At 62.5% G+C, this 53109-nt stretch carries 59 protein-coding genes, 1 tRNA gene, 2 pseudogenes and 1 riboswitch (1 of these 63 only partly in view); of the genes and pseudogenes, 32 read left to right on the forward strand and 30 right to left on the reverse strand.

Annotated elements, in window-relative coordinates:
- A pseudogene (locus tag C7441_RS21270) lies at nucleotides 1-156 on the forward strand (ribulose-phosphate 3-epimerase); the annotation flags it as partial.
- Between the two features lie 138 nt (nucleotides 157-294).
- Here the strand turns inward: C7441_RS21270 and nagA are convergent.
- The 4 genes from nagA to C7441_RS21290 are packed head-to-tail and all read right to left on the reverse strand — an operon-like array spanning nucleotide 295 to nucleotide 4144.
- Entirely contained in the window at nucleotides 295-1455 is a 1161-nt protein-coding gene (nagA, locus tag C7441_RS21275) for an N-acetylglucosamine-6-phosphate deacetylase (protein ID WP_109614582.1), read from the reverse strand.
- Nucleotides 1452-2462, reverse strand: a complete 1011-nt coding sequence (locus C7441_RS21280) for an SIS domain-containing protein (RefSeq protein WP_109614583.1) — start codon at nucleotides 2460-2462, stop codon at nucleotides 1452-1454. The genes nagA and C7441_RS21280 overlap by 4 nt, the downstream gene beginning before the upstream one ends.
- Nucleotides 2463-2481: 19 nt before the next feature.
- The gene (locus tag C7441_RS21285; protein WP_109614584.1) at nucleotides 2482-3267 is read right to left on the reverse strand and encodes a GntR family transcriptional regulator; all 786 of its coding nucleotides are present in this window, start codon (nucleotides 3265-3267) and stop codon (nucleotides 2482-2484) included.
- Complete coding sequence (locus tag C7441_RS21290; protein WP_109614585.1) at nucleotides 3260-4144, reverse strand: glucosamine kinase nucleotide-binding domain-containing protein; 885 nt, start codon at nucleotides 4142-4144, stop codon at nucleotides 3260-3262. The genes C7441_RS21285 and C7441_RS21290 overlap by 8 nt, the downstream gene beginning before the upstream one ends.
- A gap of 432 nt (nucleotides 4145-4576) precedes the next feature.
- Here C7441_RS21290 and C7441_RS21295 point away from each other — a divergent pair, with 432 nt between their 5' ends.
- The 5 genes from C7441_RS21295 to C7441_RS21320 all read left to right on the forward strand — a co-directional run bounded on the left by C7441_RS21295 (nucleotide 4577) and on the right by C7441_RS21320 (nucleotide 9999).
- Nucleotides 4577-5836, forward strand: coding sequence for an ABC transporter substrate-binding protein (locus C7441_RS21295; protein ID WP_019172053.1), 1260 nt, complete (start codon nucleotides 4577-4579; stop codon nucleotides 5834-5836).
- A 69-nt stretch (nucleotides 5837-5905) separates the two neighbouring features.
- Nucleotides 5906-6829 (forward strand): carbohydrate ABC transporter permease, encoded by a 924-nt coding sequence (locus C7441_RS21300; protein WP_109614639.1) that lies wholly within the window; start codon nucleotides 5906-5908, stop codon nucleotides 6827-6829.
- Between the two features lie 8 nt (nucleotides 6830-6837).
- Nucleotides 6838-7680: a carbohydrate ABC transporter permease gene (locus tag C7441_RS21305; protein ID WP_019172051.1), complete on the forward strand. Its 843-nt coding sequence runs from the start codon at nucleotides 6838-6840 to the stop codon at nucleotides 7678-7680.
- Nucleotides 7681-7682: 2 nt separating this feature from the next.
- A complete protein-coding gene (locus C7441_RS21310; RefSeq protein ID WP_109614586.1) occupies nucleotides 7683-8744 on the forward strand; it encodes a Gfo/Idh/MocA family protein in 1062 nt (353 codons plus the stop codon).
- A 250-nt stretch (nucleotides 8745-8994) separates the two neighbouring features.
- Nucleotides 8995-9999: an ABC transporter ATP-binding protein gene (locus C7441_RS21320; protein ID WP_109614587.1), complete on the forward strand. Its 1005-nt coding sequence runs from the start codon at nucleotides 8995-8997 to the stop codon at nucleotides 9997-9999.
- 231 nt (nucleotides 10000-10230) lie between these two features.
- Here the strand turns inward: C7441_RS21320 and phaR are convergent, their stop codons facing one another.
- A complete protein-coding gene (gene phaR, locus C7441_RS21325; protein WP_109614640.1) occupies nucleotides 10231-10827 on the reverse strand; it encodes a polyhydroxyalkanoate synthesis repressor PhaR in 597 nt (198 codons plus the stop codon).
- 296 nt (nucleotides 10828-11123) lie between these two features.
- Between phaR and C7441_RS21330 the strand changes: the two genes are divergently transcribed.
- Both C7441_RS21330 and phbB read left to right on the forward strand, forming a co-directional pair.
- Nucleotides 11124-12308, forward strand: coding sequence for an acetyl-CoA C-acetyltransferase (locus tag C7441_RS21330; RefSeq protein WP_109614588.1), 1185 nt, complete (start codon nucleotides 11124-11126; stop codon nucleotides 12306-12308).
- A 169-nt stretch (nucleotides 12309-12477) separates the two neighbouring features.
- Nucleotides 12478-13200: a beta-ketoacyl-ACP reductase gene (gene phbB / locus C7441_RS21335; protein ID WP_109614641.1), complete on the forward strand. Its 723-nt coding sequence runs from the start codon at nucleotides 12478-12480 to the stop codon at nucleotides 13198-13200.
- A gap of 135 nt (nucleotides 13201-13335) precedes the next feature.
- Here phbB and C7441_RS21340 read toward each other — a convergent pair whose 3' ends face one another.
- Together C7441_RS21340 and C7441_RS21345 are read right to left on the reverse strand one after the other, a co-directional pair.
- Nucleotides 13336-15159 (reverse strand): ABC-F family ATP-binding cassette domain-containing protein, encoded by a 1824-nt coding sequence (locus tag C7441_RS21340; RefSeq protein ID WP_109614589.1) that lies wholly within the window; start codon nucleotides 15157-15159, stop codon nucleotides 13336-13338.
- 132 nt (nucleotides 15160-15291) lie between these two features.
- A complete protein-coding gene (locus C7441_RS21345; protein WP_109614590.1) occupies nucleotides 15292-15921 on the reverse strand; it encodes a thiamine diphosphokinase in 630 nt (209 codons plus the stop codon).
- A gap of 106 nt (nucleotides 15922-16027) precedes the next feature.
- Nucleotides 16028-16149, forward strand: a riboswitch (TPP riboswitch).
- Between the two features lie 45 nt (nucleotides 16150-16194).
- On the opposite strand from C7441_RS21345, the gene thiB reads away from it, so the two are divergent.
- From thiB to C7441_RS21365, 4 genes are all read left to right on the forward strand, one after another.
- Nucleotides 16195-17196: a thiamine ABC transporter substrate binding subunit gene (thiB, locus tag C7441_RS21350; protein WP_109614642.1), complete on the forward strand. Its 1002-nt coding sequence runs from the start codon at nucleotides 16195-16197 to the stop codon at nucleotides 17194-17196.
- A 58-nt stretch (nucleotides 17197-17254) separates the two neighbouring features.
- Complete coding sequence (thiP, locus tag C7441_RS21355; protein ID WP_244916219.1) at nucleotides 17255-18952, forward strand: thiamine/thiamine pyrophosphate ABC transporter permease; 1698 nt, start codon at nucleotides 17255-17257, stop codon at nucleotides 18950-18952.
- Entirely contained in the window at nucleotides 18949-19689 is a 741-nt protein-coding gene (gene thiQ / locus C7441_RS21360; protein WP_109614591.1) for a thiamine ABC transporter ATP-binding protein, read from the forward strand. The genes thiP and thiQ overlap by 4 nt, the downstream gene beginning before the upstream one ends.
- Before the next feature lie 197 nt (nucleotides 19690-19886).
- The gene (locus C7441_RS21365) at nucleotides 19887-21356 is read left to right on the forward strand and encodes a M48 family metalloprotease (RefSeq protein WP_109614644.1); all 1470 of its coding nucleotides are present in this window, start codon (nucleotides 19887-19889) and stop codon (nucleotides 21354-21356) included.
- A gap of 66 nt (nucleotides 21357-21422) precedes the next feature.
- On the opposite strand, the gene C7441_RS21370 is transcribed toward C7441_RS21365, so the two are convergent.
- A complete protein-coding gene (locus C7441_RS21370) occupies nucleotides 21423-22283 on the reverse strand; it encodes an RNA polymerase factor sigma-32 (protein ID WP_026060367.1) in 861 nt (286 codons plus the stop codon).
- Between the two features lie 123 nt (nucleotides 22284-22406).
- On the opposite strand from C7441_RS21370, the gene C7441_RS21375 reads away from it, so the two are divergent.
- Nucleotides 22407-24197 carry an acyl-CoA dehydrogenase family protein gene (locus C7441_RS21375; RefSeq protein ID WP_109614592.1) on the forward strand — a complete coding sequence of 597 codons (1791 nt, stop codon included), beginning with the start codon at nucleotides 22407-22409 and terminating at the stop codon, nucleotides 24195-24197.
- An 18-nt stretch (nucleotides 24198-24215) separates the two neighbouring features.
- Here the strand turns inward: C7441_RS21375 and C7441_RS21380 are convergent, their stop codons facing one another.
- The 5 genes from C7441_RS21380 to C7441_RS21400 all read right to left on the reverse strand — a co-directional run bounded on the left by C7441_RS21380 (nucleotide 24216) and on the right by C7441_RS21400 (nucleotide 29550).
- Nucleotides 24216-24407, reverse strand: a complete 192-nt coding sequence (locus tag C7441_RS21380) for a DUF6494 family protein (protein WP_109614593.1) — start codon at nucleotides 24405-24407, stop codon at nucleotides 24216-24218.
- Between the two features lie 161 nt (nucleotides 24408-24568).
- Complete coding sequence (locus C7441_RS21385) at nucleotides 24569-25153, reverse strand: CarD family transcriptional regulator (protein WP_019172036.1); 585 nt, start codon at nucleotides 25151-25153, stop codon at nucleotides 24569-24571.
- Nucleotides 25154-25524: 371 nt separating this feature from the next.
- Nucleotides 25525-25863 (reverse strand): ferredoxin FdxA, encoded by a 339-nt coding sequence (gene fdxA, locus C7441_RS21390; RefSeq protein ID WP_019172035.1) that lies wholly within the window; start codon nucleotides 25861-25863, stop codon nucleotides 25525-25527.
- 139 nt (nucleotides 25864-26002) lie between these two features.
- The gene (locus C7441_RS21395) at nucleotides 26003-26386 is read right to left on the reverse strand and encodes an RNA-binding S4 domain-containing protein (protein ID WP_109614594.1); all 384 of its coding nucleotides are present in this window, start codon (nucleotides 26384-26386) and stop codon (nucleotides 26003-26005) included.
- 11 nt (nucleotides 26387-26397) lie between these two features.
- Entirely contained in the window at nucleotides 26398-29550 is a 3153-nt protein-coding gene (locus tag C7441_RS21400) for a helicase-related protein (RefSeq protein WP_109614595.1), read from the reverse strand.
- Nucleotides 29551-30567: 1017 nt separating this feature from the next.
- Between C7441_RS21400 and aqpZ the strand changes: the two genes are divergently transcribed.
- The 3 genes from aqpZ (at nucleotide 30568) to C7441_RS21415 (ending at nucleotide 33140) form a co-directional block, all read left to right on the forward strand.
- The gene (aqpZ, locus tag C7441_RS21405) at nucleotides 30568-31257 is read left to right on the forward strand and encodes an aquaporin Z (RefSeq protein WP_109614596.1); all 690 of its coding nucleotides are present in this window, start codon (nucleotides 30568-30570) and stop codon (nucleotides 31255-31257) included.
- A gap of 252 nt (nucleotides 31258-31509) precedes the next feature.
- A complete protein-coding gene (locus tag C7441_RS21410) occupies nucleotides 31510-32289 on the forward strand; it encodes an outer membrane protein (protein ID WP_109614645.1) in 780 nt (259 codons plus the stop codon).
- A gap of 152 nt (nucleotides 32290-32441) precedes the next feature.
- Complete coding sequence (locus tag C7441_RS21415) at nucleotides 32442-33140, forward strand: outer membrane protein (RefSeq protein WP_244916221.1); 699 nt, start codon at nucleotides 32442-32444, stop codon at nucleotides 33138-33140.
- 56 nt (nucleotides 33141-33196) lie between these two features.
- On the opposite strand, the gene C7441_RS21420 is transcribed toward C7441_RS21415, so the two are convergent.
- The 14 genes and pseudogenes from C7441_RS21420 to C7441_RS24450 form a co-directional block, all read right to left on the reverse strand.
- Entirely contained in the window at nucleotides 33197-33823 is a 627-nt protein-coding gene (locus C7441_RS21420) for a hypothetical protein (protein ID WP_019172029.1), read from the reverse strand.
- A gap of 247 nt (nucleotides 33824-34070) precedes the next feature.
- Nucleotides 34071-34370: a hypothetical protein gene (locus tag C7441_RS21425; protein ID WP_109614597.1), complete on the reverse strand. Its 300-nt coding sequence runs from the start codon at nucleotides 34368-34370 to the stop codon at nucleotides 34071-34073.
- A 153-nt stretch (nucleotides 34371-34523) separates the two neighbouring features.
- Nucleotides 34524-34680, reverse strand: a pseudogene (locus C7441_RS21430) (AbgT family transporter); the annotation flags it as partial.
- Nucleotides 34681-35626: 946 nt separating this feature from the next.
- A complete protein-coding gene (locus tag C7441_RS21435; RefSeq protein WP_109614598.1) occupies nucleotides 35627-36622 on the reverse strand; it encodes a tyrosine-type recombinase/integrase in 996 nt (331 codons plus the stop codon).
- A 166-nt stretch (nucleotides 36623-36788) separates the two neighbouring features.
- Nucleotides 36789-36983: a hypothetical protein gene (locus C7441_RS21440; protein ID WP_146201543.1), complete on the reverse strand. Its 195-nt coding sequence runs from the start codon at nucleotides 36981-36983 to the stop codon at nucleotides 36789-36791.
- Nucleotides 36980-37210: a hypothetical protein gene (locus tag C7441_RS21445; protein WP_109614600.1), complete on the reverse strand. Its 231-nt coding sequence runs from the start codon at nucleotides 37208-37210 to the stop codon at nucleotides 36980-36982. The genes C7441_RS21440 and C7441_RS21445 overlap by 4 nt, the downstream gene beginning before the upstream one ends.
- Nucleotides 37207-37419 (reverse strand): hypothetical protein, encoded by a 213-nt coding sequence (locus tag C7441_RS21450; protein WP_109614601.1) that lies wholly within the window; start codon nucleotides 37417-37419, stop codon nucleotides 37207-37209. Before C7441_RS21450 ends, C7441_RS21445 begins: the two co-directional genes overlap by 4 nt.
- Complete coding sequence (locus C7441_RS21455; RefSeq protein ID WP_109614602.1) at nucleotides 37416-37844, reverse strand: hypothetical protein; 429 nt, start codon at nucleotides 37842-37844, stop codon at nucleotides 37416-37418. Before C7441_RS21455 ends, C7441_RS21450 begins: the two co-directional genes overlap by 4 nt.
- A complete protein-coding gene (locus C7441_RS21460) occupies nucleotides 37841-38080 on the reverse strand; it encodes a hypothetical protein (RefSeq protein WP_109614603.1) in 240 nt (79 codons plus the stop codon). Before C7441_RS21460 ends, C7441_RS21455 begins: the two co-directional genes overlap by 4 nt.
- Nucleotides 38077-38277, reverse strand: a complete 201-nt coding sequence (locus tag C7441_RS21465) for a hypothetical protein (RefSeq protein ID WP_109614604.1) — start codon at nucleotides 38275-38277, stop codon at nucleotides 38077-38079. Before C7441_RS21465 ends, C7441_RS21460 begins: the two co-directional genes overlap by 4 nt.
- A complete protein-coding gene (locus tag C7441_RS21470) occupies nucleotides 38274-38558 on the reverse strand; it encodes a hypothetical protein (RefSeq protein ID WP_146201544.1) in 285 nt (94 codons plus the stop codon). The genes C7441_RS21465 and C7441_RS21470 overlap by 4 nt, the downstream gene beginning before the upstream one ends.
- 54 nt (nucleotides 38559-38612) lie before the next feature.
- Nucleotides 38613-38900: a hypothetical protein gene (locus C7441_RS21475; protein WP_109614606.1), complete on the reverse strand. Its 288-nt coding sequence runs from the start codon at nucleotides 38898-38900 to the stop codon at nucleotides 38613-38615.
- Entirely contained in the window at nucleotides 38900-39598 is a 699-nt protein-coding gene (locus tag C7441_RS21480) for a Rha family transcriptional regulator (RefSeq protein WP_170125222.1), read from the reverse strand. The genes C7441_RS21475 and C7441_RS21480 overlap by 1 nt, the downstream gene beginning before the upstream one ends.
- 52 nt (nucleotides 39599-39650) lie before the next feature.
- The gene (locus C7441_RS24450) at nucleotides 39651-39872 is read right to left on the reverse strand and encodes an Arc family DNA-binding protein (RefSeq protein WP_109614608.1); all 222 of its coding nucleotides are present in this window, start codon (nucleotides 39870-39872) and stop codon (nucleotides 39651-39653) included.
- Between the two features lie 109 nt (nucleotides 39873-39981).
- On the opposite strand from C7441_RS24450, the gene C7441_RS21490 reads away from it, so the two are divergent.
- Nucleotides 39982-40521, forward strand: a complete 540-nt coding sequence (locus C7441_RS21490; protein WP_109614647.1) for an Arc family DNA-binding protein — start codon at nucleotides 39982-39984, stop codon at nucleotides 40519-40521.
- Between the two features lie 210 nt (nucleotides 40522-40731).
- Here C7441_RS21490 and C7441_RS21495 read toward each other — a convergent pair whose 3' ends face one another.
- Nucleotides 40732-41496 (reverse strand): XRE family transcriptional regulator, encoded by a 765-nt coding sequence (locus C7441_RS21495; RefSeq protein WP_109614609.1) that lies wholly within the window; start codon nucleotides 41494-41496, stop codon nucleotides 40732-40734.
- Between the two features lie 86 nt (nucleotides 41497-41582).
- Between C7441_RS21495 and C7441_RS21500 the strand changes: the two genes are divergently transcribed.
- The 7 genes from C7441_RS21500 to C7441_RS21530 all read left to right on the forward strand — a co-directional run bounded on the left by C7441_RS21500 (nucleotide 41583) and on the right by C7441_RS21530 (nucleotide 46494).
- Complete coding sequence (locus tag C7441_RS21500; protein WP_109614610.1) at nucleotides 41583-41792, forward strand: transcriptional regulator; 210 nt, start codon at nucleotides 41583-41585, stop codon at nucleotides 41790-41792.
- A 163-nt stretch (nucleotides 41793-41955) separates the two neighbouring features.
- Complete coding sequence (locus C7441_RS21505; protein ID WP_109614611.1) at nucleotides 41956-42153, forward strand: hypothetical protein; 198 nt, start codon at nucleotides 41956-41958, stop codon at nucleotides 42151-42153.
- Nucleotides 42150-43583 (forward strand): replicative DNA helicase, encoded by a 1434-nt coding sequence (locus C7441_RS21510; protein ID WP_244916222.1) that lies wholly within the window; start codon nucleotides 42150-42152, stop codon nucleotides 43581-43583. Before C7441_RS21505 ends, C7441_RS21510 begins: the two co-directional genes overlap by 4 nt.
- Nucleotides 43583-44515, forward strand: a complete 933-nt coding sequence (locus C7441_RS21515) for a helix-turn-helix domain-containing protein (RefSeq protein ID WP_146201545.1) — start codon at nucleotides 43583-43585, stop codon at nucleotides 44513-44515. Before C7441_RS21510 ends, C7441_RS21515 begins: the two co-directional genes overlap by 1 nt.
- 176 nt (nucleotides 44516-44691) lie before the next feature.
- Nucleotides 44692-45540, forward strand: a complete 849-nt coding sequence (locus C7441_RS21520) for a hypothetical protein (protein WP_146201546.1) — start codon at nucleotides 44692-44694, stop codon at nucleotides 45538-45540.
- 67 nt (nucleotides 45541-45607) lie between these two features.
- Nucleotides 45608-45901: a hypothetical protein gene (locus tag C7441_RS21525; protein ID WP_109614614.1), complete on the forward strand. Its 294-nt coding sequence runs from the start codon at nucleotides 45608-45610 to the stop codon at nucleotides 45899-45901.
- Complete coding sequence (locus tag C7441_RS21530) at nucleotides 45898-46494, forward strand: hypothetical protein (protein ID WP_109614615.1); 597 nt, start codon at nucleotides 45898-45900, stop codon at nucleotides 46492-46494. Before C7441_RS21525 ends, C7441_RS21530 begins: the two co-directional genes overlap by 4 nt.
- Before the next feature lie 191 nt (nucleotides 46495-46685).
- Here the strand turns inward: C7441_RS21530 and C7441_RS23885 are convergent, their stop codons facing one another.
- Both C7441_RS23885 and C7441_RS21535 read right to left on the reverse strand, forming a co-directional pair.
- On the reverse strand, nucleotides 46686-46886 hold the full coding sequence (locus C7441_RS23885) for a hypothetical protein (RefSeq protein ID WP_146201547.1): 201 nt from the start codon (nucleotides 46884-46886) through the stop codon (nucleotides 46686-46688).
- Between the two features lie 70 nt (nucleotides 46887-46956).
- Nucleotides 46957-47030: transfer RNA gene (locus C7441_RS21535), tRNA-Arg, on the reverse strand.
- Between the two features lie 22 nt (nucleotides 47031-47052).
- Here C7441_RS21535 and C7441_RS21540 point away from each other — a divergent pair.
- The 8 genes from C7441_RS21540 to C7441_RS21575 form a co-directional block, all read left to right on the forward strand.
- Nucleotides 47053-47793: an AAA family ATPase gene (locus C7441_RS21540; RefSeq protein WP_109614616.1), complete on the forward strand. Its 741-nt coding sequence runs from the start codon at nucleotides 47053-47055 to the stop codon at nucleotides 47791-47793.
- Nucleotides 47783-47965 (forward strand): hypothetical protein, encoded by a 183-nt coding sequence (locus C7441_RS21545; RefSeq protein ID WP_109614617.1) that lies wholly within the window; start codon nucleotides 47783-47785, stop codon nucleotides 47963-47965. The genes C7441_RS21540 and C7441_RS21545 overlap by 11 nt, the downstream gene beginning before the upstream one ends.
- Nucleotides 47962-48222 (forward strand): hypothetical protein, encoded by a 261-nt coding sequence (locus C7441_RS21550; RefSeq protein ID WP_109614618.1) that lies wholly within the window; start codon nucleotides 47962-47964, stop codon nucleotides 48220-48222. The genes C7441_RS21545 and C7441_RS21550 overlap by 4 nt, the downstream gene beginning before the upstream one ends.
- Nucleotides 48223-48345: 123 nt before the next feature.
- Nucleotides 48346-48825: a phage terminase small subunit P27 family gene (locus C7441_RS21555; RefSeq protein ID WP_109614619.1), complete on the forward strand. Its 480-nt coding sequence runs from the start codon at nucleotides 48346-48348 to the stop codon at nucleotides 48823-48825.
- Entirely contained in the window at nucleotides 48794-50548 is a 1755-nt protein-coding gene (locus C7441_RS21560; protein ID WP_109614620.1) for a terminase large subunit, read from the forward strand. The genes C7441_RS21555 and C7441_RS21560 overlap by 32 nt, the downstream gene beginning before the upstream one ends.
- The gene (locus C7441_RS21565) at nucleotides 50545-51804 is read left to right on the forward strand and encodes a phage portal protein (RefSeq protein WP_109614621.1); all 1260 of its coding nucleotides are present in this window, start codon (nucleotides 50545-50547) and stop codon (nucleotides 51802-51804) included. The genes C7441_RS21560 and C7441_RS21565 overlap by 4 nt, the downstream gene beginning before the upstream one ends.
- Nucleotides 51791-52378, forward strand: coding sequence for an HK97 family phage prohead protease (locus C7441_RS21570; RefSeq protein ID WP_109614622.1), 588 nt, complete (start codon nucleotides 51791-51793; stop codon nucleotides 52376-52378). The genes C7441_RS21565 and C7441_RS21570 overlap by 14 nt, the downstream gene beginning before the upstream one ends.
- Nucleotides 52379-52481: 103 nt before the next feature.
- Nucleotides 52482-53109 carry the beginning of a phage major capsid protein gene (locus C7441_RS21575; protein WP_244916223.1) on the forward strand. It continues 650 nt past the right edge of the window, so the window shows 628 of its 1278 coding nt (coding positions 1-628); it begins with the start codon at nucleotides 52482-52484; its stop codon lies beyond the right edge, outside the window.

Genomic DNA, 53109 nt, shown 5'->3' on the forward strand with positions numbered 1-53109 from the left:
ATCGACGGCGGCGTCACGCCCGAAACCGCGCCGCTGGTCACGGCCGCCGGCGCCAATGTGCTGGTGGCGGGCTCGGCCGTGTTCAAGGGCGGCACGCCGGACGCCTATGCCAGGAACATCGCCGCGATACGCGCGGCCGGCGACGGGGCGCTCTGATATTTTGCGGCGAGGGCATCCCTCGCCGTCAGATACCGGAGCGGCGGTCATCCTGACGGATGCCCTTGCGCCGCTGCATCTCATTGTTTTAGCCGCATTTGTGCGACGCCAAGCGATTCCGCTTGGCTGCAAGATGCTCTAGTTCGAAAACACCTTGTCGCCCTCGATCCACACACCGCGTACCGAAAGGTCGTCGGAGAGGTGGACGATGTTCGCCGCCGAGCCGGTCATCAGACGGCCGAGCCTGCCGTCCTGGCCGACCGCCTCGGCCGGGTAGAGCGAGGCCATGCGCAGCGCCTCGTCCAGTTCCAGTCCAAGCCGCTCGTAAACGAAACGCACGGCCGAAATCATGTCGAGATCGGCGCCGGCCAGCGTGCCGTCCTCCAGTCTCAGGCTGCCATTCTCGCGCTTGATCAGGCGGCCGTTCAGCGTGAACGACTTCATGTTTGTGCCGATGGGCGCCATGGCATCGGTGACGAGGAAGATCTTTCCCGCGCCCTTCTTGGATTTCAGCGCGATCTCCATCGTGGCGGGATGCACATGAATGCCGTCGGCGATCAACCCGGCATAGAGTGTTTCGCTGTCGATCGCGGCGCCGGCAACACCCGGCTCGCGATTGCCGATCTGGCTCATGGCGTTGAAGAGATGCGTGGCCATGGTAGCGCCGGCCCCGGCAAAAGCGCGCGCGGTCGCGTAGCTGGTGTCGGTATGGCCGAGGCTGACCACCACCTCGGCCTGGCTGAGACGGGTGACTTGCGCGAGCTCGACCGATTCCGGGGCGATGGTGGTCAAGAGCACCGGCATCTTTTCACGCGCGGCGATCAGGGCCGCCTCGTCGTCGGAGGTCATCGGCCGGATCAGCGCCGGATCATGCGCGCCCTTGCGGGCAAGCGAGAGGTGCGGGCCTTCGAGATGCAGGCCGAGGAAGCCCGGCACCTTTTCCCGCGCGGCCTCGGCGCCCGCGGTCACCGTCTGCGCCGTCAGTTCCGGCGTGTCGGTGATGAGCGTCGGCAACAGCGCGGTGGTGCCGAACGGGGCGTGGGCCGCGCAAATGGTGCGGATCGCCTCCACGGACGGCGCGTCGTTGAGCATCACGCCGCCGCCGCCATTGACCTGCAGGTCAACGAAGCCCGGAGCGATCATGCCGCCGTCGAGTGCGACCACGTCCAGCCCGGCGGGCAGGTCATGACCCGCCTCGATGCGCTCGACCGTGCCGTCGCGGAGGACGAGCGCGGAGCGGTTGTGCCAGGCCTGACCGTCGAAGATGCGTGCGCCGACGATGGCGAAATTCCCGGTCATATCGTTTCCGTCACCTTGTTGAGGAAAGGCGGCTGGTCGGGGTTGAGGCCGCGATGCCGTGCGAATGCCTCGACAAAACCATAGAAGGACACGATCAGCGCCAGCGGATCGGTCAGCGGATGGCCGGTCGCAGCAAAGGGCAGGCGCACCGCCTTGCCGGCCTTGTCGGAGGTCATGAAGACCGACGCACCCTTGTCGGCAAGCTGGTCGCCGACGCCGACGACGGAATCTTCCGAAGCATCGCGCGCGGCCAGCGCCAGCACCGGGAAACCGGGGCGAACCAGCGCCATCGGACCATGGATCACTTCCGCCGCGCTGTAGGATTCCGCATGCATGGCGCAGGTTTCCTTGAACTTCAGGGCCGCTTCGCTGGCGATGGCGAAGGAAGGCCCGCGCCCGAGGATGAACAGGGAATTGGCGTTCTCCAGCGCGCCGGCAAGCTCCATCCAGTCGCAATCCACTGCCTTGCGCAGATGTTGCGGCAGGTCGGCCAGCGCGGCGAGCAGCGCTTCGTCATTGGTGCAATGCGCCATCAGCGCGATTGCGGTCACGGCCGAGTTGACGAAAGTCTTGGTGGCGGCGACGCTTTTTTCGACGCCTGCGAGGATGTCGATCGAATGTTCGCAGGTCCTGGCCAGAGGCGAATCCGGCGTGTTGGTGAGTGCGATGGTGAGCGAGCCGGCCTTGCGCGCGGCTTCCGCCATGGCGACGATGTCCGGGCTCTTGCCCGATTGCGAGATCGCCACGCAGGCCGAGCCGTTGAGCTTCAGCGGCGCGTGGTAGATGGAGGCTACCGATGGCCCGACCGAGGCGACCGCCAGCCCGGCGGTCAGCTCTACGGCATATTTCAGGAAGGTCGCGGCATGGTCGGAAGAGCCGCGCGCAACGGTGACGACGAAGCGCGGATCGCGCCTGGCGATGTCGCGGCCGGCCTCCGTCAGCACCTTGCGCGAGCGGTCGAGCAGGCGCGCCACGGCATCGGGAATTTCCTCGATCTCGCGACGCATATGGGTTTTGTCAGTCACTTCAAGCCTCCGCGGAATCCCTGTCCTGGCCCGAAAGCCTCAACTCGGCGACGAAGTCGTAGGCGTCGCCGCGATAGATGGAGCGGGTGAATTCTATCACCTTGCCGCTGGCAAGATAGGAAATGCGTTCGATGTGCAGGCAGGCCGAGCCATCCGGCACTTCGAGAAGCCGGGCGTCGGCCCCGGCGAGATTGACCGCCGAAATACGCTGAACGGCGCGGATGGGGCGATTGCCCGTTTCTTCGAGCGTGGCATAGAGCGAGCTGACGACCGAGCCGGGATCGGGCAGAGCCGCGACCGAAAGCGAGGCACGTTCGATGGCCATGGGTATGTCGTTGGCGATGCGCAGGCGGCTGACGCGCGCCACCATCTCCTTGGCCGACAGGCCGAGCACCATCATCTCGTCGGGCGAGGGCGGGTAGATGCCCTTGTCCAGCCAGACGGAGCTTGCCGTCATGCCGCGCCGGGCCATGTCGTCGGTGAAGGAGGTCAGCCGCGACAGCGACTGCTCGACGCGTTCGCGGCGCGGCGCAACGAATGTGCCGGAGCCGTGGCGCTGCACCAGAAGGCCGCTTTTCACCAGATCCTGCACCGCCTTGCGCACCGTCACGCGCGAGACGTCGGCCTTGAGCGCGATGTCGCGTTCGGAAGGCAGGGCATCGCCGGGGCCGATCACGCCATGGCGCACGGCGTCTTCGATGTTCTTCTTGAGCTGCAGGTAGAGCGGCGCACCGCCGCCGCCGGACGCCCTGTCGAGCAGGAACATGCGCTCGGCCGTGTCAGACATGGGCCGATGCTCCCGCCGTGCCGAACAGCCTGGCCGCCATCGCCACCGCGCCGCCCAGCGCGTCCTGTTCGGGCGCGTGAAGCAGCGCCCGGTAGCGGGCCGAAAGATGCGGGGCGACCAGCCCGGAAAGCCCGCCCAGCAGGCAAAGCCGCTGGTCGGACGAGAGCTTCAGCGCATCCAGCGCTTCCTCGATGTCGTTGACGGCGCGCGCCAGCACCGCCTTGGCCGCCGCGTCGCCCAGCACGGCATGTTCGAAGACGAGGGGGGCGAAGGCGCCGAAATTGGCGGGTTTGGACGAGGCGCCGAACTTGACGATCTCGCGCGCGTCGCCGCCGAAGCGTTCCATCACCGCTTGTGTGAGCGGCGAGGAGGGGTGGATGTCGTCATGCGCCAGCAGCGTTTCCTGCAGGAGATCGCGGCCGATGCGTGCGCCGCCGCCGAGGTCGCCCAGCATGAAGCCCCAGCCGCCGATGGTCTGCATGGCCGTGCCCTTGCGCGACATGAAGATCGAGCCGGTGCCGATGATGGCGATGGCCCCGTCATGGTCGCCCAGCGCGCCGTTGAGCGCGATCAGCGCATCGCTTTCCACCAGGCTGCGGCCGAAGGGCAGGATTTCCAGAAGCTGCTGCTTGTAGCCGCCGACATTGGTGCCGGCCAGGCCCAGCACGGCGCCCGTTTCGGGAATGAGCGCGGCGTCGCGGCCGGCATCGACGAAGGCCAGGCGCGCGGCTTCCACGATGTTGTGGCGCGCGCCTTCAAGATCGGTCATGATGTTGGCCGGACCGCTCTTGCCGCGCCCCAGCACCTGGCCGGACGCGGTTGCCAATGCGGCCCTGCAGCTTGTGCCGCCGCCATCAATTCCCAGTACCAGATCCACCGCGAAATCTCCTCGGTGGTCATGATACCAATAAAATACCAGTAGCCAAGGGTTAATTTTCGAGCACCCATTCTCTTCCCGAAAGCCGGGTGTTTTCCGTTATTTCCCTTGTGCTTGGGCGGTTTCTGACAAATCCGTTAACGCGGGTGGACAAGTGGTATTTTTTTGGTATTGTCTCTGAAGGGGAGGATTTTGGATGGCTGCAGCATTGTCGGCGTACCGCTTTGCCGGATGGGCAATCGCTCGCGGCCATATTTCGTCCCTTCACTGGTATCGACGGCGTCCGGCCGGCAGGGCGGGAGCCGGGTCGCCCGAAAGCATGGCCCGTGGCTTCGGGTCGGTGTCTTTGGGTGAGCCGAAGGGAGCGGCAGGCCGCAGCCTGATCTCTCATCGAAAAAATCGAGCCTGAACGGGTCAACAGGGAGAACCGACATGAAAACCCAGGCACTGACTGCGCTTCTGATGGCGTCCAGCATTCTCGGCTCGGCCGGCATGGCCTTCGCCGAAGACGCCACGCTGACCATCGAAAGCTGGCGCAACGACGACCTCGCCATCTGGCAGGAAAAGCTGATCCCGGCCTTCGAGGCCAAGAACCCCGGCATCAAGGTCGTGTTCGCGCCCTCGGCGCCGACCGAGTACAACGCCGCCCTCAACGCCAAGCTGGATGCGGGCTCGGCCGGCGACCTCATCACCTGCCGTCCGTTCGACGCCTCGCTCGAGCTCTACAACAAGGGTCAGCTCGCCGACCTGACCAGCCTGGCCGGCATGGAGAACTTCTCCGATGTCGCCAAGTCGGCCTGGACCACCGACGACGGCAAGGCCACCTTCTGCGTGCCGATGGCCTCGGTCATCCACGGCTTCATCTACAACAAGGACGCGTTCGAGCAGCTCGGCATCACGCCGCCGGCGACCGAGGACGAGTTCTTCGCCATGCTCGACAAGATCAAGGAAGACGGCACCTACATCCCCATGGCAATGGGTACCAAGGACCTGTGGGAAGCCGCCACCATGGGCTACCAGAATATCGGCCCCAACTACTGGCATGGCGAGGAAGGCCGCAACGCCCTCATCAAGGGCGAGCAGAAGCTGACCGATCCGCAGTGGGTCGAGCCCTTCGCCACGCTCGCCAAGTGGAAGGACTATCTCGGCGACGGCTTCGAGGCGCAGAGCTATCCGGACAGCCAGAACCTGTTCACGCTCGGCCGTGCGGCCATCTACCCGGCCGGTTCGTGGGAAATCTCGGTGTTCAATACCCAGGCCCAGTTCAAGATGGGCGCCTTCCCGCCGCCGGTGAAGGCGGCCGGCGACACCTGCTATATCTCCGACCACAACGACATCGGCATCGGTCTCAATGCCAAGAGCAAGAACGCCGAAGCCGCCAAGACCTTCCTGACCTGGGTCGCCTCGCCGGAATTCGCGACCATCTACGCCAACGCGCTGCCGGGCTTCTTCAGCCTGAACTCGGCGCCGGTGAAGATGGAAGACCCGCTGGCGCAGGAATTCGTCTCCTGGCGCGACAAGTGCAAGTCGACCATCCGCTCGACCTACCAGATCCTGTCGCGCGGCACGCCGAACCTGGAGAACGAAACCTGGGTCAAGTCGGCCAACGTGATCAACGGCACCGAGACCCCGGAAGCGGCTGCGGCCGAACTCCAGAAGGGTCTTGAGAGCTGGTACAAGCCGGCAAAGTAAACTCGCTGAAGCAACAAGGCACGGGCCGCTCCGGCGGCCCGGCGCCGTTCATAAGGGATGGGTCAGCGCATGGAAGGCACGCAACGCAGACGGCGACGCTGGCACATAGCCGTATTCCTGGCGCCGGCGATGCTGGTCTACACCGCGATCATGATCCTGCCGCTGTTCGGCACGCTGCAGCTGTCGCTGTTCACCGCCGATGGCCAGTCGCGCGTCTTTGCCGGGCTCGACAATTTCCGGCGGCTGTTCCTCGATCCGCGCTGGTCGGCCAGCTTCTGGAACGCGCTCGGCAACAATTTCTGGTTCTTCATCATCCACATGCTGGTGCAGAACCCGATCGGCATCGGCCTTGCCGCGCTGCTTTCCAGCCCGAAATTGCGCTTTTCGGCCTTCTACCGCACCGCGATCTTCATCCCGACCATCCTGTCCTTCGTCATCGTCGGCTTCACCTGGAAGCTGATCCTGTCGCCGCTGTGGGGTGTCGCGCCCAACCTGCTCGATCTCGTGGGCCTGAAAAGCCTGTTCACGCCGTGGCTCGGCAAGGAGCAATATGCGCTCACCACGCTCGGCCTGATTTCGGTGTGGCAGTTCGTCGGCATCCCGATGATGCTGATCTACGCCGCGCTGCTGTCGATCCCCGACGAGGTTATCGAGGCGGCCGAATGCGACGGCATCACCGGCATGTCGCAATTCTGGAAGATCAAGCTGCCGCTGATCCTGCCCTCCATCGGCATCATCTCGGTGCTGACCTTCGTGGGTAATTTCAACGCCTTCGACCTGATCTATTCGGCGCAAGGCGCGCTTGCCGGGCCGAACTATTCGACCGACATTCTCGGCACCTTCCTCTACCGAACCTTCTTCGGTTTCCAGTTGCAGACGGGCGATCCCTATATGGGCTCGACCATCGCCTCGATGATGTTCTTCATCATCCTCGCCGGCGTGTGCCTCTATCTTTTCGCCATCCAGACGCGCCTGCGTCGGTATCAGTTCTGAGGCCCGCGATGAGCAGCAAGGCGACAACCTCCCTTCCGCGCACCATCGCGGCCCACGCGATCCTGCTTCTCTACACGGCCATTGCGCTGTTTCCGGTGCTGGTCATCATCGTCAACTCGTTCAAATCGCGAAACGCGATCTTCCGCACGCCGCTGTCGCCGCCGACGGCTGAAACCTTCGACCTGATCGGCTACCGGACCGTGCTCGCGCAGGGCGATTTCCTGCTCTATTTCCAGAACAGTTTTGTCGTCACCGTCGCCTCGCTGTTTTTCGTGCTGCTGTTCGGCGCGATGGCGGCGTTTGCCCTCGCCGAGTACCGCTTCAGGGGCAATACGCTGATGGGGCTCTATCTGGCGCTCGGCATCATGATCCCGATCCGGCTGGGCACGGTCGCGATCCTGCAGCTCATGGTGGCGAGCGGGCTGGTCAACACGCTGACCGCGCTGATCCTCGTCTATACGGCACAGGGCCTGCCGCTTTGCGTCTTCATCCTGTCGGAATTCATGAAGCAGGTGTCCGACGACCTGAAGAACGCGGGGCGCATCGACGGGCTTTCCGAATACCGCATCTTCTTCCGCCTCGTGCTGCCTCTGGTGCGGCCGGCCATGGCCACGGTTGCGGTGTTCACCATGATCCCGATCTGGAACGACCTGTGGTTTCCGCTGATCCTCGCGCCTTCCGAGCCGACCAAGACCATCACGCTCGGCGCGCAGCTCTTCATCGGGCAATATGTCACCAACTGGAACGCCGTGCTGGCGGCCCTGTCGCTGGCGATCCTGCCGGTGCTCATCCTCTATCTGTTCTTCTCGCGGCAATTGATCCGCGGCATCACTTCCGGAGCCGTCAAGTGAGTGTGAATTCCCAAAAACCCCTGCGCGTGCTTGCTGCCGGGCTCGGCAATATGGGCCGCAGCCACGCTCTGGCCTATCACCGCAATCCGGGCTTCGAGATCGTTTCGCTGGTCAACCGCTCTCAGGTGGAACTGCCGCAGGAACTGTCCGGCTACGAGATCCGGCCGTCCTTCATGGAGGCGCTGGCCGAGTTGCAGCCGCACGTCGCCTCGATCAACACTTATTCCGACAGCCATGCCGACTATGCGGTGGCCGCCCTCGAGGCCGGTTGCCATGTCTTCGTGGAAAAGCCGCTGGCGACCACCGTTGCCGATGCCGAGCGCGTCGTGGCCGCCGCCAAAGCCAACGGCCGCAAGCTGGTCATCGGCTATATCCTGCGCCACCATCCGTCCTGGGTGCGGCTGATCGAGGAAGCGAGGCGGCTTGGCGGGCCATATGTGTTCCGCATGAACCTGAACCAGCAGTCGAGCGGCCACACCTGGGAGACGCACAAGCAACTCATGAAGACGACCTCGCCGATCGTCGATTGCGGTGTGCATTATCTCGACGTGATGTGCCAGATCACCGACGCCAGGCCGGTCGAGGTGCGCGGCATGGGCCTGCGCCTGTCGGACGAGATCGCGCCCGACATGTACAATTACGGCCACCTGCAGGTGCTGTTCGAGGACGGCTCGGTGGGTTGGTACGAGGCCGGCTGGGGGCCGATGATGTCGGAAACCGCCTTCTTCGTGAAGGACGTGATCTCGCCCAATGGTTGCGTCTCCATCGTCATGGACGAAAAGGCGAAATCGGATGACGTCGATGCTCATACCAAGACCAACATGATCCGCCTGCACCGCGCCGCGACCGGTCCGGATGGCCGCTTTGCCGCGCCGGACGAAAACCTGTCCATGACCGGCGAGCCGGGCCACCAGGAGCTGTGCGAGCTTGAACAGGCCTATCTCCTGAAGGCGATCCGCGAGGACATCGACCTCACCCGTCACATGAGCGATGCGGTCAAGTCGTTGGCCGTCTGCCTCGCCGCGGATGAAAGCGTGCGCACCGGCAAGGCGGTGCGGCTGTGATTGGGCAAGTATCGGAAATGCAAGCGCTTCACGTTGCCCCCCTGTATCCTGCCGGACATCTCCCCCACAAGGAAAGAGATCACTCGGCCGCATTCATGCCCCTTCGCTTGCAACGCTGGAGGTTGGCGAAAGCCGAAGTGATAGCCAATCTCCCCCCTTGTGGGGGAGATGTCCGGCAGGACAGAGGGGGGTATGAAGAAGCGGGACGATACTTCGGTCACGCCCATCCTCGCGATAATGGAGGCAGCGCATGGGCTCGCTGAAAATCGAAAACGTCAAAAAATCCTTCGGCAGCGTCGATGTGCTTAAGGGTATCGACCTTGAGGTCGAGGACGGCGAGTTCGTCGTTTTCGTCGGCCCTTCGGGCTGCGGCAAGTCCACGCTGCTGCGCGTCATTGCTGGGCTTGAGGACGCGACCTCGGGCAATGTGCTGATCGACGGCCGCAAGGTGGACGCCGTGCCGCCGGCCGAGCGCGGCATCGCCATGGTGTTCCAGACCTATGCGCTCTATCCGCATCTGACCGTGCGCAACAATATGAGCCTCGGCCTCAAGCAGGCGAAGACGCCGTCGGACGAGATCGCGCGGCGCGTGACGGCCGCCTCCACCATGCTGTCGCTCGATCCCTATCTGGAACGCCGGCCGGCGGAACTGTCGGGCGGACAGCGCCAGCGCGTGGCCATCGGCCGCGCCGTGGTACGCGAGCCGAAGCTTTTCCTGTTCGATGAACCGCTGTCCAACCTCGATGCGGCGCTGCGCGTCAACACGCGGCTGGAGATCGCCCAGTTGCACCGGCGCCTGTCGGCCACGATGATCTATGTCACGCACGACCAGGTCGAGGCGATGACGCTGGCCGACAAGATCGTGGTGCTGAATGCCGGCCGCATCGAGCAGGTCGGCAGGCCGATGGATCTCTACAATTCACCGGCTAATGAATTCGTTGCAGGCTTCATCGGCTCACCCAAGATGAATTTCATCGACGCCGCACGGTTCGGCGAGACGAAGGCAAAAACCATCGGCGTGCGGCCGGAGCATCTGACTGTGGATGCCAAGTCGGGCGCCTGGAAGGGTACGGTGGTGCATGCCGAACATCTCGGTGCCGACACCAATCTCTATCTCGATACCGAGCAGGCAGGGCTGCTGACGGCGCGCATCTTCGGCGTCTACGACGCAGAGCCGGGCGCCACGCTCTACGCCACGCCGCACCCGGAAAAGACCTATCGCTTCGACGCGGACGGCCGCACGATCGCGGGGTAGGGACTGCATTTTCTCTCCCTTCGACGGGCGCGGGTGAGTTCGTAGCTTGCCCTGATCTGCTGGTGCGGACCCCTCTCCCTCGCCCCATGAAATGGGGGGAGGTGGCTCGGAAGCGAGACGGAGAGGGATAATTTCGCTGGGGGACTGGGCGCTGCCCTCCGCTATGGCTCCGGACGTTCGTCGTCAAAAAACCAAATCGTTGGCTTTTTGTGCGCTGGCGCGCACCACTCCTCACCCCATAGAATCGATCTTGCGCTGCATGGCGGCGATCTGTTCCTTCAGTTCCTGAAGGTCGTCGGCCTTGGTTTCGCCCTTCTTCTCGGCCTCGCCCTGCGGCGCGGGGTTGCCGCCCTGCGGGAAGGCGGTGAACATGCGCATCGCGTTCTGGAACATCTCCATGTTGCGGCGCGTCTGTTCTTCCAGCGCCTTCATCGGCGTCATTTTCATCATGTCCATCGGCGCCTTGCCGAAGGCCGATGTCATCTGCTCGCGAAAGCGCTCCTGCTCCTTGGCGAAGGCAACCATCGACTGTTCGAGGAAGCTCGGCACGATCATCTGCATCTGGTCGCCGTAGAAGGCGATGAGCTGGCGCAGGAACGGGATCGGCAGCATGTTCTGGCCGTCCTTGTTCTCCAGCTCGAAGATGATCTGCGTCAGCACCGCATGGGTGATGTCCTCGCCGGACTTGGCGTCCTGCACGCTGAATTCCTCGCCGCGCTTCACCATCTCGGCGAGATCCTCGAGGGTCACATAGGTGCTGGTCCCCGTATTGTAGAGGCGGCGGTTGGCGTATTTCTTGATCACCACCGGATCGTCCTTGGCGGGCATCAACATCCTCCCCGGCGGCCGGTGTGCGCGCTTTGGCGGGCAGTCCGGCAACGATTGCATTTCAGGTCAGGATATGCGCAAAGCCGCTGCAATTCCAAGCGCTTTGTGCAGTGCGGGATCATTTGGCCGCAAACCGCCGCGAATGCGGGCTTTTCCGCGGCGCCCGCGCTCTTCGCAATGGCGTAATTCGCCCGCCTTCAACCATTTCCGATTTGACTCGCCCCCGCGAACGGGCAAGAAAAGTCAGTGGAGAGAACTGTGCGGCGCGTCTGCCGCGAACCATTCTGGAGACGAAAATGTCCGCGTCCAACGCAATCGTAATCGCCAGCGCCGCGCGCACGCCGGTTGGCTCCTTCAACGGCTCCTTTGCGACCGTTTCCGCCCACGAACTCGGTGCCGTCGTCATTCGCGAGGCGCTCGCGCGCGCCGGCGTCGAGGCGGCGGAAGTGGACGAGGTCATTCTCGGCCAGGTGCTGCAGGCCGGGCAGGGCCAGAACCCGGCCCGCCAGGCTTCGATAGCCGCCGGCCTGCCCAAGGAAACCACCGCCTGGAGCCTCAACCAGGTCTGCGGCTCGGGTCTGCGCGCGGTGGCGCTCGGCATGCAGCAGATCGCCACGGGCGATGCGAAGATCATCGTCGCCGGCGGGCAGGAATCCATGTCGCTGTCGCCGCACTGCCAGCATCTGCGCGCCGGCGTGAAGATGGGCGACTTCAAGATGATCGACACCATGATCAAGGACGGCCTGTGGGATGCCTTCAACGGCTACCACATGGGCAACACCGCCGAGAACGTCGCGCGCCAGTGGCAGCTCACCCGCGAGGATCAGGACGCTTTCGCGCTCGCCTCGCAGAACAAGGCCGAGGCCGCGCAGAAGGCCGGCAGGTTCAGGGACGAGATCGTGCCGGTCACGGTCAAGGGCCGCAAGGGCGACACGGTGGTCGACCAGGACGAATATATCCGCCACGGCGCCACGATGGATGCGATGCAGAAGCTGAAGCCTGCCTTCGACAAGGAAGGCACGGTGACGGCCGGCAATGCCTCGGGCATCAATGACGGCGCGGCCGCACTGGTGCTGATGACGGAGGCGGAAGCCGCCCGCCGCGGCCTCGCCCCGCTGGCGCGCATCGTTTCCTGGGCCACCGCCGGCGTCGATCCGGCCATCATGGGAAGCGGCCCCATTCCCGCCTCGCGCAAGGCGCTGGAAAAGGCGGGCTGGAGCGTCGGCGATCTCGATCTGGTCGAGGCCAATGAGGCCTTTGCCGCGCAGGCCTGCGCGGTCAACAAGGACATGGGTTGGAACCCGGACATCGTCAACGTCAATGGCGGAGCCATCGCCATCGGCCACCCGATCGGTGCCTCGGGCGCGCGCATCCTCAACACGCTGCTCTACGAGCTGCGCAGGCGCGGCGGAGGCAAGGGGCTCGCCACCCTGTGCATCGGCGGCGGCATGGGTGTGGCCATGTGCGTCGAGGCGCAATAACGAGATCGGGACGGGCGGCTTTAAGCCGCCCGTTTTCGTTTCAGGGACGCCGCTCCGGGAATGGGAGAATGGAATGCCGGTCGAGCGGCCGATGAAGAAGAACCGGTGAGCGGAAAATCGTCGCCGGGACATGTCAGGCAAGTCACTGCAGCGCAAAGGGGAACAGGCCATGGCCAGAACAGCAATCGTCACCGGCGGCACGCGTGGCATCGGCGCGGCGATTTCGATCGCCTTGAAGACTGCCGGCTACAAGGTGGCCGCCAACTATGCCGGCAACGATGAAGCGGCGGCGAAGTTCCGCGAGGAAAACGGCATCGCGGTCTACAAATGGTCCGTGGCCGACTACGACGCCTGCGCGGCGGGCATCGCAAAGGTCGAGGCCGAGCTGGGGCCGGTCGACATCCTCGTCAACAATGCCGGTATCACCCGCGATTCCATGTTCCACAAGATGACGCGCGAGCAGTGGGACGAGGTCATCAACACCAATCTGCACGGCGTCTTCAACATGACGCATCCGCTGTGGAGCGGCATGCGCGACCGCAAGTTCGGCCGCGTCATCACCATCTCGTCCATCAATGGCCAGAAGGGGCAGGCGGGGCAGGTGAACTATTCCGCCTCCAAGGCCGGCGACATCGGCTTCACCAAGGCGCTGGCGCAGGAGGGCGCGCGCGCCGGTATCACGGTCAATGTCATCTGCCCCGGCTATATCGCCACCGACATGGTGATGGCGGTGCCGGAAAAGATGCGCGAGGCCATCGTCGCGCAGATCCCGGCCGGTCGTCTCGGCACGCCGGAGGAGATCGCGCGCTGTGTGCTGTTCCTGGCTTCGGACGACGCCGGCTTCATCACCGGCTCGACCATCACCGCCAATGGCGGACAGTATTTCTGCTGAAGCATGATCCCGAAAGGTGCAGACTTTTCGGACAGGGTCATGCCTGAAAAGCCATGACTTGGAGAGGGGCGGCATGTCTCCCCATGCCGGTTTCCCGGAAGCGTCCCGGGAGCGGGTGAGGCAGGTCCGGCGCGCTCAGTTCGCGCCGGATTCCAGTTCCTCGCGCAGCATCTCCAGCTCCAGCCACTCGTCTTCCATGGTGGCGAGCGAAGCACGCTCCTTGTCGAGCGCCGCAATGGTCTTCTGAAACCCTTTCGGGTCGCGCTCGTAGAAAGCCGGGTCGGCGATGTGGTTTTCCAGCTCGGCGATGGAAGCCGAAACCGCCGCCATCTTCGAGGGCAGGTTTTCGAGCGCGAATTTCTGCTTGAACGAGAGCTTTTTTGCCGCCGCCTTGGGCGCTGATCCGGCGGCTTCCGCGCGCGGCGTCTCGGTCTGCTGCTTGCGCGCATCGCGGCGGTCGTTCAGCCGCGTGCCGCCACGCTGGGCCAGCATGTCGGAATAGCCGCCGGCATATTCCAGCCAGCGCCCGTCGCCCTCCGGCGCGATCACGCTGGTCACGGTGCGGTCAAGGAAGTCGCGGTCGTGGCTGACGAGGATGACCGTGCCGGCAAAACCCGCCACCAGCTCCTGCAAGAGTTCCAGCGTTTCCATGTCGAGGTCGTTGGTCGGCTCGTCGAGCACCAGCAGGTTCGCCGGCCGCGCCAGCACGCGCGCAAGCAGCAGCCGCGCCCGCTCCCCGCCGGAAAGCTCGCGCACCGGCGTGCGCGCCTGCTCGGGCTTGAACAGAAAGTCCTTCATGTAGGAGACGACGTGGCGCTGCTCGCCATTGATGACGAGGCTTTCACCGCGCCCGTCGGTCAGGTAGTTCGCCAGCGTCTCCTGCGGATCGACCGCCTCGCGCTTCTGGTCGAGCGTGGCGACCTCCAGATTGGTGCCGAGGCGGATGCTGCCCGCGTCGGGCGCCAGTTCGCCGGTCAGCATTTTCAGCAGCGTCGTCTTGCCGGCTCCATTGGGGCCGACAAGACCGATGCGGTCGCCGCGCTGGATGCGCGTGGAAAAATCCTTCACGACCGTCAGGTCGTCAAAACTTTTCGAGATGTTTTTTGCCTCGATCACCAGCTTGCCGGATTCGGTCGCGTCGCTGGCCACCATCATGGCCGTACCCTCGGCACCACGATGATTGCGAAAACGCTGGCGCATGTCCTGCAACTCGCCCAGCCGGCGCATGTTGCGCTTGCGCCGCGCGGTCACGCCATAGCGCAGCCAGTGCTCCTCGCGCACGATCTGGCGGCCGAGCTTGTGCTGCTCGCGCTCCTCTTCTTCCAGCACTGCATCGCGCCATTCCTCGAAATGGGCAAAGCCCTTTTCCAGCCGGCGCGTCTGGCCGCGATCGAGCCAGACCGTGGCCTTCGACACGCGTTCGAGAAAACGGCGGTCGTGCGAAATCACGATCAGCGCCGAGGAAGAGCGTACAAGCTCGTCCTCCAGCCATTCGATGGTTTTCAGGTCGAGATGGTTGGTCGGCTCATCGAGCAGCAATATGTCGGGCTCCGGGGCCATGACGCGCGCGAGTGCGGCGCGGCGCGCCTCGCCGCCGGAGAGGTCGTCGGGGCGCTCGTCGCCGGTGAGGCCGAGATGTTCGAGCAGGTAGGTAGCGCGATAGGGATCGTCGGCCGGCCCAAGCCCCGCCTCGACATAGGCGCGCGCAGTCGCAAAGCCGTCCATGTCCGGTGCCTGCGGCAGATAGCGGATGGTGGCCGTGGGCTGACGGAACACCTCGCCGTCCTGCGCGTCGACCATGCCGGCGGCGATTTTCAGCAGCGTCGACTTGCCCGACCCGTTGCGGCCGACCAGTGCGATGCGGTCGCCGGCCGCAGCCGCCAGCGAGGCTCCATCGAGCAGCGGCGTGCCGCCGAAGGTCAGCTTGATGCCGTCGAGATTGAGAAGCGGTGGCGCCATCAGGTGGTTTCCTTCACAGATATCGAAGCACCCCCCTCACGGGTTTGCAGCGCAAACAACCGCGAGGTGGTCCCAAGGGCCGGTGAGGGGGAGATGATGAAATGTCTCATGACGCCGGAGAGCTCTTGCCGTTCAACCCGGATGCGCCACGAGGATCGCGCGGCCGCGCTTCAGCGAAATGCGCAATGTGCCGCGCACTTCGTTGGACAGCGTAAGCGATGAGCCGAATGGCACCTCGACGCGGTCGAGCGGCCATTTGGCACCCTCTTCGGTGAGGCCGGATAGCTCCGAGAAAGCCAGTATCGAAAACAGCGTGCCATCCGGATAATCGAAGGTGGTGGTGCCCGGCAGCACGGGGCTGCCTTCCTGCGTGCCGCCGGTCAGCAGGGTCGGCGTGCGGGCTTCGGCCAGCCGCAGCGCAAGCGCCAGATGCAGGAAGGCATGGTCGGCGCGCGGGCCGCCGAAGGCGCCCGCCAGCACCAGCGATGTCGCCCCCAGTTCCAGCGCCGCGGCTACCGCCAGTTCGCCGTCGGTCATGTCCTTGTCGGAGGAGAAGCTGCGCCTTTCGACGTCGGCATAACGTTCGCAAAGCTCCTGTGGCGTGGAATCGAAATCGCCCACCCAAAGCTCCGGCGTCACGCCCAGCGTTGCGGCGTGGCGGATGCCGGAATCGGCCGCGATCACGCGCGCGTCCACGATCTGCGCGTCGAGACGCGCGGTGCGGGCGAGATCGCCGCCAAGCAGGATGAGAAATCGGCTCATGGTGGCTCGCCTCCTATCATGCGCAGGCCCCGGAACGGAAGTGCGGGCGGCGTTGTACCGGCAACAATGCCGCTTGCGTGCGCATGCACTTCGCCCTATGTCTCATAACGCTCTAACGGGGTGCCGGACGCGTTTTCGCGAACCGGCTGAGAGGCCAAGGGGATACCCGGCTAACCCGCTGAACCTGATCCGGTTTGTACCGGCGGAGGGATTAGATGCTTCCGGATGGCCGGCGCTTCAAATTCCCTTGCAACATGTATGGAGGAAGCGCCGATGCGCACTTTGTTTTTCTCGCTCGTTTCGTCACTGGCCATTGCCGCCGCCCTGCCGGCATTCGCCGCCGACAAGCTCACCGTCTACACCTATGAGAGCTTCACGGCCGAATGGGGGCCCGGCCCGCAGGTGAAAAAGGCTTTTGAGGCCGAATGCGGCTGCGAGGTCGATTTCATCTCGGTTGCCGATGGCGTGGCGCTGCTCAACCGCGTCAAGCTCGAAGGCAAGTCGACCAAGGCCGACATCGTGCTCGGTCTCGACACCAACCTCACCGCCGAAGCCAGGGCCACGGGCCTGTTCGCTCCCTCTGGCGTCGATCTTGCCGCTGTGAAGGTGCCGGGCGGTTGGAGCGACGACATGTTCGTGCCTTACGACTACGGCTATTTCGCCGTCATCTACAACACCGAGACGCTGAAGAATCCGCCCAAAAGCCTGAAGGATCTGGTCGATGGCGATGCCAGCGAAAAGATTGCCATTCAGGACCCGCGCACTTCCACGCCGGGGCTGGGCCTGCTGCTCTGGGTCAAGGCGGTCTATGGCGACAAGGCCCCCGAAGCCTGGGCCAGGCTGAAGGACCGCGTGCTGACGGTGACGCCGGGCTGGAGCGAAGCCTATGGCCTGTTCACCAAGGGCGAGGCGCCGATGGTGCTGTCCTATACCACCTCGCCCGCCTATCACATGATCGCGGAAAAGACCGACAAATATCAGGCCGCGCCGTTCGAGGAAGGCCACTACCTGCAGGTCGAGGTCGCCGGCATCACCGCCGCCGGCGCGCAAAATCCGCTGGCGAAAAAGTTCATGGACTTCATGACCGGTCCCGGCTTCCAGGACGCAATCCCCGAAACCAACTGGATGTTCCCGGCCGGCAAGACCGACAAGCCGCTCGATCCCGCTTTCGACAAGCTGGTGAAGCCGGCCAGGACGCTGCAGATCAGTGCCGAGGACGTCGCCGCCAACCGCAAGGCCTGGGTGGACGAGTGGCTTGGCGTGATGAGCAAGTGAGCGTCTTACCCTCCCTTTTGGGGGGGCGATCGCGAAGCGCGGGGTGGATTATGATGAAATGAGCACTTCTATCGAACCCCCACCCCGGTTCGCTCACACCGCTTCGCGGCACGGGCTTTTTTACCCTCCTCACAAGCGGGAGGGTAGGGTCGGCGATTCCCGCATTGCCGCCGGCGTCATCGCGCTGGTAGCCATCGCCGTCCTCATCGGCGGCGCTTTTGTAGGCCTCATCCTGGAAGGCATCAACGATCTTTCAGGCGCGATCGCCGCCTTCGACGGCTATCTCTTCCGTGTGGCGCGTTTCACGCTGTGGCAGGCGTTGCTGTCGACGTCGCTGTCCGTCATCCCGGCGCTGTTCGTCGCCCGCGCGCTGTCGCGGCATCCGAGCTTTCGGGGACGCGGGCTGATACTGCGCCTGTTTGCGGTGCCCTTGGCATTGCCGGCCATCGTGGTGGCGCTCGGCGTGCTTGCGCTCTACGGCCGGGCCGGCTATTTCGCCGGCCTGCTGTCACAAATCTCGGGCGAAGGCTGGCCGGGCATCTATGGCCTGTCGGGCATTCTGGTGGCGCACGTGTTCTTCAACCTGCCGCTGGCCACGCGCCTGTTTCTCGAAGCGCTGAACACGGTGCCGGCCGACCAGTGGCGGTTGGCAAGCCAGCTCGGCATGGGCGCGCGCGCCGGCTTCCGGCTGATCGAGTGGCCTGCCTTGCGCGCCAGTCTGCCGGGTGTGGCAGGGCTGGTATTCATGCTGTGCATCACCTCCTTCACCATCGTGCTGACGCTGGGCGGCGGCCCGCGCGCCACCACGCTGGAAGTGGCGATCTACCAGTCCCTGCGCTTCGACTTCGATCCGGCGCGCGCGGTGGCGCTGACGCTGCTGCAAATCGTACTCACAATGGCGGTCGTCGCCGCCTTGATGCGGCTTGGCGCCAATGTGACGGGCGATGCCAATCTCTCGGTGGTGCCGCGCCGCCATATTCCGATAAGCCGAGGCGGGACGGCGCTCGACGCGCTGTTGATCGCGCTGGCCCTGGCCTTCGTCGCCGGGCCGATGCTGGCGACCATTTTCTCCGGGCTGGAGGCCGATCTGGCGCGGCTTGCCGGCGAGGCGGCCGTGCGGCGCGCGGCTGCAACCAGCCTGATCCTCGCCTGCCTGTCGGCGCTGCTGTGCGTGGCGCTGACGGCAGCGCTCACGATGGCGCGTCGGGCGCTGGCGCTGAAGCGCGGCGCGAATGGCCCGAGAGCCCTGCTGGAGCGGATGACCGACACCGGCGCCGGCTTCGTGCTGGTGGTGCCGCCCATCGTCATCGGCGCGGGCTGGTTCGTGCTTCTGCGCCATGCGGGGGACGTCTTCGCACTGGCGCCGGTCATGGTGGTGACGGTCAATGCGGTGATGGCGATGCCGTTCGCGCTGCGCGCCGTGCGCCCGGCCTATGATGCGGCAAGCGAGCGGCACGAGCGGCTTTGCGCGCAGCTGGGCGTTGCCGGCTGGAACCGCCTGCGGCTGATAGAATGGCCGGTGCTGCGGCGCCCGCTTTCCACCGGCTTTGCCTTTGCCATGGCGTTGTCGCTCGGCGATCTTGGCGTCATTGCGCTGTTCGGCAGCGATTCGGTGCAGACGCTGCCCTATCTGCTGCTGGCGCGCATGGGCAGCTATCGTACCGCCGACGCCGCCGGCATCGCCCTGTTTCTCGGCATTCTCTGTCTTGCGCTGATGGCGTTGGCCGACCGGCTTGGAAAGGAAACCGCCAGATGATCCCGCAGCCCAAGGGCGCAGCAGACATCGTGCTCGATGATGTCGCCTTCACCTATGAAGACATGCACATGCTGTTCGACGTGACGATGAAGGCGGGCGGTATCATCAGTGTCATGGGCGCGAGCGGGTCGGGTAAATCCACCTTGCTCAACCTCATCGCCGGCTTTGAAAGGCCCGATTCCGGGCGCGTTCTCATCGGCGGCGCGGATGTCACCGATATGCCGCCCTCGGCGCGTCCGGTGTCGATGGTGTTCCAGGAAAACAACCTGTTCGCGCACCTGACCGTCGAGCAGAATGTCGGGCTCGGCCGCTCGCCCGCCCTGAGGCTGACCGACGCCGACCGCGTCGAAATTTCCGACGCGCTTGCCCGCACCGGCCTTGCCGGCAAGGAAAAGCGCCTGCCGCGCGAGCTTTCCGGCGGCGAGCGCCAGCGCGTGGCCCTGGCTCGCGTGCTGGTGCGTGACCGGCCGGTGCTGCTGCTCGACGAGCCCTTTGCCTCGCTCGGACCGGGCCTGCGAGAGGATATGGTCGATCTCGTCATGGCCGTGCATGCCGAACGTGGCATGACTGTGGTTTTTGTGACACACCAACCGGAGGATGCAAGGCGAATTGGCGGAAATCTGCTGTTTCTGGAGCATGGAAGGGTGGTTGCCGAGGGAAAAACGGCCACATTTTTCGGCAAGGATGGCCCCGAAGCCTTCCAACGCTATATGGGAACGGGTGGTGCCTCCGCATAAAGCCGGAGAAATGCCCGGAAGCGGACATAATTTGTGGTCACAGCACCGTCATGGACTGCCGGGAATTCTTGTCTTGCCAGGAGGACTATGGCTAGGTCCGAACGATAACGGTTCGTGATGCATCGCGGCCGTTGTGTGACGAAAGGAATGCGGCTCTGTCGATCTGCCTGATCCCTGCCGGAGAATTGCTCTCGCCGGTGCGCGTCCATGCGCGCCGCGCCGCAGCCGTTGGCCTGCTCGCTCTGGTGGCGGGCTGTCAGGCGCTGAGTGGCGCCGATATCAAGGAATCCGGCTTCCAGCCTTCCAACAATCCGATCACGGTCGACAATGTCTCGCGCAACGACCGCATGGCCGAGCTGGCCAAGAGCCAGCATCCGCGCATTCTTGCGACCTATGGCGGCGAATATTCGGATCCCAGGCTGGAGCGGATGGTGGCCAAGGTGGTGGGCAACCTGACCACGGTGTCGGGCAATCCGACGCAGGCCTACCGCATCACCATCCTCAATTCGCCCAACGTCAATGCTTTCGCGCTGCCGGGCGGTTATCTTTATGTCACGCGCGGCCTTCTGGCGCTCGCCAACGACTCGGCCGAGCTTGCCGCCGTCATCGCGCATGAAATGGGCCATGTGACCGCCAATCACGGCATCCAGCGCCAGCAGAAGGAAGCCGAAGAGGTTCTGGCCAACAAGGTGGTCACCGATGTGCTCGGTGAAAGCCCCACGGCCAAGGTGGCCCTGATCCGCGGCAAGCTCCGTCTCGCCCAGTTTTCGCGCAACCAGGAGCTGGAGGCCGACGCCATCGGCATCAAGGCCAGCGGGCAGGCCGGGTTCGATCCCTATGCGGCGGGTCGCTTCCTGCAATCCATGGCCGCCTACAGCGATTTCCGCTCGGTGTCGGGCGCGACCGATCCGAGCCTCGATTTCCTTGCCAGCCACCCCAACACGCCGCAGCGCATCGAACTGGCGCAGCGCCATGCCCGCCTTGTCGGCGTGCCCGGAACCGGCCTGCGCGACCGCGATTCCTTCCTCGCCGGCATCGATGGCATGCTTTATGGCGACACGCCCGACGAAGGCTATGTGCGTGGCACGACCTTCCTGCATCCACGCCTCGGCATCTCCTTCTCGGTGCCGACAGGCTTCGTCATCGACAACACCGCCGCCGCCGTCACCGCCACCGGTCCGGGCGACATGGCGATCCGCTTCGATGGCGTGAGCCTCGACCGCAAGACCTCGCTGCCCGATTATCTGCGCAGCGGCTGGGTGGCAGGCCTCGACGCCAACAGCGTGCGGGCCGAAACCGTCAACGGCAATGAGGCCGCTACCGCCACCGCGCGCGCCGATGGCTGGCAGTTCGGCATCACCGTCATCCGCGCCGGAGACCAGGTTTATCGCCTGCTGACGGCGGCCCCCCTGGCCAGCACCTCGCTGGCGCAGGTTTCGCGCTCGGTGAGCGACAGCTTCCGCGTGCTGACGCCGGCGGAGAAGGCAGCGCTGAAGCCTCTGCGCATTCGTGTCGTGACCGTGCGGCCGGGCCAGAACATCGGCACGCTCTCGGCCATGATGGTAGGCGTGGACCGCAAGCTTGACCTGTTCCGTGTGCTGAACGGCCTTGCGCCGGGCGCGACGGTTTCGGCCGGCGACAAGGTCAAGATCGTCACCGACCGGTAACATGCAAAAAGACGCCCCGGCAAAACCGGGGCGCCGCTGCTTTGAAAGGTCTGCGAAGAAAAACCGTCAGGCCGAAAGGAAGGCCGGGCTTTCCTTCACCAGCGCGGTTTTCAGCTTCTCCAGCGCGCGGCTTTCGATCTGGCGCACACGCTCCTTGGAAATGCCGAGCGTCTCGCCCAGCGCCTCCAGCGTGGCGCCTTCGTCCTGCAGCCGGCGCTCCTCGATGATGCGCAGCTCGCGCTCGTTGAGCACGCCCAGCGCCTTCTTCAGCCAGTCGGAGCGACGCTCGATGTCGATCGCCTCTCCCACCACCTCGTCCGGTAACGGGTCCTCCGAGATCAGGAAGTCCATGCGGTCGGCCGAGCCGCCGCTGTCGTCTATCAGCGGTGCGTTGAGCGAGGCATCGGGGCTGGAAAGGCGGGCATCCATCATCGCCACATCGGCTTCCGAAACACCGAGGGCTTCGGATATTTCCTTGTAGAGCGCGCTGCTGGAAGTCACTTCCTGCCCACGCGCAAGCCGCGCGCGCAGGCGACGCAGGTTGAAGAACAGCGCTTTCTGCGCCGAACTCGTGCCGCCGCGCACGATCGACCAGTTCTTGAGGATGTAGTCCTGCATGGAGGCGCGGATCCACCAGGTCGCATAGGTGGAGAAGCGCACGTCGCGGCCGGGTTCGAAACGCGCCGCGGCTTCCAGCAGGCCGACATGGCCTTCCTGTATCAGGTCGCCCATGGGCAGACCGAAATACCGGAACTTCGTCGCCATCGAAATCACCAGCCGCATATGCGCGGTGGTGATGCGATGCATTGCTGCCTGATCGTTGTGTTCTTTCCAGCGAAGGGCCAACTCGTGCTCCTCGCCTCTCTCCAGATAGGGCGCCTTCATGGCCGCCCGGATCATCGTTCGCCTTGCCTTGTCTTCAGTCATCCTGCGCGCTCCCAAACTCCCGGCGCAATTACGTCTTACCGTACCGAGCTGGCGGGCTCGGGGATTGAAGTCACAACCAACCGCCCTACAAGCTTTGCAACGCCCAGCCCGAAGGAATGTTCCATGATATCCGTCGATCGCGCCGAGCTCGCCTTCCAGCTTTTCGAAGCCCTGCCGACCGCCAGTCTGGCGACACTGCCCCGTTTCGCCGATTACGACCGCACGGCGATGGACGAGGTGCTGGACACCGCGGAGCGCATCGCCAGGGAGCATTTCCTGCCGCACGCGGCCGCGCTTGACCTCGACGCACCGCGCTTCGAGGGCGGCAAGGTGGCGCTGGACGACCGCGTGGGAGCTGCCCTTGCGGTCTATCGCGAGGCGGGTTTCTTCAGCGCGGGTTTCGACAGGGAATGGGGCGGGACGCAGATGCCGGGCACGTTGCGCGCCGCCGCCAGCTTCATCTTTTCCATGGCCAATGCCTCGACCGCGGCCTATCCGCTGCTGACCTTCGATGCGGCAAGCCTGATCGCCGCCTTCGGTACGGGGGAGCAGAAGGAGCGCTTCCTGCGGCCGATGGTGACGGGACGCTTCTTCGGCACGCTATGCCTGACGGAATCTCAGGCGGGGTCATCGCTTGGCGACATCGTCACCAGAGCCGGGCAGAACGAGGATGGCAGCTACAGCATTTCCGGCAACAAGATGTGGGTGGCCGGCGGCGACCATGACATCTGCGAGAACATCGTCCATCTGGTGCTGGCAAAGGTGCCCGACAGCCCTGCGGGGCCGCTTGGAACATCGCTGTTCATCGTGCCGAAATTCCTTGTCGGTGAAGAGCATGCGCAGGGCGAACGCAATGGCGTAGCGCTGGCAGGCCTGAACCACACGATGGGCTATCGCGGGATTCCCAACGCCGTGCTGAATTTCGGCGAGGACGAGCCATGTCGCGGCTATCTTCTGGGCAAGCTCGACAACGGGCTGGCCCAACTCCTGCAAACCGCCAATGAGATGCGGCTTGGCGTCGGGCTGGAGGCGGCGGCGCTGGGGGCCGCGGGCTATCGTGCCGCGTTGCGCTATGCGGACGAGCGGATGCAGGGCCATCTGCCGGGCAACTGGAATCCGGACGGCCCGCCGGTGCCGATCATCGAACATGCCGACGTGCGGCGCATGCTGCTGGCGCAGAAGGCCGCGGTGGAGGGCGCGCTGGCGCTGATCCTCTATGCCGCCTTTCTGGTGGATGCCACCAGGGCTGCACCCAACGCCGAAGCCAGCCATGACAGCCGGCTGCTGCTCGATCTTCTCACCCCGATCGCCAAGTCGTGGTCGGCGAAATATTGCTGCGAGGCGAACAGCCACGCGCTCCAGATCCTCGGCGGTTATGGCTATACGCGAGACTATCCGGTCGAGCGTCTCTATCGCGACAACCGGCTGAACGCGATCCGCGAGGGCACGCATGGCGTTCACGGCATCGATCTGCTGGGGCGCAAGGTGATGCAGGAAAACGGCACCGGCATGAAGGTGCTGGCCGCCCGCATCATGGCCGATGTCACGCTGGCCCACGCCCATCCCGAGCTTGCCGGCCATGCGGAGGACCTTGCCGCGCATCTGGCCGAGGCGGTGGCCACCACCGGCAGGCTTGGCGGCACCGTCGGTTCCGACCCGCGGCGGGGACTTGCCAATGCCACGCTCTATCTCGACATGCTGGGCGACGTGGTGATTGCCTGGATGTGGTTGCGTCAGGCCATGGCGGCGCTGCGCAAGCGCGCCACCGACTCATCGGATGGCGATCTCATCGACGGCAAGCTTGCCGCCTGCCGCTATTATTTCCTCTATGAACTGCCCCGCGCCAGAACCGCGCGGACGCTGCTGGACAGTCTCGACGACACCGCGCTGACGATGAAGCCGGAATGGTTTTGAGCGCACGTGCCCGTGGGTTCAGCCGAGCTTGATTTCGCCTTCGACCACGTGATCGAGATCGGCGTCCTCGGCCGTCAGCGTCATGCGCACATGCAGCGTGTCGCCTTTCACCTTGCCGTCACGTACGGCGGTTTCGATCGCGCGCTGGGAGGTGACACCCACCTGCTTCAGGAACTTGCGGATCGACATGTTGAAGACTTCCTCGTCCATGGTGGGCTCCCTTGCTGTTGCCGGGTCGATTGTAGGCGCTTGCGGCGCGGGGGAGCAAGCCGGCTGCGAAATGCCGGCGCATGGGTCAGCCGGCTATCTCGCAGGCAATAAAAAAACCCGGCGTCGCCGCCGGGTTTTTGTCGTAGCGCGGATGAAGCGGCTTATGCGGCTTCTTCCTGCTCGGTCTCTTCGTTGTCGGCCTCGGCCTTGGCGCCACGCTTGGGGCCCTTGGCAAGGTTGGCTTCGATCATGCGCACCGCCTCGGTTTCCGAGAGGCGGTTGACGGCCGCGATCTCGCGGGCCATGCGGTCGAGCGCGGCTTCGTAGAGCTGGCGCTCGGAATAGGACTGCTCCGGCTGGTTTTCGGCGCGGTAGAGATCGCGCACCACTTCGGAGATGGAGATCAGGTCGCCGGAATTGATCTTCGCGTCATATTCCTGCGCGCGGCGCGACCACATGGTGCGCTTCACGCGGGCGCGGCCCTGCAGCACCTTCAGCGCACGCTCGACATAGTCCGTCTCGGACAGCTTGCGCATGCCGATGGACGTCGCCTTGGCGACCGGTACCTTCAGGCGCATCTTGTCCTTCTGGAAGTCGATGACGAAGAGCTCCAGCTTGTGGCCCGCCACTTCCTGCTCATCGATGGCCATGATCTGGCCGACGCCATGTGCCGGATAGACAATGTATTCGCCGGTTTTGAAACCGTGGCGGCCTGCGGATTTCTTCTGCGTGGTTGCGGTTGCCATTACGCCCTGAACTCCTTCTATGACGCCGGCTGGAAAGCCGGCAGACCCGTTGGACGGCCAGACGGCCAAACAGAGCCGCAGACAACAGGAAAACATTCTCCGGAAAAGCCCGGGACCGGCAAACAAGCATGATGTTTGCTCGGCCCAAGTCGCCTTGGTCCGAAGTTGTGTTCACCTTTCAGTGATTAGGGCGTTGCGCCATAAATCGACAGCGTGTCAGCGGCATGTTGTGGTAGGGATACCACAAAAAGTTGAAAGAATCAAGGTTTTGCTGCATACGCGAAGATTCGCGTGCGTATGCGTGTCGCCACGCCGCACCGAAGATGTAATGTGCTCGCCGGTCTTGGCAAGCCTGTCCCGGCCTGAAACGATCAGTCGCCTTCGCCAGGTTCGGGCGAGAAGTACTTCTCGAATTTTCCTTCGATACCGTCGAATTCCTTGGCGTCGGCCGGCGCATCCTTCTTGGATGTTATGTTCGGCCACTTGGAAGCGTAGTCGTTGTTGACTTCCAGCCACTTTTCCAGCCCCGGCTCGGTGTCGGGCTTGATCGCGTCGGCGGGGCACTCGGGCTCGCACACCCCGCAGTCGATGCATTCGTCGGGGTGGATGACGAGCATGTTCTCGCCTTCATAGAAACAGTCGACCGGACAGACCTCGACGCAATCCATGTATTTGCATTTGATGCAATTGTCGGTCACGACATAGGTCATGATGCTGCTCCGGGACTCTATCCACTCCTGAAATATATGGGGTGAGGTATCCGCTTTGCGAAGGCCTGACAAGGGCAGCTATGTCGCAGATCGGTCCTGTCGTGGAATGCCATTCCACGGCTGTCCTCAGCGCAGGGAGCTAGCGGTCGCGCAGCCGGTCGGTTTCGCGGCGCTGCCGCTTGGTGGGACGCCCGCTGCCCGCCTCGCGCACTGGCACCAGTGCGTCGGGAAGGGCGGGATCGCGCGGCGCGGGCTCTGGCGACAGGTCTTCGTAGAGCAGGCGCGCTTCCTCGGCCGGCCCGCGCCGGGTGCCGGGCGCAAGCACCTTGTAGACGAGGATGCGCCGGTCGAGCGTGATCGTCAGAATATCGCCTGGCTTAATGGAATCTGCGGCCTGGCTCGTCTTCTCGCCATTGATGCGCACGCGGCCGAGCTGGGCGAGTTTCGCACCCAGCGAACGCGATTTCACCGCGCGCGAGAAGAACAGCCATTTGTCGATGCGCTGACGACCTTCGGCAGGCATCGCGTCCGCGTCTACTTCTTGAGCTGGTCGCGCAGCGCGGCGAGCTTGGCGAAGGGCGAGTCCGGATCGATGCGCGCCGGGCGCTCCTCGCGTGGCTTGCCCTGGAAACCGCCCTTGCCGCCGCGGTCGTCGCGCCGGTCGGGACGGCCTTCGCCGTTCGGCTTGCCGCCGGGCTTACCCTTGAACTTGCGCTCGAACCGCTCCTTGCCGCCCGCCTGCTCGTGGCGCTGGCCGTCGCCGCGACGGTTCGGCTGATCGCCGCGTGCCTGCGCGTTGCGCTGGCGGTTGTCATGCCGGTGGCGCGGGCGATGGTCGAAGCGGACAGGGTGCCACAGCAGGATCGGCTTGGGCTCCTCGGCACTCTCGCCGCCCTCCGCCTGAGGAGCGGCCTCGGCCTGAACCGCAGGAGCTTCGACTTCGGCGGCATCGTCCGTCGCGGGAGCGGACACGTCCGTCGCCTGCTCCGGTGCGGCCGCCACCGGTGCGTCAGCCACGGCCGGCGCGGCTTCCGTTGTGTCGGCGGCAACCGTGTCAGCAGCGCCGGCTTCCTCGCTGGCCGCTGCCTCGTCGCCGGCGGGTGATGCCGTTTCGCCCGTGGCCGCCTCGTTCGTCGCAGCCTCGGCGGCGGCCTTGTCCGCTGCCGCCTTCGCGGCGGCCTGGCGGGCGGCCTCGTCGAGAGCCTCCAGCCGCGCCTTCACGTCGGCCGCCGGCTTGGCGTCGGCGCGGTAGCCAAGACCCTTCAGGATTTCTTCCATGTCGTCGGCGGTGGCGCCGAGGATCGACATCATCGCCGGCGTCACCAGGAAGGTGCTGCCGTCATAGGCGCCATCCGGGCGCGGGCCGGTGCCGGCCTTCCAGGCCAGTGCCGGGCGGATCAGGTCGGCGAGCCGCTCGAGAATGTCCACGCGCACGGCGCGGCGGCCGAGCATGCGGAAGCCGGCGAGCTTGTAGAAGGCGCGGTCAAAGGCCGGATCGACCACCACGGAGGTGCGGCCGGCAGACAGCGCATGCACCACGTCGCCGAAGCCGGGCTTGTCCTTGCCGTCGTTCTTAAGCGCCCACAGCAGCGTGATGAGCCCGGCCGGGCCGGGCTTCAGCAGCGCGGGCACGAAAATGTGGTAGGCGCCGAAGCGCACGCCCAGCCGGCGCAGGCTGGCGCGGCCTTCCTGGTCGAGCGTCTTGACGTCCTCGGCAATGTCGCGCCGGTTGATGAGGCCGAAATTCTCGACGAGCTGGAAGGCGATGCCGCGGGCGATGCCGGTGAGCTGGTCGGCGCTCTTCAGGTCGGTCAGCGGCTTGAGCAGCGTGTCGATCTGGAAATTGACGAAACGCTCGGCGCGGACGGCCACCTTGTCGCGGGCCGGTCCGGTGAGCTGATCGTCGGCCAGCAGGATGACGCGCGGGCGCAGCGCGTCTTCCGTCGCGGCCAGCGTTCCGATAGGTGCGCCGATCCAGCGCAGCACACCGTCCGAGCCCAGCGCGAGGTCGCCGTTCGGGCACAGCGCGAAGCGTTCCGCGCGGGCCTCGAACTCGACGCCGAGCGCTTTCTGTGCGGCCGCGCGGACGGCCTTGGCGTCCTCGCCTCCGGCACTCTGGTCGGCGGTGAAACGGAACCCTTGAAGTTCCCCGACGTGATGGCCTTCGACGAGGACCGTTCCGGTTGAGCTGATTTCGGCTTCTAGCATCGTATTTTCTCTAAGGCGGCGCATGAGGACGGAAGTCCTGCGGTCTACGAAGCGTTTCGTCAACCGCTCATGCAGCGCATCCGACAATCTGTCTTCGATTTCCCGTGTCTTTTCTTGCCAATGTAGCGGATCGGCCAACCAGCCAGGACGGTTGGACACATAGGTCCAGGTGCGAATCTGGGCAATGCGGTGCGAAAGCGTGTCGATGTCGCCTTCCACCATGTCGGCCCGGCGCACCTGCTCGGCCATGTAGTTTTCATCGACATGGCCATGGTCGGCAATGTCCGTGAAGATGGAGGCGACAAGGTCGGCATGCTGGGCGGGCGCGATGCGGCGATAGTCCGGCAGCGCGCAGACATCCCACAACAGCGCGACGCGGTCGCGGCCGGTGACGCGGCGTCGGATGTCGCCGTCGCGCGAAAGCTGCTCCAGCGCCTGAGCGTCCACTGCCGGCAAGGCGCGGGTCAGACCCTCGACCGGCGCGACCGCCTCGATGGAGTGCTTCAGCGCATCGAGGCTGGAAAAGTCGAACTGCGCGGTGCGCCATTGCAGCACCTTCACCGGATCGAAGTCATGCGCCTCGATCTTCTCGATCAGTTCCTCGGGGAAAGGATCGACCTGGCCGGTGACGCCGAACGTGCCGTCGCGCATATGGCGACCGGCGCGACCGGCGATCTGGCCGAGTTCGGCGGGGTTGAGGTCGCGGAACTGGAAGCCGTCGAACTTGCGGTTCTGCGCGAAAGCGACGTGGTCGACATCGAGATTGAGGCCCATGCCGATGGCGTCGGTGGCCACAAGATAGTCGACATCGCCCGACTGGTAGAGCGCCACCTGCGCATTGCGCGTGCGCGGGCTGAGCGCGCCCAGCACCACGGCGGCCCCGCCGCGCTGGCGGCGGATGAGTTCGGCGATGGCGTAGACCTCGTCGGCAGAAAAGGCGACGATGGCCGAGCGGCGCGGCAGCCGCGTGAGCTTCTTGGAACCGGCATAGGCCAGATGCGACAGGCGCGGCCGCGTCACCACCGAAATGCCGCGCAGCAGCTTTTCCAGTATGCCTCGCATGGTGGAGGCACCCAGCAGCAGCGTCTCCTGTCGGCCGCGCAGATGCAGGATGCGGTCGGTGAAGATGTGGCCGCGCTCCAGGTCGCCGGCAAGCTGCACCTCGTCGATTGCCACGAAGGCGGCATCGGTTTCGCGCGGCATCGCTTCCACGGTGCAGACCGAATAGCGCGCCCTGGGCGGGATGATCTTCTCCTCGCCGGTGACGAGTGCCACATTGTGGGCGCCGACCTTCTCGCAGACGCGGCCATAGACCTCGCGCGCCAAAAGCCTGAGCGGCAGGCCGATGACGCCGCTTTCATGCGCCACCATGCGCTCGATCGCCAGATGCGTCTTGCCGGTGTTGGTCGGCCCCAGCACGGCCGTCACATCGCGCCCAGACAAGATGAGCGGGGCAAGCTGTTTCGGGTGAATGTTCATCGGAAGCAGGGCGGCCTTTCTGGCTCGGAATTCGCAGGCATCCGCCGGAGCGGGAGAGAGCTTTCTGCGGGCGCGGGCGGTGACCTCATGGTCCGGTGACTTTGCCTCGACAGATAGGGGCTTGCAGCCGGAAACAAAAGCCCAAATCTGCGTCAAATTAACGGCTGGAACGAGTCTGGAACGAATCGGCGACGAATCGCTGACTCTTTCGGATTCAGCTTTTGTTCACCCCTATATATAGATTTTGCACCTCCGACTCACCCTACATGGTGAATCGCTAATGTTTCCGAAGCGGGAATCTTGCCAGCCAGCGTTAACCTTTCTCCCGTTACCGTCGAGCGCGAGTCAAATTTTTTGTTAAGTCATTGTAATATAAGGAATTAAAATGTTTCCCAGAGCGACTGCCCAAAGCCGGGTTAACTACCTGTCCAAAGCCGGAACGAATCGGCGACGAATCGCTGATTGTAGCCGGTTCTTGGTTTGTTCAATCAATATATAGGGCTTGACGAGGTGCCGGCCGGCCAGATGCAGAGCCGCATGTTTGTTCTTTTGCCGTCTTTTGGCGGCGCGCGTTAACTTTTGCCGCGCGTGCCTTACCGGTGATCCGTAGCCTTGCGTGGCGGAAAGACCTTGTCGATGAAGTTTAAGCCCGCATGAACGCCGTTGCCGCCAACGGAACGCCATCGCTTAACATTTCGACCAAAGCCGGAACGAATCAGCGACGAATCACTGATGCTGTCTATTTCCCGGTTTGTTCATCGCTACATCTTGATGGAAACGCCTCAGCCGACCACAAAGCGGCAGGATGACAGACCTTCATCAGTCATTGGAAATTTAGCCAGTGTTAATGTTTTTGCTTCATTTCGAGACAGGCGTCCGCCGAAGCTCAGCCGGGCGCCGGTATAATGGAAATACTTGTGACAATCGCGCGGCGCCCGAGGTTGACGTTACGTAATCCGTTGTCTTCGGTCAGATTTCATGACTCCTTTTATGCGTTGGTATAAGGAGGGTCATCCCATGACTAAACGTCTGCTGGCCGAATTGCTCGGCACCTTCTGGCTGGTGTTCGGCGGTTGCGGCAGCGCCGTTTTCGCCGCTGCGTTTCCCGATCTCGGCATTGGTTTTCTTGGCGTTGCACTGGCGTTCGGTTTGACGGTTTTGACCATGGTCTATGCGGTCGGCGGCATTTCCGGCGGCCATTTCAATCCCGCTGTTTCGGTGGGGCTCACAGTGGCTGGCCGTTTGCCCGCGCGCGATCTCGTTCCCTATGTGGTCGTGCAGCTTATCGGTGCGATCATTGCGTCGACGATCCTGTATTTCATTGCCAGCGGCAAGGCCGACTTCACCCTGGCCAATGGCTTTGCCGCCAATGGTTACGGCGAGCACTCGCCCGGCGGCTATCCGCTGAGTTCGGCCCTGCTGGTCGAGATCGTGCTGACCTTCATCTTCGTGATGGTCATTCTCGGCGCCACGAGCGGCCACGCGCCCGCCGGTTTTGCCGGCATCGCCATCGGCCTGACGCTGACGCTGATCCATCTGATCGCGATCCCGGTGACCAACACTTCGGTCAACCCGGCGCGCTCCACCGGCCCGGCGCTTTTCGTCGGCGGCTGGGCCTTGCAGCAGCTCTGGCTGTTCTGGGTCGCTCCCATCGTCGGCGCCATCATTGCGGGAGTGGCGCATAAATCGCTGTTTGGCGACGAATAGCGCGGTGGCCAGGCCATATCCCGATCACGCAATCGAAACCCGGCTCCGGCCGGGTTTCTTTTTTGCCGGCGTGCGGGAAGAGAAGACGCAGTATCCGGCTGCTTCTTGCAGTTCAGGTCTACGCCGAGTCCTGTACGAACAGCTAAAATACTCAACAAACGTAGTTAAACACCGCTTAACCTTTTCACTTCATTATCCATGCAAATTTAGTTTTCCCCGTTGTGGGTGGGGATTTCGCAGGGGGTAATGAATATGCGGAATATACTCAGGCCGGCCCTTGCCGCGCTCTTGATTGCAAGTGCATCCGTCCCCGCCATGTCGGCGGACCTGTATGTGCCGGAAGAGCCGGTGGTGGTGGTGCCGGTCGTTGGCGGCTGGTACATCCGTGGTTTCCTCGGCATGACCAACCAGCGCCTGGGCGATCTGCGCACCGATCTCTATAACGATCCCAACATCGTCGAGCGCGGCTGGCACGATGAGGGCGGCTTCGGGTCCTCGCCGCTGTTCGGCGGCGGTGTCGGTTATCAGTTCAACGACTGGATCCGCGCCGATGTGACCGCCGAATATCGCGGCAAGGCCGACTTCAACGCGGTCGATTGGGTGCGGTTCGCCAATTCGGCGCCCTATACCAACGATTACCGCGCGCGGAAGTCGGAATGGCTGGTTCTGGCCAACGGCTATGTCGATCTCGGCGATTTCGGCCCCATCGTTCCCTATGTCGGCGCCGGCATAGGTGCATCGCGCAACACGATCTCGCAGTTCCGCGACATCAACGTCCTCAATGGCGGCGCGGCCTCGGCCGATTCCGATTCCAAATGGAATTTTGCCTGGGCGCTGCATGCCGGCCTCGGCATCAAGGCCACCGACCGCATGACGATCGATCTGGGCTACAGCTTCGTGAACCTGGGCGATGCCCGCACCGGGCCGCTGCGCAACGACGATCCGGCATACGACGTGCCGAACAAGGGTTTCGAGTTCCACAAGCTGACCTCGCACGACCTCAAGCTCGGCATCCGCTACGCGTTCAACTGAACCGCTCCGCGCGCTTCATCTCAGCAAGGCCCTGCTTCGGCGGGGCCTTTTTGCATTCTGCCGTCCGGCGCTTCACGCGTCGTTATGCTTAACCCCGACTTAACCGTTATGGTTAACAATGCAGGCCGAATGGTGCTTGGGAGTTTGGGATCATGAGGCTGCAATCGCGAATTTTCCTGCCGCTTGCCGTAGCGGCTGTCTGGCATGCGGGGCCGGCAATGGCCGCCGACTACGAACCGCCGATTATCGTTGACGAAGGACCGGAATATGTCCCGGTCGAAGTCGGTTCCGGCTGGTATCTGCGTGGCGACGTGAATTACAACGCCAACCGTCCTGCCTACAAATTCACCTTTCTGGGTGAGGACACCGACAACACCCGCTTCGGCGGCGACGTCGGTTTCGGTTATCACTTCACCGACTATCTGCGCGGCGACCTCACCATGGGCTTCGTCGGCAGCGACAAATACGGATATGATGACGGGGTCAACCGGATCGCGGCCAAGAACCACGTCTGGAGCGGTCTGGCCAACGGCTATGTCGATCTCGGCACGGTCGCCGGCCTGACACCCTATGTCGGCGCGGGCGTCGGCGTCATGTATTCGCGCGCCAAGCTGGATTTCGACCTGCCCGATCTTGGCATTGCGGGCGGCGGCAGCGACAAGCAGTATCGCTTCGCCTATGCGCTCAATGCCGGCCTGAGCTACCGCTTCACGCCGAACACCTCGGTCGATCTCGGCTATCGTTATCTGAGTTCGCCGAAGATGGAATATCTCGACACCGACTCGCTCACGATCCGCAAGGGCGTCGACTACCATCAGGTCAGGGTCGGCCTGCGCTATGATCTCTGGTGATCGCCACTGCAGCGGAACTTGAAAGGCGGCCGCCTGATATGCGGCCGCCTTCTTCTTCAAAGCTTCAGCAACGGGTCGGGCTGCGCCTCATGCATCGGAATATCGGCGGCGCTCCAGCTGCGGCGCACGACATGAAGGTGAACATCGCGGCCGCCGCTGTTGCGCAATATGTCCAGCACGGCGGCGTCGCGCGTGTCGTCGAGCACGCGCACCCATAACAGCAAGCCGCCCTTTGCGATCTGCTGCTGGACGCGTTTCGCATGCTGATGTCCGAAGACGCGCGCAAGGACGAGCCCGACGGCGCCGGCCGCCAGCCCACTGCCGGCAACCACGGCGATCGTGGGGATCAGGGCCGCGCCGCCGGTCGCCACCACGGCGGCCACGCCGGCGCCGGCCACATAGAGCGGCACGCCCACCAGCGCGGCCATTCCTTCCGTGCGTGAATCGGGCGACACATAGTCCGCATGCACAACGAAATCCCTGTCTTCGAGCCCCGAGGCGCCTTCTGGCGGCAGGGTTTTCACATCGGCGAGCAGGCTCAGGTCTTCCTCGCGGATTCCCGCCCGCATCAGTTCGTCCACGGCGGCGTTCAGCGAGGTCTCGTCGTCGAAGATCGCGACAGCTTCGCGCTCCTCGTAAATCTGTTCTTCATCCGGTTCGGTTTCGCGTGATGGATCTTTCATTTGCTCCTCCGGCCGTTGCGCCCTCTCTGGCGGGCGGTTTTTCCTTCGGGCCCTTCTGAGCATGTAGTATGCCGGCCCCGCGCGACAATGCGCGGTCGCGATAAGTTTCCACGGCAGGGTATCGCAACGCGCGGCTGGTAAGGGGGAGATGAGGTCGCGGCGGGCGAGGGGAGTTGCTTCGCGCGAAAAATCGCCTGCCGGTGGAAAAAACGCGGCGGCGACCCTCCGGCCACCACCGCTGCGGCAATCATTCGAAATCGGCGATCTTGTCGCAGAAGTCCTTTTCGCGATCATTTTGCGGATTGGCGCATTCGCCCTTGATCTTGGTGCGATGTTCGGCGGAGAGCTTGTCCCACTCTGCCTTCATCTCGTCCTTTGAGCGCGTCTGAGTCATCTCCTTGTCGCCGTACATCGACCCGACGACTTCGGGGTTCTGTACGTCGCGGCCGCTTGTGGCGGTCTGGTCGGCTTCGGTGCCGGTCTGGGCATAGGCGCCCGTTGCGAGGCAGGCTGCGATCGCAGCGATCGAGAGCAACTTGATCGTCATGGCGTGACTCTCCAAGTGTTTCTGTTCAAAAAGGTCAGTAACGAATGACCTAATATTTCGATACGGAAATGGTTCCGAAGAACTGGCGCATTTTTATTCGAAAATGCTTTTGGCCGGACAGGCGCTACGGCCAGGCAACTCCCAAGCTCCCCGTCACAGCCCCCATGGCAGGCCGAGGGCCTTCCAGGCGGCGAACAGGGCGGTCCACAGCACGAATATCCACACCATGTAGGGCAGCAGCAGCGAGACCAGCGTGCCGACGCCGGCCGATTTGTCTTAATTTCTGCGCAAAGCCGACGAGAGCGCAAAATAGGCTTCGCTTCGACTGGGCGTAGGGGCGACGTAGATTGCCGACTGGCGATCACCGTCGGCCGCCTGCGTCGGCCGGCCGCAAACCGAAGGCCATGCGATGGCGCCACCCTGTCGGCGGCGGATGGCCCGAGCGTGATCAGGGGTGGCTGAGTTCGTCATCCACCCCGGGACGGTTCAGAGTTTGGTGCTCGAACGGCTCGAGCCCGCATGCGAGCCGCCTTCCTGCTTCTGAGTAGGAGAATATTGCTTCGGTTCGTCGCTTCCGCGATTTCCCCAGGTGGCGTATCCGCCATCCATGGCGCACCCCGCCAGTATCAGCATGCTCAAGGCGGTGAGTATGTAACGCATTGTGCCCTCTTGAAGAATTGGCGGCACAATGCCCGCCTTTCATGTGGTCGTCAACGCGGCGAACCGCTTGTGCTTGCGCCTCCGGAACGCGCTGCGCCACGTGGCTGATGGCTACGGACCAGATGCAAAAGATAAGCGGCTATCGCCGTCACGACCGCCGCGAGTGGAAGCGCGATAATGGCGGATTGGAACGCCAATGCCGCGGTCGTTTCGACACTGGCAGAAACCGCGATTGCCGATTCAGTCATGTGGCTTCCATCCTCTGAGCCCGTTAGGAGCCTGGAGAGAGATGACTTTCCATGGAATCGTCACCTCGCTCCAAGCCTTGTTTTCTAACCGCAAATCCTCGAAACGAACAGCCGCACGGCCGGCTTTCCTCGCGCTCTTAGGGCGGATCGATGACGTCCGGCGACAGAAGCGGCGTCCTGTCTCCGCGCCGATGCCTGTGTGTCCACAGCACGAACGCTGCCTGCTGCTTTCCCCCGCAAGGGCGGCGAAATTTTTTCCCTTGTGGTTTTTCGAGCGTTCCGCTATCCCCGCCAGTGGGCCACCTCTTCCCAACGAGAGTATGGCGAAAAACTTACAAGATATTGTTTTTATGAAGCTTTTCGCGCTCTCTTTTTTGCGCGTGTCGTTGGCGTGTCAGTGATCAGATCTGCCAGCGTGTCGTCGTCCATCGCGTGGCCGTAGGTCTGAAACACGTGCTGGGCCGATTTCCACCCACCTAGCTTCGCGACCGTAATCGGATCGATACGCCGGTGCAGGAGCGCAGTGGCAAAGCCGTGGCGGCAGGAGTGGAAGGTCAGCACCTTGATCTTGGCTCGCTTGCAGGCAGCAAACCATGGGTGCTTCGCCGTATTTCGAGATGAGTAGCCGAACACCTTTTCCGTATCTTCCCGATTGCTGGGAATGTTGGCGAGCGCAGCGACGAGGGCAGGCGGAAGATGCGCCTTGCGCTCCTCGGAAACCTTGGTCTGCCTGATCAGCGCCCGGCGAGCGGTCAGGTCCACGTCTCCCCATCGCAGGTTGATAGCCTCGGTGATCCGGGCTCCCGTGAGAAACATGAAAGCCGCCAGCGCTCCAAGGTGCGGGGTGGACACGGCCATGAATGCCTGCACCCATTCCCACGTCGCAGGCTCCTTCTCCTTCTTCGTGACAGGGAAGCGTTCGACCTTCACATGGCGGCAGAGGTCGAGCGATGCAGCGTGGTTGATTATGGCCATTGTCGGAACGATGAACTGGCGATTTCGTGTTGCCCCGCCAGCGTTCGGAAAGGTGGTGATGGCGCCTTTGCGAACCGCGCCGCCGGTGATGTCCTTCACCGACTTATCCTTCCAGTAGTCTTCGACCTTATCGAGAAAACGGGTTGCCTTCTCGGCATCCCGGTAGAGGATCGCAGCCTGGGCGAACGTCAGGACCGATTCCGGTCCATCGAAATGACCTTTCCACTGACGGGTTTCGAGTTCCGCGATGAACCGCTGGGCGACTTCTTTTTGCGCCGTGCCAGTAGAGCCTCGTAATCTCCGCCCGGCAACGGTGCCCCTATAGTGCCAGATTTCGCCGTCGTCGCGGCGGTAGAGCTTGAGGGGCATGGGCGTGTCGCCTCCATGATTGCGTCAACGTCAGACTTGGTCAGCACCATACGATTGCCCAGAATTCGGCACGCGCCAAGCTTTCTTGCGAAATCTCGTAAACGACGGGGTGACCAGCCAAGATGTTGCGCCATCTCATCCGGCTCGATGTATTCGGGCAGGGTAATCATTCCGTCGCCCTCCCCATGGACTTCAACGCAGCCTGCGCCGCCTCGGCCTGATGCTTCCACAGGTCCCGCTCGGCCGCGACCTGACGTGTTTCGCGCTGGGCATCTGCGGCTCGATATTCGGCCTCGGTCAGCCTGCCGGTAAGCAACCTGATCTCGTCACGGGCTGCTCTAAGCTGGAGGGCCATGCTCATTGCGCAGCCCTCCAGACTATCCCGATCCAGACGCCGGCAATGCCAACGCCTACGATCGAGCCGAGCAGCAGGAGTTCGGCCGGCTGTAGGTGGGCGCGGCCTTTCGGGACCACGCGGTCGGACTTTTCAGGACCTCGATACAGCAGCCATTCGACGACAGCGAGGATAGCATCGCTCAGTTTCAGCAGGCCGCGCGCCAGTGTTATGCGAAGAAGGGCGATGATCACGCGTCACCGTCTTTCTGCCGCTCGTCCGGTGGCGTGGTATGGTATTCATAAACCGTCTTCGCGATGCCGTCCGCGATCCACAGGAGGCTATCGACCCGTTTATCTGTCTCGCCTGCTGGCTGGCCGAACTGGATTTCGCAGGCGACGCTCAACACGTCCTTCAGGTGGCGGAGGCCGCTTTCCAGATCATCGACGGTGTAGCCAATCATGCTGCACCGCCTTGGCGCAATTCACGCCCAGCCGCCTTGGAAATCTCCTTTGACAAGCGAAGAAGCTTCTTTTCGGCTGCATAAGACGCTGTAGGTTCCAGATCGAAATCGAACTGATCGAACGCTACGGCTGCAAGCTTCACGGCAAAGCCCGGAAGGGTCGTCGCCTGCTCCCGGTCGATGGCCCGCATGAGGCGAATGGCTTCTTTGTGCCTTTCCTCGAAGGCCCTGTATGCAGCTTGGTAGCCGCACTGGCGGGCAATATGATTGCGCGTTTTGACGTCTGCAAGCGGCACGTTTTTTTCGTTTGCGGCTTCAATGTAGAGCCTGTATGTCCGCTTTCTTTCCGCCTGAAGAGCGCGGGCCTCCGCCTTGGCGTGCTCGAACTGGCGGCCGAGTTCGACCAGCTTCGCGTCGGTGCTCATTCTGCACCGCCTTTCAGCCCTTCGTGAGAGGCCAATGCATCCCTTACCGGGTCCATAAGATCGATGGCGAGCTTCAGCGCATTGTTCATGGCGCATGCCAGAATATCTTTGTCGCCTATGTCGTTGAACACGCTATCAGACGCATTTGCGCACAGGATCATGATGGCTTCGGCCTGCGAAATGCAGCCCATTATTTCGTCGGCACTCATGTCGCGCTGGGGGACGAAGCGGCTCATTTGTCGTCCTCCCACATCACCGGAACGACGGCATCAAAGTCCCGCAATGCCTGTTCCAGCACAGCGGCCAGACTGTCCAGGTCGCGTTCGTCAACCTCTCCGCCGAACAAGGCACACATGACTGTGCGAACCTTGTCGACGCCGCGATTGAGCGCGTCACCAGCTTCGATTTCTTGCGATTTGATGATTACCTTCATGGCCGGGTCTCCTCATTGAGAAGAGTGGCCGGGCGCTTTGACGCAGCATAGAGAGCCACGCTATGGGCGCGCAATTTCCTACCGACCTCGACCAGTTCGCTGGCCGGCCAGCATAGGGCCTGCTGCATTTCCAAGGTGATCCGGTCACCGCGTGTCAGATAATCGTTAATCAGGAACGCAAGATCAGAGACCTTGTGCATGTCGTCTTCCATGCTTGAGGCAAGCGCAAAGAGATCGGGCATAGTTTCAGCGGTCGCTCGCGTAGCGTCGTTCGTGTTCATGGAAATCTCCATTCGGAATTTGGTGGAGCGCGGGCCAGCCGCGCCGATGTTCGGTTAGGCGGCGTGATACCTGCGGATGGCCGTGTCGAGCCTGCGGCGGGCGTTGTATTCCTGATCCCGCGCGACACAGAACCGAGCGTATTCGTCCTCGGTGTCGGCCTGCATCTGCTTCCACTCTGGCGAGTTCCGCTCGACACGCCCGATCTTGTGTTCGGTCTTCCAAGCCTGATAGGCGTCGACCAGCGTCAGATATGCAGACTTCCGCTTGCGCTCGTGGGCGTGCACGTCCAGCGCGCGTTCGGCGATGTCGCAGATGCGGGTGAGCTTTGTTGTGTCCAGCATCACGCGCCTGCCTTTCCGGTCAGCTTGAACCGGCCTTCGACGAAGGGATGCGTTGCCATCGTGGCACTCATCATCTGGCATTCACCGACGAAGCGTTTGAAGATCGCCGTTACTTCCTTCTTCGCGAAACCGGCATAGTGAGCGCCATCGGCGTCGACGTGCTGGTTTTTCACCAGCGCTCGGATCGTCGGCGAGTAAGGCGTATCGCGCATTACTCTGTCGACGACGACCTCCGACAGTCCGTAGGTCTTATTCATACGTTTCCGGATGTAGACGATGGATTCGCAGTCGGTCGGCATTTTATCCAAAGCGACATGAGCCTGAGCGACTTGGGCGACCTTGGCCTCTATGGCCTTGATCTGCTGTCCTTGCTCAACCTGCCGGCGCTCGTGCTCGGCGATCATGGTGAAGGCGCTGGCGAAGGCCTCGGCCGTAGTCGGGAGGCGAAGCTGCTGACCAGCTTCCAGTTCCTGCCAGCGGTCGACGAGGCGCGCCGTGAACTCCGGCGAGAGCTGTGCGACGATCACGTAACTGTCGCGCTTGCCGATCTGATACTCGGTGGCCTTTCGGCCAAGGGTATCGAGGTATTCCACCGTTGGTGGAAGACCGATTACACCACGCTCCGCAAGGCGCTCGATGGTACGCTTCACGCTATCGTGGCGGGCTTCAAGCAATTCCGCGATTTCGCGGCTGCTCATGGTGATCGGGCCGTTCCCGATCTGTGCCGGTAGAAATCCGGGCGAAGACGTACTATGTTGATGCTGCACTGCAACTTTCCTTGTGAGTGTTGTGGTCTCCGGCTTCGGCGGGGTCTGCGTCGCCAAACTCAAGCCCCGTCGTCGCCATTTTCTCCTTGATCGCCATAACCACTTCGGCATTCAGCGACCGCATGTTCCTAGAGGCCTGCTGGGACAACCATTTCTTGACGTCCGGCGGAACCCGTAGGCTGATTTGTGGATCTGTGCGGCTCATTGACTCCTCATTAACGTTAATCGTGAAATTACGGTGATTTATATTACGGTAATGCTATTGCGGTCAAGCGCAAAAAATCACAGTGATGTATGCGCTTGTGGAGACAGTTATGGCAAAGCCTGGCAGAGGTGCAGATCAATTTCCGTTGCGGTTGCCGCCCGGCATGCGCGACCAGATAAAACGCGCAGCTGAAGACAGCGGCCGCTCTATGAATTCGGAAATACTCGATGTTCTTCGCGAAGCGTTTCCGGAAGAGCCGAGCTTGGATGAATTGACCGATGCGCTCGATTACGCGACCGCGCTGCTGCGCGATCTTCAGGCAAATTCTCAGAGTGGCGATGTTACACGTAGTAGCAAATTCTTGACAGTCCTTGGTCGCGTCGAAGCTACCAACGATGAACTCTGGAAGTCGATTTCCAAAGAACGCATTCCGGCGGCAGTGTTGCTTCGTCCGGATGTCGTTGAAAGGCTTGCTGCCTTGCAGAAGGAGTATGATCTCGCGATCGGTCTGCTCGATGGCATTGCCAACGACTTGATTCTGATGAGCCTTGAACGGATTTCGAGCGGCGAAGAGAATCTCAAAGTTTGGGTCGGAGAAGGAAATGGGCGGCGAATGCTTGAGATCAAGCCGCCAGATCGGCGCGACTGAGCCCCCACCCGCAGGCGGCCACGAGTTCATCACGCAAACCCTCGCCGCTCTTCGCTGAAGACTTCGCCCCTGCCACCCTCCACGCGCACCCGCCCCGCTGACGCTGTCAGCGGCATAGGCGTCTGTGGCGGGAAGAGTATAGGGCATGTCGGCTCCGTTCACTTACGGTGCCAGTAAGTATCGCTTTCGCAGAAAGTGCAAGGGCAAATTTCAGCGGTCTACGAGTTCGCCCCAGGGGACAATGCGGTGGATCGCCTCAATGTCTTGATTTTCAATGATGGTTTCAGCCGACGGGAAAAATGACGCGACCTTCCAGCCGCTGCCTTCGCGGCCTAAAAGTTTCCTCATTCGCCACTTCTGTTGACTTTCTTCGCCGCCCTTGAGTTTGATGACGGCGTAGTCACCCGGCACGGCAGGCCGCCCCGGCTGAACGTAAAACAGTTCACCCTCCTCGTACCGAGGCGCAAGAACAGGTGTGACGACATAGAGGGCATAAACGCTACCGGGCTTGCCGGCCTGCTGGTAGCTCTGCGGCCGCCGGACGAAGTCTATGATCTCGTTTGATCGGTAGAAATCCGCATCTCCGTCGCCAAACAGTGCGCTGTAAACCGGCACATCTCGCGGCCGAACGGGGTCAACAGGACTTCCGTCCAGAAACCGGATGAATTCATCATTGATGTCCCGATTCTCAGGCCGACGATCACTAACGTAGCGAACGACCTCGCTTTCCAATCCTTCAGGCTGGCCTAAAGGGGTGATTGCCTCGATCTTCACCATCCCGGATGTGGCGGCGGCGAGATTCAAGTCCAGAAGATCGCAGACCCTGATCAGGTTCTCGGTAGATGGCTCCGTCGAGCCATTTTCCCATTGACTGATCGCGACACGTGAAATCCCAAGCGCTTCAGCGACGGCCTGCTGAGACAGGCCCTTCTGCTTCCGCGCGGTTGCTATGGCTTTTCCGAGAAACTGTGACATCGACAGCCATTCTGACGAAAGTCGCTTGCGCTTTCAATGAAAGTTTGACTTACTTACGACACTTTCGCCATTAGGGTTACCGCCTCATGAATGTCGTACTTGCCTTCGCGCTTCGAAAAGCCGGCGGACGCATAGCGCTCGCCAAGAAGCTCAATATCAGCCCCCAGGCGATTTCCCAATGGCGGGAGGTTCCTGTGCATCGCGTGCTGGAGATCGAGCGGATCACCGGCTTGAGCCGATCCGATTTACGGCCGGACATCTACCCTCCACATGATGACCCGAGGTCTGTCGCATGACCTCACCAACCCTAACCCGCACCCCTGACAGCACAATCTTGGCATGCTGCCCGCAAACCGGTCGCGTGGTGTCCGGCCGATTGCTGGGCCATGCGGTCGAGCGTCTCTCATGCGTGCGTCCCGCAGATGGACGTGCGTACATGCACATGCATGAGGGCAAGCCATGAGCATCATCGACGATCAGATGAATGCTGAGCAGGAGCGAGCATTCCTTGCGTGGCGTGATTTGCGCAGCAAAGCATTGGAAACTGGCGACAAGACAGACGCCCATGCTGCCGGCAAGGCATTCGCCAGCTTCTTCTATCTCTATGTCGCAAACACCTACCGGCCGTCATCCGCGATCGGGAGGCATACACTTTGACGTTTGCGCAAATACCTGACGACGCATTCGTTCCCGAGATTGAACAGGATGTGCTCGGCACCCTGTTGTTCGGCGGCGATTTCCGGAAAGTGATGGCGTATCTGCGGGAGGATCATTTCATTCCCGATGCCCACCGGCTCATCTACCGTGCGATGCGCGCGGCGCACGAACAGTTTGGCACAACCAACCTGGCTGTTGTCGGTCGGCTGCTGCCCGCTGATATCGATCTCAAGTTCAATCAAGACACCGGCCAGCCTCCGATGGCCTATATGGCATCCCTTGCCCGCGCGGTGGTCAATGGCCCTGCCGGTCTGGAGCGTGGCGCACGGGCTGTCATCCAGCAATGGGCGCGCCTGAAAGCTGCCGAGGTTGGGAGGAACCTGCGCGCAGCCGCGCATGAGGCGACCTCGGATCCGAAAACGATCATTCAGGGAGTAGCTGCCGATCTCGACAATATTGCTGCCGAACTTCGTGCAGGGCCGCGCCGAAAGACTATGCACAACCTCGATGAGGCAACGGAGGCAGCTCTGCATGATGTCCGGGATGCCATGGCGCGGGGGAACGGCCTTACCGGGCACACATGGGGGTTGACGGACATCAACGCAGCCACTGGCGGTATCCATCCGGGCGAGATGGTCATCGTTGGCGCGCGCCCATCAATGGGCAAGACCGCGTTCGCACTTTCGGTCGCGCTTCGGACTGCCGGTGCCGGCGTGGGGGCTGGCTTCCTGTCGCTCGAAATGGGCGCGAAGAAGCTTGCCATTCGCCGCCTTACGGACATCGCATACGATTGGAAGGTCGAAATTCCCTACACCAACCTGATCAAGGGAACCGTAACCGAAGCCGAACTGTCAGCCATCGTGCAGGCCAATCAGGATGCCGACCAACTTCCTCTATGGATCGAGGAACAGTCAGGACTGACGATTTCCGACATTCGCGTGAAGGTCGAGCGGATGGCCGAACAGGCTGAAGCACGAGGCGTAAAGCTTGGTGTGCTGATCGTCGACTATCTCCAGTTGATCAAGCCATCTGCCCGCTACTCGGGAAATCGCGTTGGTGAAGTCACGGAAATTTCTTGGGCGCTGCGCGAACTCGGCCGAGAGTTCGGGTTAGGCATCATCGCTCTTTCACAGCTTTCGCGCCAACTCGAAAGCCGCGACGACAAGCGCCCGCAGCTTTCCGACCTCCGCGAATCGGGCTCCATCGAGCAGGACGCCGATATGGTCGCCTTCCTCTTCCGTGAGGCTTACTACCTCGAAAAGGCCAAGGGGAAGGACAAGGACAAGGAGGACGACCGCCTTAGTCGCCTCATAGACGTTCGGCATGATCTGGAATTCATCATCGCCAAGCAACGCAACGGCCCGACGAAGACGATCAAGCTTTTCGTCGACATTGCGTGCTCGGCCGTCAGAAACGCGGCGAGGCTGTGATGAGCAGAGCGAGCCGATCGTGGACGTGGCGCCATGCCATTATCAAATCCCGCCTTTCGCCCACAACGCGCCACGTGTTGCTGACGATCTCGGTGTTCATGAATGACGCCGGTGACGGTTGCTATCCCACGACGAAGCAGCTTGCGGACGCCACAGGGCTCTCCGAAAGGTCCGTCTGTACGCATATCGAAGCTGCCAGAGATGCTGGCTGGCTGTCGGTATCCGTGCACGGCTTCAAGGGTCAGAAGTGGAAAAATCACCAATACGAAGCAGCATGGCCGGAGGATGAAGGCACTGAACCTGACGACAAAAAGGCACTGAAGGAGGTTCAGCAGCAAGGCACTGAAGCACGTTCAGTGCGCCCCGGAAAGGCACTGAACCTCTTTCCAAAAGGCACTGAACCTGACGACAAAAAGGCACTGAAGGAGGTTCAGTCTACCAGTCCAGTAACCACTCCAATAACCAATAGTATGTCCGAACCGGGTTCGGACGCTCCCCGTCCTTCGCGGAAAAAACGGGAGTATCCGGAAGCCTTCGAGGCGTTCTGGCAACCGTACCCTCGGACCCCGATCATGTCGAAGCAGGAAGCATTCGACGCTTGGAAGAGGCTAGACACGGAACAACGGGCAGCCTGTGTGGCAGCCGTCCCGGCATTCGCCGCCTACTGCAAGACTAACCCCGATTACCCGCCGATCCATGCATGCCGCTTCATCAGCAAGGGCCGGTACCTGTCCTTCGCGGAGCAGACGACCACCCCCCAGCGGCGCTTGGTCACTGACGATGACTGGCTGAAGCGTTTGAACTTCGCCCGCAGCAGCCGGCAGTGGCATGTCGAAAACTGGGGCCCGATGCCGGGAAAGAACGGCTGTCAAATTCCTGAATACCTCCTTCAACCAAGCGACGGCCAAGGTTGGATCGTATGGGAGGCATGAGCATGTCGGGGCATTTGCTTACAATTTCGGCACCCACACTCATAGTTGGTTTACGGCGTAGCGGGGACAGCGGGCGAAAGTTACGCAAGGTCATCGCCGCAAACTCATCCTCACTGCATGCAGATGAGGCCCACATTTCTGAGGGCTGCCATCACAAAATCTTTGAGGGAATGAGCATGAATACCAAGCAGAAAATCGCCGGCATCGACGTCACTGGAATCGTAGCCGCCAAGCCGACGACGGGAGAGCCCATCTGCGAGTGGGTAGATCCCCGCAGCCTCTATGTAGACCACGAATACCAGAGAAAGGTCGGAGAAAAGGGCCTCCGTCAAATCCGGCGCATCGTGCAGAATTTTTGCTGGGCAAAGTTTAAGCCGCCAGTCTGCGCTTACTCCGATCATGAAGGCCGCACGGTGTTGATGGTGCTGGACGGTCAGCATACGGCTATCGCGGCGGTGTCAAATCCCTACATAAACATGATCCCAATCATGATTGTGGATGCACCGGACACTCAGTCGCAGGCGTCCGCATTCGTCGGGCAGAATACAGAACGCGTGGGCGTGACGCCGTTGCAGTTGCATCAGGCATCGGTGGTTGCCGGTGATCCTGAAGCTCAAACTGTTGAACTGGTCTGTGCACGCGCCAATGTCAAAATCGTGAAGTCGGTACCGGGCGGAGCGAAGTACCAGCCGCGCGAAACTATTGCCATATCGTCATTACGCGGACTCATCGATCGCCATTCGGCGCCGGGTGCCAGACGAATTCTTGAGGTGTTAGCGGACGGCGGTCTCTCACCGATCACTTCCCAGCACATCAAGGCAGGTGAACTCCTAATGTCCGACAAGGAGTACGCATCGCGTTTCGAGCCGGCGGACCTTTCTATAGCTATTGGCGAACTATTCCTTACCGCAGAGGACGAAGCCAAAACGTTTGCACACATGAACCGCATTCCCGTCTGGAGGGCGCTGGCAGCCGTCTGGTTTAGGAAGACGAGAAAGAAGAAGGCAATGCGACTGGCCTCCTGATCCTGTCGAGTGGAGCGCGCTTACAGGCGCGCTCATCAACAGTCACCCAGTAAAGCAAGGACTGCCGATGCATATAAGCGAACGACTTGCCCGCGAAGCCTATGATTGCCTCAATCCGTGGCGAGCAATGGCAGACGCCAAGCCAGACGGCACGATCTGCGAACTGCTGTTCAACGACATGGCTGGAGAGTTCGAAACCGCCCTCCGGTATTTCCTTGATCGTGATGGCCGATGGTTTCGCATCGATCCGCCCGCGCAGATTTACACGCCTCCCATGAACTGGCGGCCGGCCGTGGCCAAGCTCACGCCGGAGCGCCGCCTCTATCTCAAACGCCAGGCCGAAAAGAGGTTCACCACATGACCAGGAAGACGAAAGCTGCGCAAAAGAAGCCCGCTGTTCCCAAGGTGCCCAAGGAGGAAAAGGAGCAGGTGCGCGCACGTAAAGCCGCTGGGTTGGACTATGCTCTGACGGTCGATGGTCACGGCCGCGAAAGGCTGATCAACGGAACCGCCGAAGCAGAACGCAAACTGGAAAAGAGCCAGTCCGGCGTGGTGCGCGTCAGAACTGTCGATCCGCTTGTCGGCATCAGTTCGTTGACATGGCAGCAACGAGAAGCTGGAAAGCGCTATCGGGATGAGTTCGAAGCGTTCTCATCCGTTGGCGCAAAGGGCATCGCCTATCAGGTACGTGTGGACGGCGGGGCACTTGGCGGCGGCATTCCGGCAAAGGCCATCGACACTGGCCGCGCCTTCAAGAAGGCAACGGACGCCATCGGCCACTGGGATGTTTCCAGCGTGGTTCAGGCGGTGTGTTGCTCTGGCTCGTCCATCTCGGAAGTAGCCAAGCAGGTCGACGAGTCTCGCGACGTGGTGGTCAAGCTCCTGAAGATCGGCCTTGACAATCTCGCTGTGGAATACGGCATCCTTGTTCCGCGCCGCCCTCGCGTTGCTTGAACCTTGCCGGCAGTTATGCTACTGATTTGCCTAGTTGCAGGAGTTGCGACCGAAACCCGCCAAATCAGGCGGGTTTTTTGTTGGTTGGCAAGCGATCGAGGCGAGAGAACGCGGTTAGCATGACGCGCCACTGACAGCCGGTTTCAGTCCGGCGCACCGCCTCGCACCCTATCGGGAGCGGTGAGGCCAAGTCACTTCTGGTTGAGGCGCTTCAATATCCCTTCGAGATTGTGATCGATGGCTGCGAGAGACACCGCAATGCTCTCAAGCGCGTCCAAGACCTTTTCCTCGAATGGAAGTTGGTTGTTCATATCAATTGTCGGCTGGAATGGACGAACCGTATTCGGCGGTCCGGATTTGCGAAACATTCTCTTAGTCGGATCCAATGCCATTTCTTGCCCTCCCGCTTTGAAAACAATCAAAGGTAACCACACATGGCGCTGACCGACAAGCGACGGGTTGTGCGCTCGGCAGGGCTCGAACCTGCAACCTACGGGATCGAAGCCCGGTGCTCTATCCATTTGAACTACGAGCGCGTGGCGGGGAACATATCATCCAATGTCGAGCATGCCACTGGCTCACCGCAGGACCACCACCGAGCGCGGCTACGGCTGGCAGTGGCAGAAGCTGCGCCTTGTCATCCTCGCACAGGAGCCGTTGTGCCGGTTCTGCAAGCAGGCAGGGAAGATCGTCCAGGCTGATGAGGTCGACCACATCGACAGTGACAGCTTCAACAATGAATGGGAGAACCTGCGGCCGCTGTGCCGCCCCTGCCACCTGAAACGCACTGCCAAGGACCAGGCATTTGGCAAGCACCAGTGGCGGCCGGAATGGCTGCGACCCTCAGCAATCCCGCTGGTGATCGTGTGCGGCGCCCCTGCTTCGGGCAAGAGCAGCTACGTCAGGGAGCGTGCCGGCCCCGGAGATCTGGTGATCGACCTCGATGTCATCGCCTCGGAACTGTCGGGCCAATCGCTTCACGGGTGGGACAGAGCCAAGTGGCTGACGCCAGCGATCCGCGCCCGCAACGAGATGCTGGGCGACATCATGCGGTCAACGGCGCAATGGCCCCGTGCATGGCTGATCGTCTCCGAGGCCAGACCGGACAACAGGCAATGGTGGGCAGACACGATGCAGCCCGAGCGCATCATCGTGCTGGAGACGCCGCCAGCGGTATGCATGGCCCGTGCGAAGGCAGACAGCGCCCGCCCGAGGGAGATCACCTTCGAGGCGATAGGCAAGTGGTGGAGCGCCTACGAGCGCAGGGAAGGCGATGAGGTGGTGAGGCATGGCGCGTAACGCAGGTGAGATCGTCATTGATGGCAGGGAGCTGATGTCCAGCCTCACCGTAAGCATCCGCATGTCCCGCATGTTCGGTGTCCGCATCTGGATAGCGACGCGGCTGTTCGAACTTGCCGGACTGGTCACAGGCTGGAACGTCGTGGTTGAGATCGAGGGCGACGAGGAATGAGCAAGATCGTCACGTCCGAGGTGAACGAGCGTCGGCATCGCGTCATCATCGATCGGCATGAGTTGAAGCGCATCGTGGGTGAGGCTGTCGCCAAGGAGCTTGGTATCCGACACGCCGCACATGGCCAGACGTGGGACTTCAGCTTCAAGGACGAGACGGAAGGCCCCCCCGGCTACAAGGTCGGGACAGGCTGCATTGTCGATGTGGTCGAGGACCTGAGGCCACAGGATGCCAAAGACGACACAAGGCGCGAATAACAGGTCAAGCACTATTCGGCCGTTTCTCGGGTGGGAGGGGGAGGGTCAAAACCTTTCATGGTTCGATCCCTGACCGGCGGCCCCAAGGAAACTTCTGCGCGTGCAAAATGAAGGACATTTTTGATGGCCGGTAGAAAGCGCACGCCTGATCACTTGAAAATCGTCGCGGGAACCGCGCAGCCCTGCAGGATGAACCCAGACGCGCCCGCCTCAGTTACTGGCACGATGGAGGCACCGGCATGGCTGTCTGCCCGCGCATCCGAACTGTTTGACCAACTTGCGGTGATCATCGCTGACATGGGGATCGCGTCTGTTTCGGATGCCGCGATGCTGGCGATGGCGGCGTCCCGTCTTGAGGAAATCGAAATCTGCACGGCGATGATCGAGGACGGCGGCCGGACCTTTGTCAGCGGCGTGAAATACGACGACGAAGGGCGGATCGTCAGTCAGCAGATCAAGGGGCATCCGGCCGTGGCCCAGCGCAGTGAAGCGATGCGGCATGCGCAGTCCTTGCTCGCAGAGTTCGGCTTATCGCCGTCCGCGCGCTCGAAGGTGTCAGTGAGCAAGCCAAATGAAAAGAACCCCTTCGCGGCGCTCGGCTGAACACCCGCATGTCGAGGTCGGCAATCGCTACGCCAAGGAGGTAGTCGCAGGGAAGATACCGGCCTGCAAGTGGGTTCGGCTGGCATGTCAGCGTCACCTCGACGACCTTGCCCGGCAGAGGGATCGAGCATTCGATTACAGGTTCGATCCGACGGCGGCCGAGAAGGTCTGCCAGTTCGTCGAGCTCATGCCGCACACGAAGGGCGCTTGGGCATCGCGCGGCGAGACGCTGGTGATGCAGCCGTGGCAGGTGTTCCTGACCATCTGCATCTTCGGCTGGATCAGCAAGGTCGATGGGTTTCGCCGGTTCCGGCGGGCGCTTCTCTTGGTCCCCCGGAAGAACGGAAAAAGCGCATGGGCGGCGGCCATCGGCCTCTACATGCTGGCGGCGGACAGTGAACACGGTGCCGAGGTCTATTCCGGTGCCACGACAGAGAAGCAGGCATGGGAGGTTTTTCGCCCGGCGCGCATCATGGCAATGCGACAGGCGGCGTTCCGCGAGCACTACGGCGTCTCGGTCAATGCGTCGAACCTGCACATGCTGAGCAACGAAAGCCGGTTTGAACCGGTGATCGGCAAGCCGGGCGATGGTTCCTCGCCGCACTGCGGATTGATCGACGAGTATCATGAACATGCGACCGACGACATGCTCGCGACGATGCAGACCGGCATGGGAGCGCGGGATCAGCCATTGATCCTCGTCATCACAACGGCGGGCTCCAACATCGCCGGTCCCTGCTACGCCATGATGCAGGAAGCACGCCGCATGCTCGACGGGATCGTCGATGACGACGAACTGTTTGCGCTGATGTACGGCCTTGATCCGGAGGACGATTGGACAGAGGAAGCCTCGCTTCGGAAGGCGAACCCGAATTTTGGTGTTTCGGTTGGTGACAAGTTCCTGCTGTCGGAGCAGCGCCAGGCGATCAACAACGCACGGCACGTTTCGCGCTTCAAGACCAAGCACCTGAACGAATGGGTCAACGCGAAGGAAGTTTTCTTCAACATCCAGCGCTGGATTGAAAGTGCGGTGCCGGGCCTCTCGATCGATGATTTCGCCGGCCAGCCTTGCCGGATCGGGCTCGATCTTGCGTCCAAGGTGGACGTGGCCGCGATGGAGATCACGTTCAAGCTCGACGAGTGCGACTGCCCGAAGGCGGCGGAACTGATCAAAACGGATTTCAAGTTCGCGCGCTTCGGCCGCTACTACCTGCCGTCAGCCGCCATCGAGAAGGGTGAGAACGAGCACTATCAGGCGTGGCACCGCGACGGCCTCATCGTCCAGTCGGACGGCGAGATGAACGACATGACGCTGATCCGCGATGACATTCTCGGCATCCGCGACAAGCACCAGCTTCTGGAGGTCGCCTACGATCCGGATCAGGCGCGCATGATGGTGAGCGAGCTTCAGGCCGAGGGCATCACCTGCACGGAAGTCTTCGCGACGATGAAGAACTTCTCCGAGCCGATGAAGGAAATGGACGGTCTGATCCGTGAGCGGGCCATCGCCCATGACGGCGATCCGATCTTCACATGGATGCTGTCGAACGTCGTGACCAAGGCCAACCACCGCGATCAGGTCTATCCGCGCAAGGAGCGCGACGAAAACAAGATCGACGGCCCGGTGGCGCACATCATGGCGCTGGGTCGGTGGATGATCGCCGATGAACCCGCGCCGGCATCGCCGTGGGATGACCCTGAATTTTCTCTGGTGAACGCATGAAACTGTTCGGCTTCAACGTTCGGCGCGAGGTGCGCTCTGCCACGTCGCCCGAGAACGAGAGCGTTCCCGTCAGCGCGGAGAACTTTCTTTCGTTCTTTGGCGTGCAGTCTGTCGACCTGCCGCCTGTCACTATTGATCGAGCTTTGACCGTACCGGCGGTTGCGGCGGCTGTGGCGTTCCTGTCGCGTACGCTGGCCGCGCTGCCGCTGCATGCCTACCAGTCCTCAAAGGACGGCGCGAAGCGCGTGAGTGGCAAGCTCGGCGCGGTCGTTCACGACAATGCCAACGACGAAATGTCGAGTTTCCTGTTTCGGCAATATTTCTGGCAGCAGGTGTTTACCGGCGGCCGTGGATTGGCGTGGATCGAGCGGGATGGCAGGGAAATCGTCAACCTGTGGCCGATGGACCCGCGTAAGGTCACCGTCAAACGGGTTGCCGGGCGCCGGATCTACAAGTTCGAGAACAAGGAATACCCGGCCGCCGATGTGATCGATGTGCCGTTCATGCTGAAGGCCGATCAGCTTTCGCACTACGGGCCGATCAATCTGGCAGCCAAGGCCATCCAGCTTGCTATTGCCATGAACGATTATGGTTCGAACTTCTTTGCTGGCGGCGGCGTTCCGCCTCTGGCGATTTCAGGGCCATTACCGCAAGGCGATCCGGCATTGAAGCGTGCGGCCGGCGACGTGGACCGGGCCATCAAGTTCGCCAAAGAGAACAAGAGTCCCATCCTGCCGATCCCGGCTGGCCACGAACTGAAGCCGGTGGGCTTTGATCCTGCCAAGGGCCAGATGGTCGAGGCACGGCTGTTTCAGATCCAGGAGATTGCGCGGTCGTGGCAGATGCCGCCGGCCTTCCTACAAGACCTGAGCAAAGGCACTTTCGCCAATGTCGAGCAACAGGACCTGCATCTGGTCAAGCATCTGATCGGCCAATGGTCGGAAGCGCTCGAAGGCGAGATGAACCTGAAGCTGTTCGGCCGAGAGAGCGGCGGCTTGTACGTCGAGCACAATCTGGACGGCCTGATGCGCGGCGACTTCAAGTCGAGGGTCGAGGGTATCGCCCGCGCCATCCAGACCGCGCAGATTACGCCTAATGAAGGGCGGGCGCTGGAAAATCGGCCGAGGCACAAGAACCCGGATGCCGACGAATTGCTGGTCCAGGGCGCGACCGTGGTGCTCGGCAAGCAGCCGGTTCAGTCGGCATTGCCGAAGCCGGCAGACGATAACGGAGAGGACGACAATGCCGAAGCCTGACATTGAAAAGCGTAGCGGCATCCCGGCCGAAATCCGCGCCGATGAGACCGGCGTCAAGGTTTCCGGCTACGCAGCCGTGTTCAATCAGGAGGCTGACATCGGCGGTTACTTCCGTGAGGTCATCCTGCCCGGCGCGTTTCGCAAGGCGCTGGGATCGAACGATGTGCCTTTCCTGATCAACCACGCGGGCCTGCCGCTGGCGCGTACCCGGTCGGGCACGCTCAAGCTGACGGAAGACAGCCATGGGCTGAAGATCGAGACGGAGCTGGATGCGAGCGACCCGGACGTCCAGCGGATCGTGCCGAAGATGAAACGCGGCGATCTCGACAAGATGTCCTTTGCGTTCCGCGCAACCGTCCAGCGCTGGGACGATACGCAGGACCCGCCGCTTCGCACCGTCGAGGAAGTCGAATTGTTCGACGTATCGGTTGTGACGGACCCTGCCTATGACGGGACCTCCATTGCGCTGCGCTCGCTCGATGAGGCACGCAAGGAAGGCCGACGCCAGCACAACGCCGCCGCGTTCGCCCGGCGCAAGGCCGAGGCTGAAGCCCGGTTCCGCAACATCATCTGAGTTTACCCGGCATTTGCCGGAGGGCGTGGCAAGCATCCCGCTTCCCGTCTCCACCGCCTGCTTTCGAGCGGGCCTTTCGACGTTGAGCACATGGGAGATCATCATGCTCAAGGAACTGATCGAGAAGCGGGAAAAGCTCGTAGCCGACGCCCGCTCTGCCCTGGACGAGATCAAGAAGAATACCGACGAGGCCCGCGCTGCGGAACTCGAAAAGCGCCATGACGACATCATGGCTGACTTCGACAAGGTCGAGGTCCAGATCGCGCGGGAGCAGCGCATGGCGGCTGCGCAGAAGCGCATCGATGACGCGGCGGCCGAGGAACGCGCGAAGAAGCGTCCCAATCCCGGCGATGGTGAAGCGCGCGGTCAGGACGAGGGTGAGGCTCTGGAATACCGTCAGGTCTTCCACAGGTTCATCGCCTGCGGTGGCGATCCGACCGAACTTTCCAGCGAGGAGCGTTCGGTGCTCAGGGCCGGCGTGCAGGCCAAGGCCGAGTTCCGCGCTCAGGTCACCGGCATGCCAGCCTCCGGCGGCTACACGGTTCCGACCGAGCTTGCCAACGAAATCATCAAGTCGATGAAGGCATGGGGGCCGATGTACGATGAGGACATCTGCACCGTCATGACCACGGCGAGCGGCAATCCGATCAAGATCCCGACGGTCGATGACACGGCGGTGACTGCCGGCAAGCACACCGAAGGCACGGCGCTCACCGATGACGGCGGTAAGG

Source organism: Pseudaminobacter salicylatoxidans (genome assembly GCF_003148475.1).
In the GTDB taxonomy this organism is placed as follows: domain Bacteria; phylum Pseudomonadota; class Alphaproteobacteria; order Rhizobiales; family Rhizobiaceae; genus Pseudaminobacter; species Pseudaminobacter salicylatoxidans.

Excerpts from the sequence above, each read along its gene's own strand:
- nagA (WP_109614582.1), bottom strand. The coding sequence starts at position 1,455 with ATGACCGGGAATTTCGCCATCGTCGGCGCACGCATCTTCGACGGTCAG.
- C7441_RS21280 (WP_109614583.1), bottom strand. The coding sequence starts at position 2,462 with ATGCGTCGCGAGATCGAGGAAATTCCCGATGCCGTGGCGCGCCTGCTC.
- C7441_RS21285 (WP_109614584.1), bottom strand. The coding sequence starts at position 3,267 with ATGTCTGACACGGCCGAGCGCATGTTCCTGCTCGACAGGGCGTCCGGC.
- C7441_RS21295 (WP_019172053.1), top strand. The coding sequence starts at position 4,577 with ATGAAAACCCAGGCACTGACTGCGCTTCTGATGGCGTCCAGCATTCTC.
- C7441_RS21300 (WP_109614639.1), top strand. The coding sequence starts at position 5,906 with ATGGAAGGCACGCAACGCAGACGGCGACGCTGGCACATAGCCGTATTC.
- C7441_RS21305 (WP_019172051.1), top strand. The coding sequence starts at position 6,838 with ATGAGCAGCAAGGCGACAACCTCCCTTCCGCGCACCATCGCGGCCCAC.
- C7441_RS21320 (WP_109614587.1), top strand. The coding sequence starts at position 8,995 with ATGGGCTCGCTGAAAATCGAAAACGTCAAAAAATCCTTCGGCAGCGTC.
- phaR (WP_109614640.1), bottom strand. The coding sequence starts at position 10,827 with ATGCCCGCCAAGGACGATCCGGTGGTGATCAAGAAATACGCCAACCGC.
- C7441_RS21330 (WP_109614588.1), top strand. The coding sequence starts at position 11,124 with ATGTCCGCGTCCAACGCAATCGTAATCGCCAGCGCCGCGCGCACGCCG.
- phbB (WP_109614641.1), top strand. The coding sequence starts at position 12,478 with ATGGCCAGAACAGCAATCGTCACCGGCGGCACGCGTGGCATCGGCGCG.
- C7441_RS21340 (WP_109614589.1), bottom strand. The coding sequence starts at position 15,159 with ATGGCGCCACCGCTTCTCAATCTCGACGGCATCAAGCTGACCTTCGGC.
- C7441_RS21345 (WP_109614590.1), bottom strand. The coding sequence starts at position 15,921 with ATGAGCCGATTTCTCATCCTGCTTGGCGGCGATCTCGCCCGCACCGCG.
- thiB (WP_109614642.1), top strand. The coding sequence starts at position 16,195 with ATGCGCACTTTGTTTTTCTCGCTCGTTTCGTCACTGGCCATTGCCGCC.
- thiP (WP_244916219.1), top strand. The coding sequence starts at position 17,255 with ATGAGCACTTCTATCGAACCCCCACCCCGGTTCGCTCACACCGCTTCG.
- thiQ (WP_109614591.1), top strand. The coding sequence starts at position 18,949 with ATGATCCCGCAGCCCAAGGGCGCAGCAGACATCGTGCTCGATGATGTC.
- C7441_RS21370 (WP_026060367.1), bottom strand. The coding sequence starts at position 22,283 with ATGACTGAAGACAAGGCAAGGCGAACGATGATCCGGGCGGCCATGAAG.
- C7441_RS21375 (WP_109614592.1), top strand. The coding sequence starts at position 22,407 with ATGATATCCGTCGATCGCGCCGAGCTCGCCTTCCAGCTTTTCGAAGCC.
- C7441_RS21380 (WP_109614593.1), bottom strand. The coding sequence starts at position 24,407 with ATGGACGAGGAAGTCTTCAACATGTCGATCCGCAAGTTCCTGAAGCAG.
- C7441_RS21385 (WP_019172036.1), bottom strand. The coding sequence starts at position 25,153 with ATGGCAACCGCAACCACGCAGAAGAAATCCGCAGGCCGCCACGGTTTC.
- fdxA (WP_019172035.1), bottom strand. The coding sequence starts at position 25,863 with ATGACCTATGTCGTGACCGACAATTGCATCAAATGCAAATACATGGAT.
- C7441_RS21395 (WP_109614594.1), bottom strand. The coding sequence starts at position 26,386 with ATGCCTGCCGAAGGTCGTCAGCGCATCGACAAATGGCTGTTCTTCTCG.
- C7441_RS21400 (WP_109614595.1), bottom strand. The coding sequence starts at position 29,550 with ATGAACATTCACCCGAAACAGCTTGCCCCGCTCATCTTGTCTGGGCGC.
- aqpZ (WP_109614596.1), top strand. The coding sequence starts at position 30,568 with ATGACTAAACGTCTGCTGGCCGAATTGCTCGGCACCTTCTGGCTGGTG.
- C7441_RS21410 (WP_109614645.1), top strand. The coding sequence starts at position 31,510 with ATGCGGAATATACTCAGGCCGGCCCTTGCCGCGCTCTTGATTGCAAGT.
- C7441_RS21415 (WP_244916221.1), top strand. The coding sequence starts at position 32,442 with ATGAGGCTGCAATCGCGAATTTTCCTGCCGCTTGCCGTAGCGGCTGTC.
- C7441_RS21420 (WP_019172029.1), bottom strand. The coding sequence starts at position 33,823 with ATGAAAGATCCATCACGCGAAACCGAACCGGATGAAGAACAGATTTAC.
- C7441_RS21425 (WP_109614597.1), bottom strand. The coding sequence starts at position 34,370 with ATGACGATCAAGTTGCTCTCGATCGCTGCGATCGCAGCCTGCCTCGCA.
- C7441_RS21435 (WP_109614598.1), bottom strand. The coding sequence starts at position 36,622 with ATGCCCCTCAAGCTCTACCGCCGCGACGACGGCGAAATCTGGCACTAT.
- C7441_RS21440 (WP_146201543.1), bottom strand. The coding sequence starts at position 36,983 with ATGAGCATGGCCCTCCAGCTTAGAGCAGCCCGTGACGAGATCAGGTTG.
- C7441_RS21450 (WP_109614601.1), bottom strand. The coding sequence starts at position 37,419 with ATGATTGGCTACACCGTCGATGATCTGGAAAGCGGCCTCCGCCACCTG.
- C7441_RS21455 (WP_109614602.1), bottom strand. The coding sequence starts at position 37,844 with ATGAGCACCGACGCGAAGCTGGTCGAACTCGGCCGCCAGTTCGAGCAC.
- C7441_RS21460 (WP_109614603.1), bottom strand. The coding sequence starts at position 38,080 with ATGAGCCGCTTCGTCCCCCAGCGCGACATGAGTGCCGACGAAATAATG.
- C7441_RS21465 (WP_109614604.1), bottom strand. The coding sequence starts at position 38,277 with ATGAAGGTAATCATCAAATCGCAAGAAATCGAAGCTGGTGACGCGCTC.
- C7441_RS21470 (WP_146201544.1), bottom strand. The coding sequence starts at position 38,558 with ATGAACACGAACGACGCTACGCGAGCGACCGCTGAAACTATGCCCGAT.
- C7441_RS21475 (WP_109614606.1), bottom strand. The coding sequence starts at position 38,900 with ATGCTGGACACAACAAAGCTCACCCGCATCTGCGACATCGCCGAACGC.
- C7441_RS21480 (WP_170125222.1), bottom strand. The coding sequence starts at position 39,598 with ATGAGCAGCCGCGAAATCGCGGAATTGCTTGAAGCCCGCCACGATAGC.
- C7441_RS24450 (WP_109614608.1), bottom strand. The coding sequence starts at position 39,872 with ATGAGCCGCACAGATCCACAAATCAGCCTACGGGTTCCGCCGGACGTC.
- C7441_RS21490 (WP_109614647.1), top strand. The coding sequence starts at position 39,982 with ATGGCAAAGCCTGGCAGAGGTGCAGATCAATTTCCGTTGCGGTTGCCG.
- C7441_RS21495 (WP_109614609.1), bottom strand. The coding sequence starts at position 41,496 with ATGTCACAGTTTCTCGGAAAAGCCATAGCAACCGCGCGGAAGCAGAAG.
- C7441_RS21500 (WP_109614610.1), top strand. The coding sequence starts at position 41,583 with ATGAATGTCGTACTTGCCTTCGCGCTTCGAAAAGCCGGCGGACGCATA.
- C7441_RS21505 (WP_109614611.1), top strand. The coding sequence starts at position 41,956 with ATGAGCATCATCGACGATCAGATGAATGCTGAGCAGGAGCGAGCATTC.
- C7441_RS21515 (WP_146201545.1), top strand. The coding sequence starts at position 43,583 with ATGAGCAGAGCGAGCCGATCGTGGACGTGGCGCCATGCCATTATCAAA.
- C7441_RS21520 (WP_146201546.1), top strand. The coding sequence starts at position 44,692 with ATGAATACCAAGCAGAAAATCGCCGGCATCGACGTCACTGGAATCGTA.
- C7441_RS21525 (WP_109614614.1), top strand. The coding sequence starts at position 45,608 with ATGCATATAAGCGAACGACTTGCCCGCGAAGCCTATGATTGCCTCAAT.
- C7441_RS21530 (WP_109614615.1), top strand. The coding sequence starts at position 45,898 with ATGACCAGGAAGACGAAAGCTGCGCAAAAGAAGCCCGCTGTTCCCAAG.
- C7441_RS23885 (WP_146201547.1), bottom strand. The coding sequence starts at position 46,886 with ATGGCATTGGATCCGACTAAGAGAATGTTTCGCAAATCCGGACCGCCG.
- C7441_RS21540 (WP_109614616.1), top strand. The coding sequence starts at position 47,053 with ATGTCGAGCATGCCACTGGCTCACCGCAGGACCACCACCGAGCGCGGC.
- C7441_RS21545 (WP_109614617.1), top strand. The coding sequence starts at position 47,783 with ATGGCGCGTAACGCAGGTGAGATCGTCATTGATGGCAGGGAGCTGATG.
- C7441_RS21550 (WP_109614618.1), top strand. The coding sequence starts at position 47,962 with ATGAGCAAGATCGTCACGTCCGAGGTGAACGAGCGTCGGCATCGCGTC.
- C7441_RS21555 (WP_109614619.1), top strand. The coding sequence starts at position 48,346 with ATGGCCGGTAGAAAGCGCACGCCTGATCACTTGAAAATCGTCGCGGGA.
- C7441_RS21560 (WP_109614620.1), top strand. The coding sequence starts at position 48,794 with ATGAAAAGAACCCCTTCGCGGCGCTCGGCTGAACACCCGCATGTCGAG.
- C7441_RS21565 (WP_109614621.1), top strand. The coding sequence starts at position 50,545 with ATGAAACTGTTCGGCTTCAACGTTCGGCGCGAGGTGCGCTCTGCCACG.
- C7441_RS21570 (WP_109614622.1), top strand. The coding sequence starts at position 51,791 with ATGCCGAAGCCTGACATTGAAAAGCGTAGCGGCATCCCGGCCGAAATC.